Raw genomic sequence first — 53,355 nt, 5'->3', positions numbered from 1 at the left:
CTTGGCAAAGGAATGTGCTCTTAGTCGGGCTGCAATCCAGAGGGTGAAAAGCGGGTAGTACAATCATTCAACATTTCGTTTCCATGCTGGTTCGATGATGTTCGGATCGGCATGGAAAAAGAGAACCCATCCGCCGCAACTGCGCCTGAGCACGCAACCGCTTATGTAGAGAAATCTTTGCTGCGGTTGAGGTGTGCTACGCTATAGCACAGGCAGCTTCGGTCCGTGCAGCATCCACCACATAAAGGTGGGATTGGATTCGTATTTGTAGATGTTGACGGCCTGACGACCAATTAAAACGAAATCAAGGCCAAGTTCGTCATACGTCAATATTTTACGGTTTATCTCCCCGACAGTGCTGAACTGTTCCCTGTCTGGCTTCCCGAGATGATCTACGATATAGTTTTCAGACCTGCGATAGAACGGCCCCATTAAATTGTTATCGCGGCCAAGGCTTACCAAGCTGACGGTTGTGCAAACCAATTGCGTAGCCTCGGCATCGACACCAGCAGTGCAGTTCAGTCGGTTGACCTTTTTTGTTTTAGGATCAAATCGTGCAGTGACGGTGGCGCCGTTCCCGTTCCACTCCCAAATGGAATAGTCATTGACCGACTTCCCTACCGGTATGTCAACGCCGGGCAGGTGAATTTTGGAATCCTCAGCATCTGGTTTTTTGGGGTCATAGTCTGCATTTCGAACCAAATATGGCTTGCCGAGAGAATAGAGAAGCTCGTCCTGGCTATCCCCTATTTTGACGCCTTCTAAGTCGTTTAGATTCGCCAAAAATTGCTCGTAATCCTCATGGGCGGAAACGTATTTGGTAACGGCAGCAATGCAGCCAAGCCCAACTAAGCCAAGCCCAAGGGCCCACTTTAGCCGTTTCAAATTGCGTTTCATCTGCTCCCCTATATGTACGCGAACTGATTTGCCCTGTGATTTGTGCGCGGTTAGCTAACTTATGGTGATCAGGCTATATTTTTATATTCCATAATGGCATCCTTATTGGCGCGGTTGACCTTAGCTTAGTCGGCGGCGCTCGTCGCACGTTCCTCGCGCACGCTGCAATGCGAGCAGGCAGGAACCACCCATAATAGGGTAGCTGCTATCTGCCGGAATGAAGAGGATAACGAAATCAACTGCGCCACGGTGCAAAGCAGGACAGCGTTGGTGTGGCCCAAGTTTAATGACCAACGGGCGATCTGCAACTGAGGAAGTCTAGGCTCAGGACCCATTGATTGGCTGAGGGCGATGTGATTCAGGCTCCGCGAGGAGACTGAGCATGAGCGACCTGTATTGGCTGACGGACGAGCAGATGGCGCGTCTTTCGCCCTATTTTCCCAAGAGCCACGGCAAGCCCCGGGTCGATGACCGGCGCGTGCTGAGCGGGATCATCTTCGTCAACCGCAACGGGCTGCGCTGGCGTGATGCGCCCAGGGAATACGGTCCGCACAAGACGCTCTACAACCGCTGGAAACGGTGGGGCGAGATGGGCGTGTTTGGCCGGATGATGGAGGGGCTGTCTGCCCAGAGAGCCGATCCCCAGACCGTCATGATCGATGCTACCTATCTCAAGGCCCACCGCACGGCTTCCAGCCTTGGGGTAAAAAAGGGGGCCTCGGCCGCCTGATCGGGCGGACCAAGGGCGGCATGAATACCAAGCTTCACGCCGTCACCGATGCCAACGGCCGCCCTTTGAGCTTCTTCATCACGGCAGGACAAATCAGCGATTACACCGGCGCGGCAGCCCTGCTCGATGATCTACCCAAGGCGCAGTGGATGCTGGCTGACCGGGGCTATGACGCCGAATGGTTCAGGGATGCGCTCGAACAAAAGGGCATCACGCCTTGCATTCCGGGCCGGAAATCCCGTTCTTTTCCCGTCAAATACGACAAGCGCCGATACAAACGCCGAAACCGCATCGAGATCATGTTTGGTCGCCTGAAAGACTGGCGCCGTGTGGCAACCCGCTACGACCGCTGCCCAACCGTCTTCTTCTCCGCCCTCGCTCTCGCAGCCACCGTGCTCTTCTGGCTGTGATCAACGAGTCCTGAGCCTAGGAGGCCCACCAGGCATCGAAATCATCTTTTCCCTGGGCAGGTAGCGCCAGGTCCCGGAGAACGCTCTATGGGGCTGCAATCGACAGTTCGGCACACTTAGAACTCGCCAAATCCTTCGATGTCGTTGCCGTCAATAGGTTGCGCTGTATCATCGCGCATCTGTTGAAGTTCATTCTCTTCTATCGTTCCATCAATGATGCGCGAAATAATGTCTGCGACGGCTGCATCATCTTCGATGATGTCCATCTTTCCAGAAAAACTCCCGCACTCCTTTATAATACTGGATAAAACATCTTCGGATACTTCTAGCCGATCCCGCGCATCCCTCAGTTTCTTATCCAGATCTTCGTCACCTCTACCATTGTAGCGCAAAGCATCTATCGCTCTGGCACAGAATCCGGCAAGAAGTTCGGCTTCCTCAGCATTGATATTACACTGTTTCATGACAGGCCCCACCCTGAACTAAGGTCGCGCCTAGACAGCCATTCATCAATATCAGATTGTCGCCAGCCGACAGCACGGCGTCCTATCCGTAAAGGTCTGGGGAACTCTCCCTTCGCCATGGCAGAGTAGATCGTGGACCGCGACAAGCCAATTTTTGCCTCGACCTCAGGACGACGCATGATTCGATAATGATTTTCCATAGTTTACCTCGCTGAGGAGGCGCATCTATGCATTGATCGATCGCGTGTCAACGGTGTTACGCAAGAAAGTTACAATAACAGCCTATCTGTTATCTTGGTTATTACATGCCATCTACTATCTTTGGTTTAAGAAACTGGCTCCAATCTTCCATTAATACACGACGTTTCATATAAAGGTCAGATCGCATGTAGGCGGCTTCTGCCTTGTCCTTGATCACATGCGCCAGCGCGAACTCGATGACCTCGCGCGGGTGGCTTGTTTGTTCGCTCGCCCAGTCCCGGAATGAAGATCGGAACCCATGGGGCACTGCATCGATCTTCAATTCCTTCATCAGCTTAGAGAGTGTCATGTCCGAGAGCGGCTTCTTCGGGACTGAGCCGGGGAAAATCAGGTCGCTGTGGCTGGATTTAAGAGACTTCGCTTTTTCAAGGAGGGCTATGCAGCGGTCTGGAAGCGGTACACGATGAATTTTTTTCGTCTTCATCCGGGAGGCAGGGATCGTCCAATCCCTTTTGTCCAGGTCAATTTCTGCCCATGTAGCTTCTCTTGTCTCGCCGGAGCGGGTTGCTGTCAGCACAAGGAATTCGAAAGCAAGCTTTGTTGCCTGGCTGGCTTCGCTCGAATGGACCTTGCCGATGGCGTCAGCCACAGCTTCATAAGGAAGCGCCTTACGGTGCTCTACCTTCGAGCGGTCGTGCTTGGGCAGGGCCTTGCCGATTGCATCAGCAGGGTTGTCCGTTCGCCAGCCGTTAGCGATCGCCCACTTCAACACCGTGCCGATGCGCTGTTTTATACGTCGCGCGGTCTCGGGCTTGGCGTTCCAGACCTCAGAGACCGCATTCAGTACGTCCGCGCTGGTGATAGCGCTGATCCGCTTCTTGCCAATAAATGGGAAGATGTAGGTTTCTAGGGAATTCAACCACTGGTCGCCATGTTTGGCATTCCGCCATGTCGGCAGATGTGCTTTGTGCACCTGCTTTGCGGCTTCCTCGAATGTAGGAACCGCCTGTAGAGCCTTTTTAGCCGCTAGGGGGTCTTCACCTGCCCTCGCCGCCTTTCTGTTCTCTAGAGCCCTCTCACGGGCTTCTGCGAGGCTGATTAGGGATGCTGATCCTAACCCTATATCGCGTCGCTTACCTTGGACCACGATTCGCTGCATCCAGCGCTTTGCTCCCGATGGATCAACCTTTAGGTAAAGACCTTGGCCATCTCCATATAGACCGGGCAGGGACAGGGACCGGACGTGCGCTGCGGTTAGGCGCTTTTCAGAATGTTTCCCAAGGGGTTTGCTGCCGGACATTGACCCCACATAGCGCCCAACATTTTCTCCAGCAACATCCAGGAATTTGCGAGAACGACTAGGCACAATGATAGCAGAAAGTCTTATAAAACTGGTACTTTCAGGAAAGTACCGCTTTTTCCCGGAATATGAAGAGGCGGACTCCCTCTCCGCCACTCCAACTCACCAATCGGTGGCTGAACCGTTGACCCGTCCCGCCTTACTGCGCGCGCTTGCCCTGCTGCTCTTGCTGGCCCCGGCGGCTGCGTGGGGCCTGCCTGGCAATCGTCCGACGCCCGGCTACACGCGCGTGGCGATCGACACATCGGTGGGCACGATCGTGGTCGCCGTCGATACCAAGCGCGCGCCGCGCACTTCGGCCAATTTCCTGGCCTATGTCGATGATGGGCGGTTCGATGGCGTCACCTTCTATCGCGCGGCGCGGCGCAAGAGTGATGCGAAGCTGGGATTGATCCAGGGCGGAATCGATACGGATGCGCGCAGATCGCTGCCGCCCATCCCGCATGAGCCCACCAGCAAGACCGGCATCCGCCATCTGGACGCGACCCTGTCGATGGCGCGGCCGAACCGGCCGGATTCGGCGATGGGCAACTTCTTCATCACGGCCGGAGCCACCCCCAATATGGACGCGCGCGGGACGTATATCGGCTATGCCGCGTTCGGGCATGTGGTCGCGGGCATGGATGTCGTGCGCCGCATCCTTGCCATGCCGACCTGCTGCGGGTCCGGGCCAATGCGCGGGCAGATGATCGTGAAGCCTGTAAGGATCATTCGCGCCAAGCGGCTGGATGGAACGGCGCGGCCGACGCGCGGTGTGAAGCCGTGGCTGATCGGATTGCGGCGCAAGGGCGCATCCTGACATTTCCTCTGTTCCTCATGCGCTTCAGCCGTCAGGATGGGCGTGGAAGGAGACGGCCATGGCGGCGGGACGGATCAGGGTAGGCATAGGCGGATGGACGTTCGAGCCATGGCGCGGCACCTTTTATCCCGAGGGCCTGCGCCAGAAGGACGAACTGGCCTATGTCGGCCAGCATCTGACCGCGACCGAGATCAACGCCACCTATTATGGTACGCAAAAACCCGCGACCTTCGCGAACTGGGCGAAGGTGGTGCCCGATGGGTTCCAATTCGCGGTGAAGGCTTCCCGCTTCTGCACCAACCGCCGCGTGCTGGCGGAAGCCGGGGAATCCATCGCCAAGTTCGTGGGGCAGGGCATCGCCGAACTGGGCGACAGGCTCGGCCCGATCCTCTGGCAGTTCATGCCGACCAAGACGTTCGACGCTGAAGATTTTGGCGGGTTCCTGAAACTGCTGCCCGACAGCATAGGCGGCGTGCCGCTGCGCCACGCCCTGGAGGTGCGGCACGAAAGCTTCGATGATCCCGCTTTTCTGCAACTGGCCCATGATGCGGGGGCGGCGGTCGTGCTTGCCGACCATGATGAATATCCCGCGATCAAGGGCCGTGATGTGGGGTTTTCCTACCTTCGCCTGATGCGATCGCGAGAAGAGGAGGCCACCGGCTATCCGCCTTCGGATATCGAGGGCTGGAAAAAAAGTGCGAAAGGCATGGCGGATAAGGGAGACGTCTTCGTCTTCTTCATCAGCGGGGCCAAAGTTCGTGCGCCCGCCGCCGCTCAGGCGATGCTTGTTGCATTGAAGTAACAGCGACCGTTGCGTTTGCTGCAACTGCGAACGCGCCCTTTGCGATTGAGGCGGAGGGCGTCTTCCATCATATGCGCGCTTGTCCAAACAGGGCGCAAAACAAAAATTGCAGGAAACGAAACATGCGGCACACTTTGCAGGGCGTTGCGCTGATGGTTGCGGTCGGTGCGCAGATGCTGACCTTCTACTCGGTACTTTACGCTTGAGCGATTGATCGCTCTTATTCATTCCTCGTCTTGAGGAATTTCAAAAAGGCCGCCCGGCTATTGCCAGGGCGGCTTTTTTATTGCTAGCGGTTCTTGGCGATGAGCCAGGCTCTGCTCTTTGTGTACGGATCTCTCCGTCCCGGATTTGACGGAGAAATGGCCCGATGGCTTGCATCCGTGGCGCGTTTCGAGTGCGCTGCCCTTGCGAGCGGCGCGCTGTACCGGATGGATTATTATCCCGGTTTTGTCCCCGGACCTGACGGAATTGTCACAGGTGAGCTGTTCCGGTTGCCGGATGCGGAGGCCATGCTTTCGGTACTTGATGAGCATGAGGAGTGCACGGCGCATTTTCCTCAGCCCCATGAATTCCGGCGTGAACGGATAAAGGTGCGCAGCGCCGCCGGGCTGACCGATGCATGGACCTATGTCTTTGCCCGCGATGTGACGGGGCTGGAGCGGATCGCGAGCGGTGACTTCCTTGCCTGACCCGCTTGCGCCCGGCCGCTGAGCCGATAGTCTGCGGCGCGGGGGAAGCGGAGAGGACGCGCCATGAGCCATGAAGATGAACCACAGCGGGTGACGGATCGCCTGCCCGAAGACCGCAGCTGGATCGACAGCACGGGGCTGGACCGGCGCAAGCTGCTGATGACCGGAGCTTTTGCGGCGGGTTTCGCCGCCGCCTGCCGCCCGGTGTCGAGCAGCGCCGTTCAGACATCGGGCGAAGGATTGACCCAGGAAACAGTGTCCATCCCGGCGAGTGACGGCTTTTCCATGCCAGCCTATGTGGCGCGGCCGGAAAAGGCGAAGAACGCTCCGGTCATCGTCGTCGTGCACGAGATTTTCGGTGTCCATGAATGGATTCGCGACATGTGCCGCCGCTTCGCGGGCCAAGGCTATTATGCGATCGCGCCCGATCTGTTCGCGCGCCATGGCGATGCCACCAAGATCGCCGATATCAAGCAGCTGATCGGCAGCATCGTGTCGAAGGCGCCCGATGCGCAGGTGATGTCCGATATCGACGCGGCCTATGCCTGGGCGGGCAAGCATGGCGGCGACGCGACGCGGCGCGGCATTACGGGCTTTTGCTGGGGCGGTCGTGTCGTGTGGCTCTACGCCGCACATAGCGCGCAGCTGGACGCGGGTGTCGCCTTCTATGGCAGGCTGGTGAGCGACAAGACGGCATTGCAGCCGCTGAGCGTGGTCGAGCAGGCGGCGGCGTTGAGAGCCCCGGTGCTGGGACAATATGGCGCGTTGGACAAGGGCATTCCCGTCACCGATGTCGAAGCGATGCGAACCGCGTTAAAGGCGGCGGGCAAGTCGCCGCCGGATGAGATCATGGTCTATCCGCAGGCGGATCATGGCTTCATGGCCGATTATCGGCCAAGCTATAACGAGGCGGCGGCGAAGGAAGCCTGGGCTGCTACGCTGGAGTGGTTCGGGCGTTATGTGAAGGGCGGGGAATAAAGCACCATCACTGACCAGTCTTTCCGTTCGGGTTGAGCTTGTCGAAGCCTCTTCTTTTTCTCTTGAAGAGCAGAAAGGCGCTCAAGACAGGCTTCGACAAAGCTCAGGCCGAACGGTGATGGCTGCGGCGGACGCCTTATTTCGCCTTCATCGATTGCACCGCGGCCAGCGTGCTTTTCACATGGCCGCTATAGTTCATCTCGCTATGGACGAATACGACCCGGCCGTTGGGCGCGATGACATAGGAGGTGCGGTCGGTGATCCCGGGCCGCATCTTGAGCGCTACGTCATAGCCGGAGATGATGTCGGGCCCGGCCGAGGCGACGGCGAACTTGCCGGCGCACTCCTTGGTCGAAAAGGCGACAAGATCGTCCACCGGATCGGCCGACATGCCGATCACGGTCGCGCCCGCCTTCTTGAAATCATCGATATGCGTCGCGAACTCGCGCGCTTCGGCCGAGCAGCCGGGAGTAAAAGCCTTGGGGAAGAAATAGAGGACGACTGGCCCGCGCTTCAGCTGGTGCGACAAGGTGAGGGTGAAGGTCTTTCCCGCAAGCGCGCCGCGCGTGGTGAAATCGGGCGCCTTGGCACCGGCGGACAGCGCCGCCATGGCACCGGTCGATCCAAGCACGCTGGTGGCCAGACCCATGGCGATCATCATGCGCTTCATCATCACCTTCACTCCATCCTTTGGCGGCTGTGCCAAACGTGATGGCCCCTCTCCGGGCGGCTGGCAAGCCCGTAGCGGAACCCATCTGCGCCCAGCCGGTTCATTACGGATGCGCCTGCTTTTCGCCATGCCTTTGCTGCTGCTTTCCGCCTGTGACGACAAGGGCGGGGACACGCCCCGCATGTCGACCGACATCGTCGACGAGCAGGCAAGCTATGATGTCAGCAACGAAACGCCCGCACAGGATGAAGCGCTGACCGCGAGCAATGAGGCGGAGGCTTCGCCGCCCGTCAACGCCGCATCGCCGGACAGAGCGGGAAAGTCGGCTTCTTCGACGCCTGCAGGTGGAATCCCTGCCGCCTTGCAGGGCAATTGGACGGGCCTCAACGATCGCTGCGGCGACCGGTCGGCCGAGCTGGAATTGAAGGTCACGCCCGACAGCCTGATCTTTCACGAAAGCGTCGGCACGGTGAAGGGGGTCGTCACCGGCACCGGCGGCAAGCTGCGGGTCGATGCCGCTTTTACCGGCGAGGGCGACAGTTGGACCAAGAGGCTGGAACTACGTCCGTCAGCCAGTGGCCGCGAACTGACCATCATCAATGACGGGGCGGCGGTGACCCGCAAGCGCTGCTGATGCTCCGCCTTTGTCGCGGCGTTGCTTTTTGCGCAAAACCGGTTCCCTCTTTCACGCGCGATGCTCTAGAGCGGGGCGATGATCGGCCGCCTGACCTTGAGCGATTTCCGCAACCATGCGGATGCGCTGATCCTTCCTGATCATGCCTTCATCGTGCTGACGGGGGAGAATGGCGCGGGCAAGACCAACATATTGGAGGCGGTGTCGATGCTGGCGCCTGGACGCGGCCTGCGCGGCGCGGCGCTGCGCGACATGGCGCGGCAGGGCGGGACAGGCAGCTTCGGCATCGCGGCGGAGGTGGACGGGGTGGTGCTGGGCACCGGCACTTCCCCGCAAGCGCCGGACCGGCGGCAAGTACGGATCGGCGGCGTTTCCTCTTCGGCGAATGCCCTTGCCGATCATCTGGCGATCGTCTGGCTGACGCCCGCGATGGATCGGCTGTTCATGGACAGCCCCGGCGGGCGGCGGCGCTTTCTCGACCGACTGACGCTCGCGCTGCATCCCGAGCATGCCATTCATAGCGCGCGCTACGAGGCGGCGATGCGGGCGCGCAACCGGCTGCTGTCCGACCTGCCGCGTGCCGATCCATCCTGGCTGGCGGCGCTGGAAACGCAGATGGAGGAACATGGCGAGCAGCTTTCGGCGGCCCGCGCCGACCTGGTCGCGCGGCTCGGGGCTGAGCTGGAGGGGCAGGCTGACGAGCCCTTCGCCCGTCCATTGCTGGCGATCGAGGGTGAGGACGGGGGCGGCGCACCGCTTGCCCAGCGGCTCGCGCGCGAGCGGCGGCGGGATGCGGCGGCTGGGCGCACCCTGTCCGGGCCGCACCGGCAGGATCTCGCGGTAAACCACGCGGCCAAGAGGCAGGCGGCGGCGCTCTGTTCGACGGGGGAGCAGAAGGCGCTGTTGCTGTCCATCCTGCTTGCGCATGCCGCCCTGGTCGCGGCACATCGGGGGCAACCGCCCGTGCTGCTGCTTGATGAGGTGGCGGCTCATCTCGACCCGTCGCGGCGGGCCGCGTTGTTCGACAGGTTAACGGAAACCGGCGGTCAGGTCTGGATGACGGGGACGGAAGATAGCCTTTTCAATGACTTGAGTTCCGCGACACGGTTAACCGTAACTTCGGGCCGTGTTTTTCGTTCCGCAGAATAACGCGCCCCCACAACAACTCACCGCTCGGCGCTTCTCAATTCATCCTTGCTCTGCCCTAAGGGCGCCACGGGGTTGATAACGCACAACAAGTCGGGGGTCGTTTCACACATGATCGGTGCTTTTCGCGCATTTATCGCGACTGCCATGCTTGCGCTCGGCGCCTTGATCGTGACCCCTGCCGCTGCCGGCGTTCTCCAGTGCGCGCCCTACGCGCGGCAGGTTTCCGGCATCGAAATCTACGGCAACGCGAACACATGGTGGGGACAGGCCGAGGGCCGCTATGACCGTGGCCATGAGCCGCGCGAAGGCGCCGTGCTGGCCTTTTCCGCCAGCCGCTCCATGCCCGTGGGCCATGTTGCCATGGTGAGCAAGGTGGTCAGCGATCGCGAAGTGCTGCTGACCCACGCCAACTGGTCCTATCGCGGTGGCATCGAGCGCAACGTGCGCGCGATCGACGTGTCGCCCAACAATGACTGGACCGATGTGCGCGTATGGTACGGCCCGATCGGCGGCCTGGGCCTCCGCTCGAACGCCGCCAAGGGCTTCATCTATCCCAGCCATGCCCGTGAAGCCGCGCCGGTCCAGATCGCCATGGCCGACCGCGTGAGCCCGGCCGCAGCCGCCGCTGGCGCTGCTTTCTAAGACATTAACTATTTTCTAAGCGCCGCTGGCTAGTTTGACCGGCGGTGGGGCGATTCTCAATATTTTGAGGTCGCAAAAATGTTTCGATATCTTCGCGGAGCAGCATTGGTGCTGGCTTCGCTTGCCGCGACCCCGCTATGGGGCGCGACGGCTTTGCAGTGCGTACCCTATGCGCGGATCGTGTCCGGCGTGAATATCCGGGGCGACGCGCTGACCTGGTGGGATCAGGCGGAGAGCCGCTATGCGCGTGGCCATGTGCCTCGGCGCGGCGCCGTCATGGCCTTCCGCCCCTATGGCCCGATGGTGCTTGGTCATGTCGCAGTGGTGAGCAAGGTGCTGGACGACCGGCGCGTGCTGATCCGGCACGCCAACTGGTCGGTGCCCGGCGCGATCGAGGAAGATGTGCTGGCGCTCGACGTGTCCGAGGCGGGCGATTGGAGCCAGGTCCGTGTCTGGCACAGTCCGACCGGGCAGATGGGTGCGCGGACCAACCCGACTTTCGGCTTCATCTATCCCGACAAGGCGCAGCTGCGCGCATTCGAGGCCGATCCGGCGCTCGGCACCAGCGTGCGCTTCGCCAAGGTGGACGCTGATATGGGGAAGCTGTCGAAGGCAGCGGTCAAGGTGGATGGGGAAGAGGCGCCGGCGCGTCTTGCGAGCCTGGGCCGGTCCTTGCGCAAGGTAGCGCGTGAGCCGAAGCTGGAGGTCGACATGCGGGCGGTGCAGTTTGCTGACGCCATGCCGTCGGGACGATCGCTGCGGGACATCATCGCCGATGTGAAACGGGATGCGCGGCTGCGCTAAGGACAAATGCCGTTCGGGCCTAGCCATTCGACAGGTTCAGCCCGAACAATATGTTCACTCGGGCTGCGACGACTCTTCGTCGCCTTCGGCTGGACGCTCGAACCAGGCTTCCACCGGGCCTGACAGCTTGATGGTCAGCGGCTGGCCGTGGCGGTCCTTGGTCTTGCCGGCGGCGACACGGATCCACCCTTCGGAAATGCAATATTCCTCGACATCGTTGCGGACGCGGTCCTTGAAGCGGATGCCGATCCCCCGTTGCAGCACGTCCATGTCGAAATGAGGGCTGCGCGGATTGGTCGAGAGGCGGTCGGGAGGCGTGTCGCTCATGGCTGTTTCAGATCCTTCGTTTCGCGCCGCCTAGCCTTTCGGCTGCGCCGCCGTCAACCGGGGCGCATCGTCCACATCGCAGAAGATGCGGCGGATCACGCCCTGCTCCAGCCAGGAGGCGAAGCGAACTTCCGCATCGGCAAGCCCGGCGAAGGGATAGGCCACGGGTTGATCGTTGACGGCGCGGCTGGCCTGAACCAGCCGGATCATCGCATCCGGCGCAGTGGTCAGGATGCGCCCCCGCCGGTCGGTCGCCGCGCTGTTGACGCCGACCACATGGCCATCTTCGGCAAAGACGGGGCCGCCGCTGATGCCGGACAAAGTGTCGTCGCTTTCGGGCAGGCGAGCGACTTCCGCCCAGGCGAGAACTGGCTGGGTTTCCTCCGTCCGCCCGCGCCGGGCGCTTGCCGCGCCGATCAGTTCGGAGACGACGAGCGCGGCGCGTCCTGCGGGAAAGCCCATATGGAAGCCGACGGAGCCAGGCGCGGGAACCCGGCCCGACAAGGGCAAGGCATGATCGCTGGGCAGGCCGTCACGCACGAGGGCGGCGTCCGCCTCCCGGCTTTCCACCACGCGGGACACGGCGCGCGCGACGCCGCCTTCCTCCAGCCCGATGCGGGCGCAGTCGTGGGTGACATGCTCCGCCGTCAGCCAGGCACCGTCGCGGTCCACAGCGAAGGCTGTGCCCATGCTGTCCGATGGCGCGCCCGGGCGGTCTTCGATCACGAAAGCCTCATCGCTCCATTGCGGCATTGGGCGGCGCGGGGAACGCGGGTCGAAGGTTTCGACTTGCAAGGGCGTGGGCTGCGTCACCTCGCCGATCCAGGCGAGCGCCAATATGCCGCCCAGCATCAGCGGCAGGCATCCTATGCTCCGCCGCGCCATATTCAGCCCGCCACGGCCGCGGCCGTCAGGCAGGCGATCGCAACCTTCATCATCGCCAGGAAGATGGCGGCGGATCGCTCATTCGCCTCGATCCGGGCGGAAAGGGAGCCGAGCAGGAAATCGACGAAGCGGAAGGCGATCAGTTGCAGCACAAGCGTGACGCTGCCCCAGATGATGATGTCCCAGACGTTGACCGATCCGGCGAGGCACAGGGCCAGCGGAACCGCAAGGCCGATCGCCGCGCCGCCGAGCGAGATTGCCGCAGCCTCGTTCCCGGCGCGAATCAGGGCGAATTCATCGTGCGGCGTGATCCACATATAAAGCGCCAGTGCCGCGAGCCACGCCAGCGTCGCGCAGGCAAGGTGCAGCAGGAAGATGGGGAGCCCCGACAGCAGGCTCTGAATGACGGGCATGGGATCGCTCATGCCGCCAAGGATGCCGCAACCTGATCCCCGCTTCAATCAGGGATCGGGTTGCGGAAGTGTTTCTGTCCCTAAGCCAGACAGTTATGCGTCAGCGGCAGATGCGCACCCGCACGTCGCGATCGCGATAATAGTCATAGCGCCATTCGGTCCAGCAGCGTTGGCGGTAGCGATAATGATGCCGCCTGCCGTCCCGCCAGTAGCGCCGGTCGCCATCGCGCCAGCGGCGATTATCCCAGCGCCGGTCCCAGTCACGGTCGCCCCGCCACTCGCGGTCGCCATAGCCATAATAGCCGCCGCGATATTGCGCCTGGGCTGGCATCGCCGTCGCGCCGAGGGCCGTGACCGCCAGCCCGAGCGCGGCCGCGCCCTTCACGAAGATATTCATATCCTCTCTCCTCAACATGCATCCCCGGACGCAGAGCGTTGGACGGGGCCTAGGGGAGGGAGGATGCACAAGCTTCACTGAACCGCCCGGGAACGGCACTGTCAGCCATTATTAAGGGAGGCTATTTGCCGCGCAGTTCGTCTTCTGCCGCGGTCATGTAATCGCGTGTGATCGGCAGCGCACGGCGATCACGCGCATATTGGACCTGGTAATTCACCATGCCGCCATGTTCGAACACCGTCGCCGCGCCCGCGAGATAAAAGGTCCACAGGCGGAAGAAACGCTCGTCATAGAGAGCGATGATGTCCGCCCGCCGTGCCATCGCCCGAGCATACCATTGGCGGATGGTGAGGCCGTAATGGAGCCGCAGCACTTCGACGTCCGTCACCATCAGCCGCGTGCCCTCGCTGCCCTGGATCATTTCGGACAACGCCGGGATATAGCCGCCGGGAAAGATATATTTCTGGGTGAAGGCGTCGGTGATGCCCGGCCCGTCCACGCGCCCGATCGTGTGCACCAGCATCACGCCCTCGGGCTTCAGCAACTGCCGGCACTTGTCGAAGAAGGTGCGGTAATGGGCGGTGCCGACATGTTCGAACATGCCGACCGACACAATGCGATCGAACGGACCCTCCACATCGCGATAGTCGATCAGTTCGAAGCGGACATGATCGGCGACGCCTGCTTCCTCGGCCCGTTGCCGCGCGACCTTCAGCTGTTCCTCCGAGAGGGTGATGCCGGTAACGTCCACGCCGCAGGTGCGGTGCAGATAAAGCGCCATGCCGCCCCAGCCGCAGCCTATGTCCAGCACCTTCATGCCTCGTTTCAGGTGCAGCTTCGCGGCGATATGCGCCTTCTTGTCCTCCTGCGCCTGCTCCAGGCTGATCCCGGCCTCATTGTCCGCATCGGGGAAATAGGCGCAGCTATACTGGCGGTCGCGATCGAGGAACAACGCATATAGCGCGCCTGACAGGTCATAATGATGGGCGACATTGGCCTTTGACCGCGCGCGATGGTTGGCGCGCCAGAGCGTTTGGCGGATCGACTTGATGCCGCGTTTCAGCCGCCCCTTGGCGCTGATCGACTTGCCGCTTTCCCAGCTGTTGTTGGCGCGGATCAGCGAGACCAGCTCCATGATGCCGCCGCCCTCGATAGCGACGCGGCCGTCGATATAGGCTTCCGCCATGCCGAGGCGCGGGTCCTTGATGATGTCGAAGGGGACACGTGCGTCCCGGAATTTGAGGGCCAGCGAAGGGAAAGCCGGATCGGGGGTGCCTGCGGTCACTTTCGTGCCGTCATGATAGATGATGGTCAGCTGTCCCCGTGTGACCAGCCGCTTGATGACGCGATCGAACAGTTTCATGGGGCGGCAACCTGTCAGGTCATTACGTCGCCGTCAAATGCCTGCATACCAATCATAATTGGCGCGGTCCTCCCAATAGCCGCCCTTGCCGCCGCCGATGCTGGACAACGTGTCGACCGCCTCTATCTCCATCAGATATTTGGCATGTTTGTAGCCCAATTGCCGCTCGACACGCAGGCGCAAGGGCGCGCCATTGGCTACGCGCAGCGGCTCATCATTGAGCGCGAAGGCCAGGATGGTCTGGGGGTGAAAGGCGTCGATCATGTCGATGCTTTCATAATAGGGCCGCCCGTCGCCCATGAAATCCGCGCATTTGAAGACGAGATAGCGCGCCTTGTCGCTCATCCGCGCGGCGTCGAGGACGAGGCTGAGCGGCACGCCTCGCCATTTGCCGATGGCGCTCCATCCCTCGACGCAATCGTGGCGGGTGATCTGTTCGCGGTGGGGCAGGCTGTGCAATTGGGCGAGCGAGAGCGAGAGCGGACGGCCAACCAAACCCGAAATGTTGAGCCGCCAGTCGGCAAAGCCCGACCGCCACAGCGCGCGATATCCCGGCGTGTTCGGATTGGCAGTGCCGTTGGGCCGGAAGAAGGGCGAGATCTGGTCGGGCCTGAACTCCCGCGCCAGTGCACCGCGCGCCATCAGGCTGCGCTGCGCCCATTTGTGAAAATTCTCCGCCGAGAACAGCAGCTCCCGCGCTTGCTCGTTGCGGGCCAAGCGATCGCATCCCGAGAGCGTGGCGGCGGCGCCGAGCAAAAATGTGCGGCGGTTCAGGATCAGGGTCACGGCCGCGCCTCTGGCAAGCGGTAGCGGCCGGTGATGATGGAGCGCAACTCGTTCGCAGGACCGGCAAGCAGCACCATGCTGAGGTGCACCAGAAAGAAAGCCGCCAGCAGGAAAGCGGCGATGAAATGGATCGAGCGCGCCGACTGCCTGCCGCCGAACAGATCGACCAGCCACGGCCAGGCGGCATTCATGCCAGGCGACATGGTGAGGCCGGTGAAGATCAGCAGTGGCAGCGCGATGAAGATGACCAGGACATAGCTCGCCTTTTGCAGGACATTGTAGCGCATCGCGGCTTGGCCCGTGGGAAAGCGCAGCCGGGCGTGATCGGCGATGTCCTGCCACACATGGCGCGGCGCCAGCTCACCCCTGCGGAAGGCGAGGTCGCGGCCGATATGACGGCTGAGCCACGCCCAGAGCATATAGGCGAGCAGGGCGAAGGCGAAGAGGGGAGCCGCCGCCAAGTGCCAGTGGCGGGACATGGCGAGATCATAATGGGCAGGCAGGGTGATCCACCCGCCAAAGCGCTCCAGCTCCAGCCATGGCTTGTCGAAATTGGCGCCATAATGGCCCCAATAGAGGCGTGGATGGGCGTTGAAGATGCCAAGGCCACTGGTGAAGAGAATGTAGAGCAGTCCGGCATTCAGCCAGTGCCACAGCCGAACCTGCCAGCGGTGGCGCAGCACCAGCGGCGCCGTCATGCTGGGGGAGGCGGGGCTGCTGTCCATGGGATGCTGTTACCCTTTTGCATCAGTCGCGTCAAAAAGTCGGCCTTTGGTCAGAACGTATCCGAAATGATTGGCCGGTTCATCTTCTGGCCATATTCGCCGTGGATAGGGACGATCATCTTCCGGGGCTGGCAGGCACGGACGGCATGCGTGTCGAATGTGGAAGATGACGATGGATGACTGTTGCGAAATAGCATCATCAATCAACAATCTTCATATCGATATTGCAACATTGATCAAAGGTCACCATATGCGCTTCAGCTCACGACGCAAGATCGGGGCAAGCAGGGATGGCGTAAAAGGGGTCACTTCATAGCGGCGCTTGGGGCTGAAATGCTTCAATACCATGCCTGTTATATATCAAGAGCGCGGCTCACTTCCTGAGTAACGCGCATCTTATTGCATGAGGACTTTATGAAGACTGTGATTTTCGCAGCCGCTGCTGCTGCCGCTTTCTCGGCTCCCGCTTTCGCGCAGGACGCTGCTCCCTTCACCGGCCCCCGCGCTGGCGTGACTGTTGGCTATGACAGCCTGGGTGACGAAGAAGGCGTGAGCTACGGCGTTACCGCTGGTTACGATCTGCCGGTTGGCCAGAACTTCACCTTCGGCCCGGAAGTGTCGCTTGGCGATTCGACTGTTGACGCCACCGGCGTTGACGTCAGCCGCGATCTGGCCGCTTCGGTTCGCCTGGGTTACGTCGTGAACCCCCAGTTCCTGGCATTCGCGAAGGTTGGCTACGCCGACACCCGCATCGAACTGCTCGGCACGAACATCAACTATGAAGGCGTCCGTTTCGGCGGTGGTCTGGAGTTCGCTCTGACCAACAACGCCTACATCTCGGCCGAATATCAGCGCACCGAATATGAAGACGATTTCGGCGGCCGTGACGCCGCTGTCGTCGGCATCGGTTTCCGTTTCTAATCCTTTTCGGATCTGAAACATAGGAGGGCGGTCCCATTGGGGCCGCCCTTTTTGTTTGCGTGCATGATTCAGTTTCGCGCGCCTCGCAACGTCACGAGAGCGAACCGGCCAGCGCAAGCACGACGCCACTGACAACCAACAGCAGCCCCAGAACCTCGCTGCGCGTCATTCGCTCGCCAAGGTAGAAATGGCCAAAGCCAAGCGTGAACGCAATTTCCACTTGTCCTACGATGCGGACGAGCGCGACGGGCGCTGTGGCAAAGCCTGTAAACCAGCAGGCTGATCCGAGTGCCGACAGCAGGCCGACCTGGCCGGAAATGCGCCAGCTTCCCCAGAGCTTGCGCATCTCGTCCGGTTCGCGCAGCAGCAGATAGCCGCCCTGCATCAAAGTCTGGAGCGCTACCGTCACCACCAGAACGATGAGCGCGGCGAGGATCGGGTCGCTGCCGCCCACTTCCTGCGTGGCGCGGCGGATGCCAATGGCAGTTAGTGCGAAGAAGAAGCCCGAAGCGATGCCGGTGAGCGCCGCAGGTTGGCCGAGTGCCCTGAGGAAATCGGCTGGCCCCATGCGTTTGCCGCCCGCGGACAGCAGCATCACGCCAGCGACGCCGCAGCTTATCCCCGCCCAGGCAAGGGGATGAAGCCGCTCCCCCATCAGCAGGAAGGATAGGATCGCGCCCTGCACCGCCTCCGTCTTGGAATAAGCGGTGCCGACGACGAAGTTGCGGTGGGCAAAGGCCATGATGAGCAGGTTGGTGGCGATGATCTGCGCGAGGCCGCCCGCAGCGCAGAAGAGCAGGAATTTGGGCTCGGGCGAGGGCAGGGCCGTCGAGAAGGCCCAATGATATCCACCAAGCAGCAGCAGGGCGAAGGGCAAGCCGTAAAGGTAGCGGACCAGCCCGGCGGCGTTGACCGACAGGCTCTTGCTGACGCGCCGCTGCACTGCCGTGCGCCAGGCCTGGGTGGCGCCTGCGAGCAAGGTGGCGGGGAGCCAGATGGGCGAAGATATCATGCTGGTCCTATAGCGGCTTGCCCGGCGCTGTCATGAGGAGGATCGGCGGAAAACAGCCATTCTTGCCCCGAAGTTCACACTGTATGCGCGCGCGTGCCCCAGCGCGCGTGTGCGGATGCGAGGCACGTCGCGTAGAGCGACGGGATACGCATCCCTGCCGAAATAGGACAGGCGATTATTGATCGGTGCAGCGGAAATAGGATGGATTTTGCGCATGCTGTAGTGGCCGGGCCACAGATTCCCTTGTACCGCGCCGCGCCGTTCAGCCCTGCGGATTGGCGCTGGCCGTGGCCTGCGGTTCGCCCGCATCCTTGGTAGAAGGCGGCATCAACTCCCGCATCACGCCCCAATAGCTGCGCGTGATATGGGCGTGGGCGGCGAAATTGGGGTCGGTCATCAGATGCGCGTGCAACCGGCGCAGATTCTGCCAGGGGACGGATGGAAACAGATGATGTTCCAGATGGTAGCTGACATTGAGCGGCGCGATCAGGAACCGGTCGAGCAGTGTCGGGATGATCGTCCGCGTGCCGTTCAGTTCTCGTTCGTTCGCAACGCCATTATGCTCCGCGATCGCCCTGATCCGGTTGAAGACATTGGCCCAGATGAATTGCGGGATCAGGAGAAGGCCCAATATCTGCCAGCGCCAGGGCGACATCAGGATCAGGCCATAGAAAAGCACGGCCCAGACGACGTAGCGGATGCGCAAAGCGAGGGGAAAGTTGTAGTCGAAGCGCCCCGGATTATGGAAATTGGCGAAGGGGGCCCAGATGCGGCTGTCGCGGGCCATGCGATAGAAATTGAGGCCGGTCACGCTGCGCACCAGCAGCCACAGCATGGCGAGGGGCCGTTTCGGGAAATGCTGATCGGGATCGCGTTGCTGCACCCGATAGTCGCGGTCGCGCATCGTGTTCGTGTAGCGATGGTGATGCATGTGGTTGGCGCGGTACAGGTGAATGCTGAAGCCAAGCGGATAGGCGACGAAAATGTCCCCTACAAAGTCGTTGATGCGGCGGTTGCTGAACAGCATCGAGTGGCAGGCATCATGCATCATCACCGCCAGGCATTGGATGCGCGATCCAATGATGAAGCCCGCCACTATATAGACGGGTATGCTGTCGAGACGGATCGCGACGGCGCCGGCGGCGATCGCGACAGCCCATTGCAGGCACAGCAGCACCGCGTTGCGGCGGTCGTCGATGACGGACAGCTTGCGCACGGTCGCCAGCATGTCGCGCCGGGCATAGCGATAGCCGGGCGGATAGAGGTTGGCGTTGTCTTCCACGGGAATGCGTCTCCGAGCGCGGCGTCAGCCTGGCGCCGCGACGTTATGAGGGCAGCAGCGCTGCGTCAACGGCGGGGGCTTGGGAGAAGGCATGGCGGCAGGACGCTGAGGCCCTTCGACAGGCTCAGGGCGGACGGGGGTAAGGTGCTTCGCGCTGTCCAATGTGGGTGGAAGCGGCGGGAGGAAGAACAACGCCGGGTCTGGCGCGGTCGCTGTTCTTCCTTATCGCGGGACCGGGATCAGGCCTGTTCCAGCAGGCCTTCCTTCCGGATCTTTTCCTGCCAGACGAGCGGCGCGAGGCGATGGACATTCTGGCCTTCGCTATCGACGGCCACCGTTACCGGCATGTCCTGCACCTCGAATTCGTAGATGGCTTCCATGCCGAGGTCTTCGAAGCCGACCACCTTCGCGCCCTTGATCGCGCGGGCGACGAGATAAGCCGCGCCGCCGACCGCCATCAGATAGGCGCTCTTATGCCTGGCGATGCTGTCCGTTGCGGCCGGGCCGCGCTCGGCCTTGCCGACGCAGGCGGCGAGACCCTCTTCAAGCATCATGTCCATGAACTTGTCCATGCGGGTCGCGGTCGTGGGACCGGCGGGGCCGACCACCTCGTCGCGCACCGGATCGACCGGGCCGACATAATAGATGACGCGGCCCTTGAAATCGACCGGCAGCTGCTCGCCCTTGGCCAACATGTCCTGGATACGCTTATGCGCGGCGTCGCGGCCGGTGAGCATCTTGCCGTTCAGCAGCAGGCGGTCGCCATGCTTCCAGCTCTGCACGACTTCCGGCGTCAGGGTGTCGAGATCGACGCGGATCGCTTCCTTGCTTGGTTTCCAGTCCACCTGCGGCCATTCGGAAAGCTTGGGCGCTTCCAGATAGGCGGGGCCGGAGCCGTCGAGTGTGAAGTGCGCGTGGCGGGTCGCTGCGCAATTGGGGATCATCGCGACCGGCTTGCCCGCCGCATGGCAGGGATAGTCGTAGATCTTGACGTCGAGGATGGTCGAAAGCCCGCCCAGGCCCTGCGCGCCGATGCCGAGTGCATTGACCTTGTCGAAAATCTCGATGCGCAAGCGCTCGATATCGTTCTGCGGCCCGCGCGCCTTGAGCTCGCCCATGTCGATGGGCTCCATCAGCGATTCCTTGGCAAGCGCCACAGCCTTTTCCGCCGTGCCGCCGATGCCGATGCCGAGCATGCCCGGCGGGCACCAGCCAGCGCCCATCTGCGGGATCATCTCCAGCACCCAATCGACGATCGAATCGCTCGGGTTCATCATCTTGAACTTGGTCTTGTTCTCGCTGCCGCCACCCTTGGCTGCGACATCCACGATCACCTTGTTGCCCGGCACCATTTCGACGTTCAGCACGCAGGGCGTGTTGTCCTTCGTATTCTGGCGCGAGAAGGCCGGGTCGCGCAGGATCGAGGCGCGCAGGCGATTTTCGGGGTTGAGGTAAGCGCGGCGCACGCCTTCATCGACGACATCCTGCATCGAGCGGCTATTGTCGTCCAGGCGGCAATCCATGCCCCATTTGATGAAGACGTTGACGATGCCGGTATCCTGGCAGATCGGGCGATGCCCTTCGGCGCACATGCGGCTGTTGGTCAGGATCTGGGCAATGGCGTCCTTCGCCGCGGGGTTGGCTTCGGCCTCATAGGCTTTGCCGAGCGCGCGGATGTAATCCATCGGGTGATAGTAACTGATGAACTGGAGCGCGTCGGCGACGCTCTCGATCAGATCGGCGGTCTTGATGACGGTCATCTACCCTGGTCCTCTGGCCATTATAGCGATTTGCGCCCGGCTATAGGGTTTTGGCGGACGCTGTCCAGAGGAAGGGTAGGCCGAATTGGGCGCCTAGCTGGCGATCAGCGGTGGGGTCTGCTGGTGCTGGATGACGCGCCACTCCTCATGCGCCAGCCGCCGATAGGTCGATGTGCAATGGGCTTCATAATCCTCACCCTCGCCCCGATGCGCCTTGGCCATGTAGGCGATCACGATCAGCCCCTCCTGCGGGCGCATCACCTGCCGTTCGGTCAGTTCGACGCTGTCCCAGCGGGGCGTCTGCGCCATCGCGTGCGCGGCGTCGCGGCCCTTGTAGATGAAGGGCGGCGCGGGCACGACCATCAGGCTTTCATCATCGATGCACTGCTCATAATCGCTGGCGTCGCCAGTCCAGAGCCGTTCCTCAAAGTGCCACACACGCTGGTCGTCCATCTGTCGCGCCTTTCTGCCGGGTCGGGTGAAAGAAGCGCCCGGCGAGCGCGAAGGCTCCCCGGCTTGGTCGCAGAGATGGGGCGGCCCGCCTATCGCTCCCGGTCAGCGGCCTCTTGCGCGTAGGGGAACATGTGCCACCAGGGCTCTTTCTCCTCCAGCACCCGGGCAAAGCTCGACCGCGCCTCCAGCCGATCGAGATAGGCGGCCAGCACCGGGAAACCGCCGCGCATCGGCTCGACCTTGTCGGCATAGAAAAGAGCAGGGGCAGCGGCGCAGTCGGCCAGCGTGAAGGCGTCACCCGCGGCCCAATATCGCGCGCCGATCCGCTCTTCCAGCAGCGCATAGGCCTTGCCCAGCAGAATGCGCGCCTCGCCAACGCCATGCGGGTCGCGCGCTTCCTCCGGCCGCAGCCGGTCGGCAACGATTCTTTGCATCGGGGTCATCACATAATTGTCGAACAGCCGGTCCATCATCCGGACCTCCAACGCTTCTTCCGCATCGGCTGGGATCGGACGGAAGGAGCCGGAGCAGTGCTGCCCCAGATATTCGATGATGATGCTCGCCTCCGCCACCGTCTGGTCGCGGGCCTCGTCTCGCAGTATCGGGAACTTGCCGAGCGGCCATAGCGCAAGCCATGCCTCCACAACGCCCGGCTGCTCCATCATCCGGCGATCGAACGGAATGCCGTGCTCGTAAAGGGCGATCAGCACCTTCCAGCAATAGGAGGAGAGGGGGTGATAGTAGAGAATCATCGGCTTTGCCTCTGCGCTGCATCGTCCGTGCGGAATTGCGGCTTTTATCACGCTTTTTCGGCGTTGGCCCATTCACGGTTAATCCACATCAGCTTGTGGATAAGTTGTGGATGAACCACCATCCTTAGCGAAACGGGACAAGGGTGCTGACCTGATCCTGGCAAATTCTATGATGAGGCAAAATTATTTTCGTTCTCAAATTGTTTCCCTTGCCTTTTGCGAGATGGCCGGAAGTCCGCGCGTCGCTGCGATGCAGGATCGTTCCATTGTCATATGTTTGCCATGTGAACCGCCGCGCGCAGTGCTCCAACCGTCATTTATCCTCTTGCAAGCATAGCAAGCTGTGGCACTATCCCTTGTATCGGGTTAACGGGGGTTACCCAACAGATTGTGATTGCTCCGGCTGGACCATTTTCCAGGCGAGAGGCGTTTTGCCTCATGCGGTCCATAGTTGGTTGGCTCCCTGCTGGCAGGGCAAGCTCTCGACAAGAAGCTTGACCGAATCGAACGAAACAGGAACATTCGGGGGCTCGAATGGATTTTCGTGACTGCGAACAAACAGGTGCAAGCGACGTGGCGACGGTAATCGACGAAGTTATGGAAACGGTGGCGGAAAAGAAGAAGGCTGCGCCGGCCAAGGTGGCTGCGCCTTCCTCTTCGTCCATCCAGGCGCGCCGGTTCGATGTCGTGACCGACGACAGCCGCGATGCGTTGCTGACGGAGTTCGGGAAGGACACGCTGAAGGACCGCTATCTGCTGCCCGGCGAATCCTATCAGGATCTGTTCGCCCGCGTCGCGGCGGCCTATGCCGACGACCAGGCGCATGCCCAGCGCGTCTATGACTATATCTCGCGCCTGTGGTTCATGCCCGCGACGCCCGTGCTGTCCAATGGCGGCACAGGCCGCGGCCTGCCGATCAGCTGCTATCTCAACAGCGTCGACGACAGCCTGGAAGGCATCGTCAACACCTGGAACGAGAATGTGTGGCTCGCCTCGCGCGGCGGCGGCATCGGCACCTATTGGGGCAGCGTGCGCGGCATCGGCGAGCCGGTGGGCCTCAACGGCAAGACCAGCGGCATCATCCCGTTCGTCCGGGTGATGGACAGCCTCACCCTCGCGATCAGCCAGGGCAGCCTGCGCCGCGGTTCGGCCGCCTGCTATCTCGACATCTCCCATCCGGAGATCGAGGAGTTCCTCGAAATCCGCAAGCCGAGCGGTGACTTCAACCGCAAGGCGCTCAACCTGCACCATGGCGTGCTGTTGACCGACGAGTTCATGGAGGCGGTGCGCAACGGAGCTGAGTTCCAGCTGAAATCGCCCAAGGACGGCTCCGTCCGTGGTTCGGTCGATGCGCGCAGCCTGTTCCAGAAGCTGGTGGAAACCAGGCTTGCGACGGGTGAGCCCTATATCGTCTTCTCCGACACCGTGAACAACATGATGCCCAAGCATCATCGCGATCTGGGCCTTAAAGTTTCGACGTCGAACCTCTGTTCAGAAATCACACTGCCGACGGGTCGCGACCATCTCGGCAATGACCGGACGGCGGTCTGCTGCCTTTCGTCCGTGAACCTGGAAACCTGGGACGAATGGAACAAGGACCCCGTCTTTGTCGAGGACGTCATGCGCTTCCTCGACAATGTGCTGCAGGACTATATCGACCGTGCGCCGGACGAAATGGCGCGGGCGAAATATTCGGCGGCGCGTGAACGGTCAGTGGGCCTGGGGGTGATGGGGTATCACTCCTTCCTCCAGGCCCGGGGCCTCCCTTTCGAAGGGGCCATGGCCAAGAGCTGGAACCTGCGCATCTTCAAGCATATCAGCGAAAAGGTGAACGACGCCTCGATGCAGCTGGCGGTCGAACGTGGCCCGTGCCCAGACGCCGCCGACATGGGCGTGATGGAGCGCTTCAGTTGCAAGATGGCGATCGCGCCCACCGCGTCGATCAGCATCATCTGCGGCGGCACGTCGGCCTGCATCGAGCCGATCCCGGCGAACATCTACACGCACAAGACGCTGTCCGGCAGCTTCGTGGTGAAGAACCCCTATCTGGAAAAGATCCTGCGCGACAAGGCGAAGGATTCGACCAATGTCTGGAATTCGATCCTCGAACGCGGCGGGTCCGTCCAGCATCTCGATTTCCTGAGCCAGGAAGAAAAGGACACGTTCAAGACCAGCTTCGAAATCGACCAGCGCTGGCTGCTCGAACTCGCGGCGGATCGTACGCCCTTCATCGATCAGGCGCAGTCGCTGAACCTGTTTATCCCGGCGGACGTGGAAAAGTGGGACCTGATGATGCTCCACTTCCGCGCGTGGGAACTGGGCATCAAGTCGCTTTACTATCTGCGGTCAAAGTCGGTGCAGCGCGCGGGCTTCGCGGGCGGGGTGGAAGCCGACAACACGATCGACGCACCGAAATTCGAGCTGGCTGGGGGAAGCACAGACTATGACGAATGCCTGGCGTGCCAATGAGCTAATGGGGGGGATGGGCGCGGCGGTGGCGACACCGGCCGCGCCCACACAATCGCCCCCGGAGCCGTCACCCCTCGTCTTGTTCTTCTTCAAAGAGAACGGCGTTGGCACCGGTCGCAGAGAGCCGCACAGTGCCATCCTCATCAACCCCGGCGATCAGTCCCTGACTGATATAATGATGATGCCCGGAGTGACTTCCCTGGCCGCTATCCGCCTTGATCAGCTTGATACGATCGCCCTCGACGTGATCGACAGTGCCGACATGGACGCCATCAGCGCCGATAACCTCAGCATGTTCCTTGATGCTGGTAAGATCAACCATCATATTGCTCCTGTGCCGGGAATGACGGGGACCAAACGTCCCGCGCCCGCACAGGTTGCGCACATCCATTAATTCGCGGAGCCGACCCGATGTCCCTTCTTCAAGCCAGCAAGGTCTACAAGCCTTTCGAATATCCCTGGGCCTATGAGTTCTGGAAGCGCCAGCAGCAGCTGCACTGGCTTCCCGAAGAAGTGCCCCTGGGCGAGGATTGCCGCGACTGGGCACAGAAGCTGTCGGACCATGAGCGCAATCTGCTGACCCAGATCTTCCGCTTCTTCACCCAGGCGGACGTGGAAGTGCAGGATTGCTACCACGAAAAATATGGCCGTGTGTTCAAGCCGACCGAAGTGAAGATGATGCTGACCGCGTTCAGCAACATGGAAACGGTCCACATCGCCGCCTACAGCCATCTGCTCGACACGATCGGCATGCCCGAAACCGAATATTCGGCCTTCATGCAGTATAAGGAGATGAAGGATAAGCATGACTATCTGAGCCAGTTCGGCGTCGATACGGATGAGGATATCGCCAAGACGCTGGCGATGTTCGGCGGCTTTACCGAAGGGCTTCAGCTGTTCGCGTCCTTCGCGATGCTGATGAACTTCCCGCGCTTCAACAAGATGAAGGGCATGGGCCAGATCGTCACCTGGTCGGTGCGCGACGAAACGCTGCACTGCGAAGGCATCATCAAGCTGTTCCACGCCTTCGTGAAGGAGCGCGACTGCCTGACCCCGTCCGTCAAGGACGACATCATGGACATGTGCCAGAAGACGGTGCGGATCGAGGACGCGTTCATCGACCTCGTGTTCGAAATGGGGCCCGTCCCCGGCATGACGCCCAAGGACATCAAGAAATATGTCCGCTACATCGCCGATTGGCGCCTGGGGCAGCTGGGCCTCAAGCCCATCTACATGATCGACGAGCATCCCCTGCCGTGGCTGACCCCGCTGCTGAACGGGGTGGAGCACGCCAACTTCTTCGAAACCCGCGCGACGGAGTATTCAAAGGGCGCGACGCGCGGCCAGTGGAACGAGGTGTGGGACGCGTTCGACCGCCGCAAGACGCTCAAGGCTGGCAGTGCCGCCAATGTGGATGAGCCGAGCGATCCGGACATGTTCAAGGCTGCGGGGATCGCGGCGGAGTAACCTATGTCTGCTAAGTTTCTTCAGTCATTTGGCTTTCAGGAAAGTCCATTTTCGAGCACAAACGCAGATACTGAGCCAAATTTGGCCCAGTATTTCGTGTCGCCGCCCTATTTCTCGTCGGTTAAAGGTGATCCCAGCGATCCAAAGAGCAACGTTATACTTGCTCCGAGAGGCGGTGGCAAAACTGCCCAAAAAGTCATGTTGGAAGAACATGCAGAAACGACCCAAAGCAACCCGGTATATTGTATAACTTACGATAATTTCCGTCGCTTGCCTAAGGCTGGCGTGAGGTCTGTGAGTTTGGACTGGCATCTAACTCAAATAATTCAGAGAATGTTGACTGGTATCGCGTCCTTAATCGACGAAGGGCATGGTGAGAATCTGTCCTCCTCAGACAAGCGCGTCCTCTCTTATTGCTTCAGCCAATTTCTGGGCAGCTTGACGGCTGCCGATGCCCAGCAGGCCTTTGCCTCAGTGAAATCTATGCCAGAGAAGGCGGCTGATTTTCTGAAAAAGCACGGTCATAATATGATGGCCTTTGTGATGGCAGTGGCAGCACGCTGGGGGGTGGGTAAACCAGAATTTAGGCAAATTGAATCGGAATTGAGAGAGGAACCGCTCTCATATATATTCGAGAGGCTCATTTCGATCGTAAGAGGGTTCGGATTTTCTGCCGTCTACATTCTTGTCGATAGAGTTGATGAAATTCCGCAACTTTTAAATGATGCGGAAAGTGCCTTTAAGTTTATTGAACCTCTCATCAGTGATCTTTATCTACTCGAAACAAAAGATTGTGCTTTTAAGTTGTTTTTGTGGGATCAGATTGACGCCTACCTTGGTGCTTCGAGTTTCCGAGGAGATAGAATTCCGGTTTATACGCTGAACTGGTCGCAGGCCGAATTAGAGGACATGTTAAGTAAACGCCTGAAGGCGTACTCTAATGGCAGAGTAGCAAGTCTGAATAATTTGAAAGACTCAACCGTTGATTGGGATCTTCACAAGATGGCGTGCGCTCTCGGCAAAGGATCTCCACGAGACGTTATTCGCCTTGTTGGAAGGATCGTAGACGAACATACCCGTGTTGAAGACTCTGTAGGCCCGATTAACAAAGTTAGTGTCGAGCGTGGCATTTCTAAGTTCAGTCGGGAAAGGTCACGAGAATTGTATGGAAATAGGATCGACGATCTATTAAAAATTGGCTTGCCATCGTTTACAATAGGCGAATTGGCGAACGATATCTTTAGAATAAGTCATCAGGCTGCAAGAAATAAGATACAAAATTTTCTCAATGTTGGGGCGGTTGTCAAATCAGGAGAATTAGAAAATCCCGGAAATCGTCCTTTACATCAATATTCGTTATCTGATGTACGCTTGGCTGTAGTGTGTATGTCGGGGCATGACTTTCAAGACATAATTGAAGGTCATGCGCACGTCTGCCCAAAATGCACTCATCTTATGATCCGTGAGCAAGGTGAGGCCTCATGCGATGAATGCGGTCATATTTTCGATGCCGGAGAGGTCACGTCTCTACATCAACATTGCGTATGATCGTCGGGCCGAGAATTTGAAGAGTGTGGAATTGCTGAAGCGTTGTCGAAGTTCACCGATCCCCTTAGTTTAGAGCGCCCGTTCTATTCCGTTCATGCAACGTCCGCCCAATCCATGAGTTTAGCTCCATAGCCTGATAAATATGGCAAGGAGCATCACATGAGTTTCTCGATCAAGCGCGCCATCGCCGCTTTTTCGCTGGGTGCGATGACGTTGACTAGCGTTGCTGCGACCCCTGCTTTGGCGCAAGGCCGCGATGTGCGGATCGATGCGAAGGATTTTGCGCGGGAACAGCGGGACGCGCGCAATGATCGGCGCAGGGACATCCGCGACGCGCGGCGCGACTTCCGCGAGGACCGGCGCGACGCCCGCCGCGACTATCGCCGGGATGTCCGCGAAGCACGCCGCGACTATCGGGAGGATCGCCGCGACAATCGGTGGAAGCGCCCCGGCAAGACCGTCTACAATTATGATTGGAACCGCCCGGATCGCCGCTATGGCACCCGCTATCGTCCCGATCGCTATTATCGCAGCGGCTATGAGCCGATCCGGGTGACGCGCAACACGCGCATCTATCGCGGCTATGACGACCGCTATTATTGCCGCCGCTCGGACGGCACCACCGGCCTGATCGTCGGCGCGGCGCTGGGCGGCCTGCTCGGCAACCAGCTGGATCGCGGCGGCTCCAACCTGCTGACGACGCTGCTTGGCGGTGGCGCGGGCGCTCTGCTCGGGCGGGAAATCGATCGCGGTGGCGTGAGCTGCCGCTAACGCTTGCCGTTAACCCCTGCTGTCATTGGGGCACCAGGGCTGGCGTGACCCCATCCAGGGCCGCGCCAGCCCTTCTGCGACCAGCATCGCTCCAATCGACTGATCCCCCCGCATGACCATCCGCAATGATCGCCCGTAGCGATCCTGGTCGCGATCGATGGATTGGAGCATGAAGGGGCCCGCGTTGAGCAGCTGCCGCAGCCGCTCGGTCGCTTGGGCGCCGAGTGACGCTTCTTCCGGGCAGCGGGCCGGATGGGTTTCCGGCGTATCGATGTCAGCGATCCGAATGGTTTCGCCCCCCAGGCGAAAGGTATCGCCGTCGATCACGCAGTCGCTGGCGTAGCCGTCATCGCACATGGCCAAGGATGCAGCTTGCGACCGTTCTTGCGGGATGGAACTCGGTGACGGGCTGAATCTGGCGTCAGGCAGCGACGGAAGAAGGTCGCCTCCGGCCCAAAGTCCTGATGCGATGATCAGGAACGCGGCCAAAAAGCCGTTGAAGCAGGTGCGCGGTGCTTGCGCGCTGTACCGAGGCCGAGCGCTTGCGTGGACGAGGCGGAGATGCCTGTGGCGGCGGGGCCTGCGGGGCGGGTAGGACATGATGTCCACCTAGCCCGCCGCACATCATTGCCGCGCCGTGAAGCTGATCCGCTTTCCCTCCGTTCCGGCGCGAATGGGGGAGGGCCTTAGCCTTCCTCTTCGGTGCCGTCCCCCATCATGTCGTCTTCATCGTCCATATTCTCGGTATCGACTTGGCCGAGGGCGCTTTCCTCGTCATCCATCTGGGGTTCGCCGGAGAAAGCGTCGAAATCCATATGTCCGGACCGGTTCATTTCCTCCATCCGCTCGACAAGGTCGGGGGTGTCGTCGGGGATGATCTGGGCCGGGTTGGTGCTGCCGCCGCGCTCGCTGTCTTCGGACAGGTCGGTGCTGCGGACGCGGGCGTCGTCGGTGACGGTCTGCGCCTGTGATCCTTCGTCGCGCTGCTCGTCATTTTCCTCAATGATATCGGGGAAGCGGTCTTTCTCATTTGCGTCCATGGCATGTCTCCTTGCCCCCTCAACGGATCAGTCCCGCCGCCGTTCCTCCCCGCCCAAAAGCCGCTGGACGCGAGCGGCGGCATGGGGCAAGAGCCGCGCCAATCCCCATCCGTTTCCGTTCGAAGGAACTCCCCCCATGTCCCGCACGCTCATTTCCTCGGGCTCGCCTTTCGAGGCGCAGGTCGGCTATTCCCGCGCTGTCGTCCAGGGCGACTGGTGCTTCGTCGCCGGCACCACCGGCACTGATCCCGAAACCAAGGCGATGCCCGAAAGCGTCGTCGACCAGACGAGCAACGCGCTGAAGGTGATCGGCAAGGCGCTGGAGGAGGCGGGCTTTTCCTTCGCCGACGTGGTGCGCGTGACCTATTACATCACCGACCCGGCTTATTGGGACGAGCTGGGCAAGGCGACGGCGCCGGTGTTCGGCGAGATCCGCCCGGCGGCCAGTTGCATCGTCACCGGCCTTATCAAGCCGGAGATGAAGGTCGAAGTCGAAGTCACCGCGTTCAAGGGGTGATGGCCATGATCACCATGTATGGCATCAAGAATTGCGACACGATCAAGAAGGCGCGCAATTTCCTGGACAATGAGCGCGTTTCCTACAGCTTCCACGACTACAAGGTGTCGGGCGTGGACAAGGGCAAGCTGGAGGAATGGGTGATGGAACATGGGTGGGAAACCATCCTCAATCGATCCGGCACCACCTTCAAGGCGCTGGACGCGGGCGACAAGGCGCATATCGATGCGGACAAGGCTATCCTGCTGATGAGCGCCAACCCCTCCATGATCAAGCGGCCGATCCTGGACGTGGGCGGCCGGACCATCGTGGGCTTCAAGGCGACGACCTATGAAGAGGCGCTGAGCGGCGTAAAGGCCTGACCGGCTGCGCGGCGGCTTGTCAAATGAGGCGCGGGGGCGAATAACGGGATCATGCTTTCGCAGAAGACCCGTTACGCCATCCGCGCTCTCCAGCATCTTGCCGACCGCTACCGCCAGGGGCCCGTGCCGCTGAACGAGATCGCGACGCGGCAGAATATTCCGGCCAAATTCCTGACGGTGATCCTGTCGGAACTGTCGCGCGAGGGGCTGGTCGCGACGCAGCGGGGGCGCGACGGCGGCTATTGGCTCGCGCTGGCGCCCGTCGACATCAGCTATGGCGACATCGTGCGGCTGACGCGGGGATCGCTGGCGCTCACCCCTTGCGCGAGCCGATTCGCGCATGAAACCTGCACCAACTGCCTGCCCGAATCGGAATGCAGGCTGCACCGCGTGATGCTGCGCGTGCGCGACGAGACGGCGCGGGTGCTCGACAGCATCAGCCTGGCCGAGCCGCTGGCGATGGAAGAGGCCGAGTAGCCCTTGCGCCTGGCGCGCGGCTTCGCCACATCTCCGGCATGACTACGCCTCCGCTCAAAGCCGCGCTTATCCCTGTCACGCCCTTGCAGCAGAATTGCACGCTCTTTTGGTGCACGGCCACCAATCGCGGCGCGTTCGTCGATCCGGGCGGCGACCTGCCACGGCTGAAAGCCGCCGCCGAGCAGCAGGGCGTGACGATCGAAAAGATATTGGTGACGCACGGCCATATCGACCATTGCGGCGAGGCGGGGACCCTGGCCAAGGAACTCGGCGTGCCGATCGAAGGACCGCATGAGGCGGACCGCTTCTGGATCAGCCGCCTGGAGGAAGATGGCCGCAACTATGGTGTGAACGGCAAGATCTTCGAGCCCGACCGCTGGCTGGCCGACGGCGACCAGGTGAAGGTGGGTGAGCTGGTGCTGGATGTCTATCACTGCCCCGGCCACACGCCCGGCCATGTGGTCTTCCACCATGCGCCCAGCAAGCTCGCCATTGTGGGCGACGTGCTGTTCCAAGGATCGATCGGCCGCACCGACTTCCCGATGGGCAATCATCAGGATTTGATCGACGCGATCACGGGCAAGCTGTGGCCGCTAGGTGGCGACACGGCCTTTGTGCCCGGCCATGGCCCCATGAGCAATTTCGCCCATGAACGCCGCACCAACCCCTTTGTCGGGGACGCCGTGCTGGCCTGACCGCTTAGACCTGGGCGGCAAGGGCCGGAGGAGCCGGAACGGCGCGGGTCGCACTGTATGCGGCATAGAGCGCTGCGATCGCCAGTCCCGCCATGACGACCCAAGTCAAAAGCGCGCCGACTGCGCGGGCAGGGGACGGGCTGTCACCGTCCATGCCGATCGGATGAGCGACGCGTGCGATGATGAAGGCGCATGCCGCGATCCAAAGCCATAGCGGCGAGCCAAGCGCCAGTTCGACAAGCGCGAACAGGATGAGGACTAGCGGCGCATATTCGGTGAAATTGGCGTGGGCACGCATCCGGCGGGCGAGCAGAGGGTTTCCGCCATCGCCGTGCAGCGTCTTGGCTGACATGCGAATCCGTACGCATCGCGTCGCCAGCCACAGGTCCACAAAAGCGCAGGCGGCGGCCAGTGTCAGCGTGATCGGCAACAGCATGATGGTCTTCTCCCCTTCTCTCTCTGATGAGCAGGGTAACCGGGATGCCGCCAAGGGCAAGGAAGGACTTGCGCCGGGATCAAAAAGCGCTATAGGCGCAGGGCTTCGCGATCACCCGGGCCGCATGGTCTGCGGCGCCTGTGGCGTCGGCATTCCTCGGATATCGGCCAGTCGCTCAACCAGATTTAATTATGGAATAAGGTGCCGACATGGCTGTCCCAAAGAGGAAAACTTCCCCGTCCCGCCGTGGCATGCGCCGCAGCCACGATGCGCTGCGCGTCGAAGCCTATCAGGAATGCTCGAACTGCGGTGAACTGAAGCGCCCGCACAATCTGTGCGAGGGCTGTGGCCACTATAACGGCCGCGAAGTCGTTGCCGTCGGGGCCTGACGACACCCTCTCTCCTGCAAAGGTGTCCTGAAGTGTCCAGCCAACCGCGAATCGCAATCGACGCGATGGGCGGGGATGAAGGAGTGCGCGTGATGATGGCGGGTGTTGCGCTCGCCCGTCACCGCCACGAAGGGCTGCGCTTCACCCTTTTCGGAGACGAGGCGCGGATCAAGGCCGCCCTCGACAATCATCCCAATCTACGGGCCGCGTCCGAAGTCGTGCACGCCAGCGATGTCGTGTCGGCCGGGGACAAGCCCAGCGTCGCGATCCGCAAGAAGGCCAGCTCCATGAGCATGGCCATCGCCGCCGTGAAGGCAGGCGAGGCGGGCGCTGCCGTGTCGTCCGGCAACACGGGCGCATTGATGGCGATGGCCAAGCTCGCTCTGCGCACCATGCCCGGCATTGACCGGCCTGCCCTGGCGGCCTTGCTGCCGACGCTGGGCGACAATGACGTGGTCATGCTGGACCTGGGCGCCAATACCGAGTGCGACGCCCGCAACCTCGTGCAATTCGCCGTGATGGGCGCGGCCTATGCGCGCATCGCGTTCGATCTGGAACGCCCCCGCGTCCGCATCATGAACATCGGCACGGAAGACATGAAGGGCACGGAGGAAATCCGTGACGCCGCCGCCATCTTGCGCGCCGCCACCAGCCTTCCCCTGTCATTCGACGGCTTTACCGAAGGCGACAAGATCGGCCGTGGCGAGGCTGACGTGATCGTCAGCGACGGTTTTTCCGGCAATGTGGCATTGAAGACGGCGGAGGGGACGGCACGCTTCGTCACGGACCTGCTGCGCACGGCCTTTACCAGCTCGATCCGGTCCAAGATCGGCTTCCTGATTTCCAAGCCCGCCATGCATCTGCTGAAGCACCATCTGGACCCCAACAATCATAATGGCGCGGTCTTCCTGGGGCTGAATGGCGTGGTGGTGAAGAGTCATGGCAGCGCCAATGACAAGGGCGTCGCCAACGCGGTCCATGTCGCCGCCCGGCTGTTGGAAGAAGATATCACGCGACGCATCGCCGCCGACATGGCGGGTGTCAGCGCGCTTTCGGGCGTGGCGTCCAAGCAGGAGCTCGCCGCAAAGTGATTCGCAGGTCCGTTCTTCTGGGTACGGGGTCAGCTCTCCCGGTTCGCGCCGTCAGCAATGCTGAACTGGCGGAAACCGTGGATACGAGCGACGAATGGATCGTCGAACGCACAGGCATTCGGAACCGCCATATAGCGGGCGATGGCGAGACGACCTCGACCCTCGCGACCGATGCCGCCAAGGCGGCGCTGGAGGCAGCAGGCCTCGCCGCCCAGGACATCGACCTCATCATCCTTGCGACGGCCACCCCGGACCAGACCTTCCCCGCGAGCGCGACCATCGTTCAGGCCGCGCTCGGTATCGATGATTGCGTGGCATTCGACGTGGCGGCTGTGTGCTCCGGCTTTCTCTATGCCGTCACGGTTGCGGACAGCATGATCCGCTCTGGCGCGGCGCAACGCGCGCTCGTCATCGGTTCCGAGACGTTCAGCCGCATCCTCGACTGGGAAGACCGGACGACCTGTGTCCTGTTCGGCGACGGCGCGGGCGCGATCGTGCTTGGCGCTGAAGAAAGCGCGGATGGTGCGCGCGGCATATTGGCGGCCAAGCTGCATGCCGATGGGCGGCACAACCAACTGCTCTACGTCGATGGCGGCCCCTCGACGACGAAGACGGTCGGCAAGCTCCGCATGAAGGGGCAGGAAGTGTTCCGCCATGCCGTAGTCAACCTGGCGTCCGTGTTGACCGAAGTGATGGAAGTCGCTGGCCTCGGCACGGACCAGATCGACTGGCTGATTCCGCATCAGGCGAACGCCCGCATCCTGGACGCCACTGCGCGCAAGCTGAAATTGTCGCCGGACCGGGTGGTGATGACGGTCGATCGTCACGCCAATACTTCTGCCGCTTCGGTGCCATTGGCGCTTGACCTGGCGATGAGGGACGGGCGGATCAAGCCGGGCGACTTGCTGGTGCTGGAAGCGATGGGTGGCGGCTTCACCTGGGGCGCGTGCGTCCTGCGGGTCTAACCCAAGGTATATACCCCGGAATTCTTTAGATTTCTTCGGCTGACCATCTTGCCGAATCGCTTATGTTATCGCAGGATTTACCATTGGCGTCGGCATTTGACCGGCGGATGAAGGTGGGGACTTTCGATGACTGGCAATGGCACCCTGACACGCGCGGATCTGGCGGAAAGCGTCAACCGGCACATCGGCCTCTCCCGATCCGAAGCGGCGGCGCTTATCGAGTCCATATTGGAGCATATGACGTCCGCGCTCGAACGCGGCGAAAATGTGAAGATATCGAGCTTTGGCACCTTCGTCCTGCGCGACAAGACCGAGCGGATGGGGCGTAACCCGAAAACCGGGGTCGAGGTGCCGATCGAGCCACGCCGCGTGCTGACTTTCCGCGCCAGCCAGACCATGCGCGACCGCGTCGCTGCATCCTGACGCAGGCGGCGGGGCCGACACGCTTTTCCCACGGTTGACCTTTGCGCCGCGATAGGTGCAACATCATGCGATGGAAAAGGCAGAAGGTGCATTCCTGACAATCAGTGAGCTGTCCGGGGAACTGGGGCTGCCGCAGCATATCTTGCGCTATTGGGAAACGCGCTTCCCCCAACTGCGTCCGCTCCAGCGCTCGGGTAATCGCCGCTATTACCGGCCCGCCGATGTCGCACTTGTCCGGCGCATCAACCAACTGTTGAATGTGGAAGGCTTTACCGTGCGGGGCGCGCAGAAGGCGCTGGCCGATGGGCTGGCTTCGCCAAGTCCCGTCGCTGCTCCGGTTGCTGCTGTCCCCACCAAGGCGGAGCAGGGGGCGGATGTGCTGGATCGGCTACTGGCAATCCGCGCAGCTTTGGCAAAGGCCATTGGAGACTAAGAGGAGCTTTGTGCTTTAAAAAGGCGCTATCTCCCGAACCGTTCGCCCTGAGCCTGTCGAAGGGCCTTACTCCTTACTGAAGAAGAACAGGGCTTCGACAAGCATGTCCTGAGCCTGTCGAAGGGCTCAGCCCGAACGGCTTGAGTGTCCAGAGGGGCACATTCCGCCCTAGCAGAGGCCTTGGGTCGCCTCAGAGCAGTAAATCTTAACGCGATTCGGGGCCGAGCGCGGGGTCCAGGTCACGGGGCCGGGTGAAGCTTACCAGCGTGCCCGCGTTCGGTGCGACATCTGCCCAGGCATCGATCTCCAGGTCCAGCACCGCAAGGCTGGCCGTGGGGAACTTGACTTCGACATCGTCGCGGAGCGGGCTGGCGCCATCGTCCGGCACCAGTTCGAGGATCAGTTCCTCCAAGCCCGGATTGTGGCCCGCAAGGATGACGCTGCTGGCTGTGTCGGGCAGATCGCGCAACACGTCGAGCAATGTCGCGACCGACGCCAGGTAGATGCGCCGATCCCAATGGGGATCGAGCGGCTGGCCATAGCCTTCCAGAAACGTGTCAAGCGTCTGCACCACCCGGACCGCGGGGGACGCGACGAGATGGTCGAACTGCATCTTCCGGCTGCGCGCAAACTGACCGATCAGCAGCGCCGCCCTTTCCCCGCGCCGATTGAGCGGCCGGTCGAAATCCCGCTCTACCGGATCGTCCCAGTCGGACTTGGCGTGGCGCAACAGGGTCAACCGCTTCATCTTTGCTCCAGGTCGTGGGTGCCGGATTCGTCTTCCTGCTGCCCTAGCGACATGCCGTGGCCATGGCCAGCGCGGGAATGGGCGCTCACCGCAATGATCGCTTCGTCCAGGGTAACGCGGCGAATGGGGGTGCCTGGCGGAAAGGCGCTCAGCAACCGGCTGGGCATGGCGGCGGACAATATGACGAAGCTGCCGCGATCCTCGGCGCGGCGGATGAGGCGGCCAAAGGCCTGGGCCAGACGCGCGCGGATCAGCCGGTCATCATAGGCTGCGCCACCGCCCGCCAATCGGCGCGCGGCGTGGAGCACCGTCGGCTTCGACCAGGGAACCCCCTCCATCACGACGAGCCGCAGCGAATGGCCGGGCACATCGACCCCGTCGCGCAAGGCGTCGGTGCCGAGCAGCGACGCGCGGGGATCATCGCGGAAGATGTCGATCAGCGTGCCGGTGTCCATCGGATCGACATGCTGGGCGTAGAGCGGCAGGCCCGCCCGCGCCAGACGGTCGGCGATGCGCGCATGGACCGCGCGCAGACGCCGTATCGCGGTGAACAGGCCCAGCGTGCCGCCGCCCGCCGCCTCGATCAGCCGCCCATAGGCGCCCGACAGCGCGGCAATGTCCCCGCGCTTGATATCGGTGACGATCAGCACTTCGGCCCGGCCGGGATAGTCGAACGGGCTTGCCGCCTCGAACCGTTCCGCGCCGCGTGGAAGATGGCTGGCCCCGCTGCGGCTTTCCGCATTGTCCCAATCGCCGCCGCCCTTCAGCGTTGCCGATGTGACCAGCACGCCCTGCGCCGGTTTCAGCACGGCTTCGGCAAGGGGGCGGGTCGGGTCCAGCCAGCGGCGGTGGATGCCGATGTCATATTCCCGCCCTTCGATCCGGTCGACCGTCATCCAGTCGACGAAATCCGCGTCAGCCGGGCCGCCGATCCGGGCAAGCAGCGCCAGCCATGCAGCGATCAGGTCGCGCCGCCAGCCAAGCGAGGCGATCGCGCCTTCGATCCGTGCCCGGGCCGCGCCGTCCAGCCAATCGGGCGCATCCTCGATGACCGCTTCCATCCGCTTGCCCAGCCGGTTCAGCGGCCGGAGCAAAGCATCCAGCGCAAGCGCGGCTTCCTGAGCCGCTTCCACGAGCGGGCCATCGGGCTCTGCAACTTCGGTTTCCAGGCCATAGCCCGCATCCGCCTCACCCACGTCGGCTGCGCGGGCATAGACGGTGCCGCGCACTGCGGCGAGCAACTGTTCCAGCGGCCCGAAAAGCTCGCCCGCGACGATCCGCTTCAGCCACTCGTCGGCGGGCAGGGCGCGGGCCGCATCCGCTGCGGCGCGAATCGCGTCGCCGCCTTCCGCATCATAGCTGGCGAGGTCCGATAGGCGGGCGGCAAGGCCGCGCCTGCGGCCCCGCGAATTGCCTTCCGGACCCATGACCCATCGGCGCAGTTCGATCGCTTCCTGCCCTGACAGGGCGACGGAAAAGGTAGAATCGGCCGCGTCGAAAAGATGATGGCCTTCGTCGAAGATGATGCGCTGGGGCCGTTGACCGGTTTCCCGCCCACGCGCCGCGTTGATCATGACGAGCGCATGATTGGCGATGACGATGTCCGCATCTGCCGAAGCGCGCGCCGACCGTTCGATGAAGCATTTGCGGTAATGCGGGCAGCCTGCGTAGATGCATTCGCCCCGGCGGTCGGTCAGCGCCGTCGATCCGTTGCGGCGGAACAGCGTCGGCAGCCAGCCAGGCAGGTCGCCGCCGACCATGTCGCCATCCTTGCTGAACGCCGCCCAGCGCGCGACGAGTTGGGCTAGGATCGCCGCCCGGCCGGAAAAACCGCCTTGGAGCGCATCTTCCAGGTTCAGCAGGCAGAGATAATTTTCCCGCCCCTTGCGCACCACCACGCGGCGCGCCGCCGTCGCCGGATCGGGGAAAAGGCGCAGGCTTTCCCGGTCAAGCTGCCGTTGGAGCGCCTTGGTATAGGTCGATATCCATACTGTGCCCTGCGCCTCCGATGCCCAGAGCGACGCCGGGGCGAGATAACCCAATGTCTTGCCGATACCGGTGCCCGCCTCCGCCAGCAGCATGTTGGGTTGATCCCGATGCTGGCGCGGGCGGAAGCTTTCCACGGCGGCTGCGGCATAGGCACGCTGTCCGGGCCGGGCTTCCGCCGCACTGCCGGTCAGATGGGCCAGCCGCGCCAGTACCGCGTCTTCATCGAGCGAGATGGTGCGCGGCGCTGGACGCGGGGGCGTTTCCTCCCATTCAGGCAAGCGGGAGAACAGCCAGCGTTCCGCTTCGGGCGGTCGGTTTATCCGGGGCGTGACCAGTGGCGCCCACGGCCAGCGGAGGCGGAGAAGCGTCTGGGCGGAGGTCCAGCCGCCCTCGCGCTCGGCCCATGCCGGCGAGCCGAGAATGTCGAGCAGCGCTGCGGTCGCGGCTTGCAGCAGTTGCGGAATGTCCGCTTCGCTGCCCGGCCGCTCCAGGCCAAGCGATTCGGCCAAACCCTTGGGCGTTGGCACGAGGAAGCGGGCCGGATGAACGAAAGCCCACAGCTCCAGCAGGTCGAGGCCATTGAGTTCGGGATAGCCGAGCCTTTGGCCGGTGAGCGGTGCGTTGAGCAGCAAGGTCGGGGTTTCGGCAGCGCAGGCGATGGCCGCTCCCTTGGCGACCGCCTGCGTGTTTCCGCCCTCGCGCAGCCAGATCCCACCATGGCTGGCATGAAGGGCGGGCAGGGCAGTCGCGTCGATCACTCCCGTCGCTTAGGCGAGCGGGAACAAAAGGGAAACCGGAAAAAGGCGCGATTCAGCTTGCGCGGCGGCCAAATCCATTTGGTTGCGAGAGGAAGGGACGGGCCATGAATGCGCCTTCGCCACGCTTATGTGCGAGCGGCGATCGCAGGCGGGTCCGCGCCATCTCCAGCATGTCGAACAGCGGGCCGTCCACCAGCTCATAGGGGAAGCGGACGCCCATGCGATCGGGTTCGGACCACTGCACCGTGGCGAAGACGATCTGCCCTTCAAAGCCGATCTGGCATTGGCTGCGAGCCGCCAAGCTGCATCCACGGATCAAGGCGCCGCCTTCGCTCAGGTCGACGATGCTGCCCTCCAGGCTGTCGAGCACGGTTGTCACGACGATGTCGATGTCGACAATTATGCGTTGGCGAGTGCGCGCGATATGCATGGTGCCTGTAATCCCCCTTCGATCGGGGGAATATGCCGCATCATAGTTAATCAAGGTTAAACATGACTGTCGCGGTCGAAGCGCGGGCGGCAAACAGGGATCGCGGAAAGCCGTTCCATTTCGCGGCTGCCAAGGCTAGGGGCATCTGCATCATGACTGTGTCCGATATCGTCCGCACCGCCGCTCAGGCGTCCAAGGCCTGGCCCTATGAAGAAGCGCGCAAGCTGCTGAAGCGCTACCAGAATGGCGCGCCTGAAAAAGGCCATATCCTGTTCGAAACCGGCTATGGCCCGTCGGGCTTGCCGCATATCGGGACCTTCAACGAAGTGTTGCGCACGACGATGGTCCGCAACGCCTATCATGCGCTGTCGGACATACCCACGCGCCTGATCGCGTTCAGCGACGATATGGACGGGCTGCGCAAGGTGCCGGACAATGTGCCGAACCAGGCGATGCTGGCCGAACATCTCGGCAAGCCGCTGACGCAGGTGCCCGACCCGTTCGAAAAGTTCGAAAGCTTTGCGCACCATAATAATGCGATGTTGCGCGACTTTCTCGACCGCTTCGGCTTCGACTATGAGTTCGTCTCGGCCACGGATCGCTACACGTCCGGTGCGTTCGACGATGCGCTCAGGAATGTCCTGCGTCATTATCAGGACATCATGGACATCATGTTGCCGACCCTGCGCAAGGAACGGCAGGTGACCTATTCGCCCGTGCTGCCGATTTCCGCGAAGAGCGGCATCGTCCTTCAGGTGCCGGTCGAGGTGCTGGACGCCGACGCAGGGCTGGTGCGCTTCGAGGATGAGGGCGAGATCGTCGAACAGTCGATCCTCTCGGGCGGCGCGAAGCTGCAGTGGAAGGTCGATTGGGCGATGCGCTGGGTCGCGCTGGGCGTCGACTATGAAATGGCGGGCAAGGATCTGATCGATTCCGTCACACAGTCCTCGCGGATCTGCCGCGCGCTCGGCGCTCGTCCGCCCGAGGGCTTCAACTACGAAATGTTCCTGGATGAAAAGGGAGAGAAAATCTCTAAGTCCAAGGGCAACGGCCTCAGCCTCGAGCAATGGCTGACCTACGGGCCGCAGGAAAGCCTGGCCTTTTACGCCTATCGCGAACCGAAGAAGGCCAAGCAGCTGCACATGGGCGTGATCCCGCGCGCGGTGGACGAATATTGGCAGTTCCGCGGCAATTATCCCAACCAGCCGGTAGAGCAGCAACTCGGCAATCCGGTGCACCACATCCATGACGGCAAGCTGCCGCAAGGAAAGCTGCCGGTGACCTTCGGGCTGCTGCTCAATCTGGTCGGCGTGATGGGGGATGCCAGCCGCGAGCAGGTGTGGGGATATCTGCAAAATTATGTTCCGGGCGCCAGTGCGGAGACCTACCCTGAACTGGATGCGCTGATCGGGCATGCGCTTGCCTATCATCGCGATTTCGTCGCGCCGACGCTGAAGCGCCGCGCTCCCGAAGCCAATGAAGCAGCCGCCTTGCGCAGGCTGGACGACGAACTGGCGGCTTTGGATGACGGCGCGACGGCTGAGGACATCCAGAATATCGTCTATGCCATCGGCAAGGACGAAGCCTTCGGCTTTGCCGAACTGCGGGACTGGTTCAAGGCGCTGTACCAGACATTGCTGGGTGCTGATCAGGGGCCACGGATGGGAAGCTTCATTGCGCTCTACGGCATCGGCAATAGCCGTCGCCTGATCGCCGAAGCGCTGAGCTGACCTACGGGAACATTCACAGCAGGTGAGCGTTCCTATTCTGGTCCACCCCCTTTCGGACTGATGGCGTGCCCTGCGCGCGTCATCGGCCGCGCCCGCTCGGAGACGGGCGGCGCGGCCAAGGGGCTTTTCCACAATTTGGCTGACCTGTGTAGGTGCTGCGCGCCGTTGCGTATCTTCGTCTCTGGACGCTGGTCGCTCACATGAAAACGGCTCCGGACTTTCGCCCGGAGCCGCTCGTCATGCGTGATACTGCCGATTACCAGAAGAAGCCCCGATGGACCTCCATCACGCGGCCGCTGCGGACATTGACCAGCAGCACGTCATTATAGTGCCTTACCCAGCGAAGATTGGGGTTACCTGGCCGGGACAGGCGATAACGATAGGGGTCGCTGATATAGTAGCGGGAATTATAGTAGCTCGGGCGCAGCTGCGATCCGACTTCCCAGCGATTGTAGCGGAACGGCGCACGCCAGTTGCCGCCGCGATAGACGTCGCGGTGCGAACGGCGATAGTCGCGCCAATCTTCGCGCAATTCCTGTCGCGCGTCGCGGACATCGCGGCGCTGCTCGCGCACGTCGTGGCGTGAGCCGTAGCGGCGTGCATCACGCAGCTCGCGCTGTTCCTGACGCAGTTCCCGCGCACTGTCGCGTACCTCGCCGCGCGACTGGGCCATGACGGCGCCTGGCATTGCGGTCGCTGCGATAAGGCCGAGGATGATCAACTTACGCATATATCTTCTCCCATCAGCTTGGCGGCCCTGAACCGGTGAGGGATCAAACTTCTTTCCCCGATGACCGGTTCCGCCACCAACAGGCTGCTTATGCGCCCCGTCCGCTGAACCTTCAGGGAATGAGGTAGTCAGGAATCAGACATTTATGTCGCAACTTGTATCACCGTTATGAACCGCGGCTTCGGCTTCAGGCCGTCCAGCGGCGCTCGCGAAACCATTTGGTGACGACATATTTGATGCCGCTTTCGACGGGCCGCGCGGCGTGCAGGCTCATGGGGTTGGGAGCGCCGTCAGCCTTCATGTTGTTCCAGATGAGGATCATGCCTTCCACCGGCGGCACCATGAATTCGCAATGGGGAAAATGCGTCTCCCCGCCCGCAGCGACGGGGGAAAGATAGATCATCGCCGTCCAACTGCGCTGTCCCCCTGTCTTCATCATTGCGGGCCAGTAGCTGGCGGTGACCGGGAAATAGTCGCAATGCGCCTTATATTCCTGGCCCGTTGCATAGCGCTGACCCTGCAGGGTTTCGCCATTTTCGGGCGGCAGTCCGGTCAGTGCGCAGATCCGGTCGCTGATGCTTTTGACGAGCGGATCATACGGGCTGAGATTGCAGCTGTGGCTAGTGCGGTAATCCGCGTTCGCGCTGCCGGAGAAGAGGGTCGAAGGCTGCGCATCCGCATCGATCAGCGTGCGCAGGGCCTCGCACTCCTCGGCGCTCAGAAAGCCGTGCCGCCCGTAAATCTCCAGATCGGGCGCATCGATCCGGCTGACCATGGGATTGCGGTCCAGCTTCGCCCGCACGGTGTCGCCGATCTTCGCCCTTATGGTGGAGGCGGTGCCGCCATCATCGATCATGTCCGTCATGCCTGCTTCCTGCCGCCGCTGATGAGAGGGTGCAAATGAAAAGGGCCCGGCGCGCCTGGCGCCGGGCCCAGATGATGTCCGCCGGACGATCTCCAGCTTACCAGAAGAATTCCGGAATCACGTCCACGACATAGCCGTCCCGGATATCGACGAGCAGGGCATCGTCATAATAGCGGATCCAGCGCAGCGTCCCATAAGCTGGGGGCAGGCGATACGACCATGGATCATCGATCCAATAATTGTTCGCGAACAGCAGGCTGTTCAGGAATATGCCAACCGACACGCGGCTGTAGCCATAATCCCAACCGCGCGGGGCATAATAGCGGCCGATGCGGTAGCGGTCCCCATAACGCGCCCGGTAGCCGCGCCAGTCATAGCGGCGGTCCTGCCGCCAGCCATTGTCCCAGCGCCGCTGGCTGCTCCAGCGGGTGCGATCGTCGAAGCGGCGCGGCCCGGCCAGGGTGCCGCGCCAGTTGTTGCCGCTGTCGAGCCTCCCGCTCGGCCGGTAGCCGTTCCAGTCGGGGCGCCGCTCGGCGCGATTGTCGCGCCAGTCGGGCCGGTCCCCGCGCCGATCATCCCGCCATTGCGGACGCTCGCCGACAGATCTTTCCCTGATGCGGGCATCGTTGCGCCATGCATCGCGGGCCGCATCGGTGCGGACGTCGCCGCTGCCCCGCCATTGGCGATCGGTCTGCTGCGGAACGGCTTGAGCGCGAACACGATCATTGGCCCGATCGCCGCCACGGTCCTGCCAGCGCTGCGTTGCCGCCCGGTCACCGCGCATGCCGCCGTCCCCGCGCTGGCCATATTGCCCGCCATCCCGGGATGCCCGGCCATCGGCGCGGCCCGATTGTTCGCTGCCGCGATCGCGGCCGCCATCCTGCCAGCGTTGGGCATATGCCGGAGCAACGCCGCCCAGCACCGTGGCGGTCATCAGGCCCGCCAGCATCATCTTCCTCAACATGATCTTTGACTTTCCAAAAGGGGCGCCATGCCCCGCATGTTGCCTTTTTATGTCCCCCGCCATGTCGCGAGGCTGAACTTGTTCGTCAGCGATCAGAAAGAATCTTCTATCATGAAGATGGATAATGGAGCCAGGCGGGCAAAAACCCGTTATGCAGCTAGAAAATAGATCAACTGCTGTCGTTGGCCTTAAAAGCTGATCTAGATCAGTGCGCGGCTTGTTAACAGCTTTTAGGAACGACGAGTGAAGAGAACGTCCAGTGCCGGCCGTGTCCGACAGGCCCTCCGTGATGCCACCATGGCGAATCACCAGCGCGTGGACGAAATTTATTCAGACTTCTCGCTTGGTTCACCGGCTGAATATGCCGCTTTCCTGAAGGCGCATGCTCGTGCCCTCATGCCGCTCGAAAAGCTGGCTCAACCGGATTCGCCACGTTTGCCCCAGCTTGTCGAGGATCTTGCGGTCCTGGGCGAAGCGCTGCCCGAACCGCTCGCTGCTGAAGCAGGTGTAAGTGAAGCCTTTCGCTGGGGCGCTCTCTATGCCCTCGAAGGTTCGCGCCTGGGTGGTGCCATGCTGGAGCGGCGGGTGGCTCCGGGACTGCCGCGCGCTTATCTGAAGGCCGGGCACCACAACGGCAGTTGGATCGCATTTCAGCAGGCGCTGGACGCGGCCGCCGATGGCGGCGGGCAGGAATGGATCGACAGTGCGGTGCAGGGCGCAGAGGCTGCCTTCGCGCTCTTTGCCGCAGGCGCCGCGGCGGAGCGCCTGAATAATGGCTGAGCGCACGGACGCGGATGACGCGAGCTTCGCGGTCGACATCAACAATTGCGATCGCGAACCCATTCATGTGCCCGGCACCATACAGCCTTTCGGCTTTCTGATCGCGGTAACGGCCGACTGGCTTGTCTCACGCGTTTCGGCAAATTGTGAAAAGTTCATCGGCCTCGCGCCTGAGCAGATGCTCGGTAAGCCGATCAACGATATTTTCAGCGCCGACGCCATACATTCGTTACGCAACCGCATCACGTTGCTGCGTGGTCCCGACGCGGTCGAGCGGATATTTTCGCTGGTCCTGATCGATGGCATCAAGCCGTTCGACATTGCGGTGCATTTTTCCGGCTCGCTGGTCGTCATAGAGGCGGAGCCCGCCTTTGCGGATGAGATGGAGGCCACCAGCATGGTGCGCTCCATGGTTTCGCGGCTGGCCCAGACGGACAGCATGGCGGCCTTCCTGCGTGATGGCGCGCGACAGGTGAGGGCGCTGACGGGCTTTGACCGGGTCATGGTCTATCGCTTCGCCGACGGTGGAGATGGTGAGGTCGTGGCCGAAGCGTTGCGATCAGGCATCGACAGCTTTTTCGGGCTGCACTATCCCGCCTCTGACATCCCGACCCAGGCCCGGGCGCTTTATCTGCGCAATATCTTCCGGGTTATCGCGGACGTGAAAGCGGCGCCCGTTCCTATCATCCCGACGCTTGATCCGTCCGGTGCCGCGCTCGACATGTCGCTCAGCCTGCTGCGCGCGGTGTCGCCGATCCATATCGAATATCTCGGCAATATGGGCGTTGGCGCCTCGCTCTCCATCTCGATCATCGTCGAGGGACGCCTGTGGGGCTTGTTCGCCTGCCACCATTATGGGCCGCGCCTCCCCACCTTTGCCCAACGCAGCGCGGCGGAGTTGTTCGGGCAGATCTTCTCCATGATGCTGGAAAGCCGGGAGCGGGCCGAAACCGCGGAATATGAGGGCAAGGCGCGGCAAGTGGCCGATCGCCTGATGTCCGCCGTGGCGCAGGATCATGATCTGCTGTCCAACGCCCGTTGGCTCGGCGACGTCATCTTCGACACCGTGCCCGCAGACGGCGTGGGCGTGTATATAGATGGGGAGATGACGCTTGCCGGGCTGACGCCCGACCGGTCCGCTTTCACGGCCATCGTGTCGATGCTCAATCGCGCAGCGGCAAGCCAGGTCTTCGCCACCGATTGCCTCAGCGGAATCATGCCCGAAGCGGTCGCCTATGCCGATCGCGCCGCAGGCCTGCTGGCGATCCCGCTGTCACGGCGGCCGCGCGATTATGTCGTGTTGTTCCGTGCCGAACAGATGCGTTCCGTGCGCTGGGCGGGCAATCAGGAAAAGCATATCGAATATGGCCCCAACGGGCCGCGTCTCTCACCGCGCAAGAGTTTCGAGGAATGGTCGCAACTTGTGAAGGGCACCTCCGTGCCTTTCACCCCGGCCGAACTGCGCGTTGCCGAGGCGCTGCGGACGGCATTGCTGGAAGTGGTGCTGCGCCTGTCCGACTCCGCCAATGAAGAACGGCAAAAGGCGCATGAGAAGCAGGAACTGCTGATCGCCGAACTGAACCACCGGGTGCGCAATATCCTGTCGCTCATCCGGGGGCTGCTGTCGCAGACGCGTGACAATGCCCGGTCGGTGGACGAGTTCATCGACAAGTTGGAAAGCCGGGTCCACGCGCTGGCTCGTGCGCATGACCAGATCACGGCCGACCGCTGGGCACCGGCGCGGTTGCAGGACCTGATCGATGTCGAGGCCGGGGCTTATCTCGGTGAGAAGCGTGACCGGGTCAGGCAGACGGGCCCCAATGTCCTGCTGACGCCTTCGGCCTTTACCGTTCTGGCGCTGGTCATCCACGAAATGCTGACCAACGCCGCGAAATATGGCGCATTGTCGGATGGCGGCACGGTCAGCATCGACTGGCACGTCGATCCCGATGGCAGCTTGCTGATCGACTGGAATGAGAGCGGCGGCCCGGCGGTCGTTGCGCCGACCCGCCGTGGTTTTGGTTCGACCGTCATCGAACGGTCCATCCCCTACGACCTGGATGGGAAGGCCGAGATCTCCTACCGCTTGGCTGGGCTGGAGGCGCATTTCTGCATCCCTTCGACCCATGTCGTGTCGATATTGCCTGATGTGACCGGCAGCGAAAAGGCAAAGCCGCTGCATGCTCCGACGCCCGGCTTGCTGAAGGGCCGCAACGTCCTGCTGGTCGAAGATAATATGATCATCGCCATGGACGGCGAAGACGCGCTGCGGGATTTGGGTGCTGAGGTGATCACCGCCGCCAGCGTCGGGCGCGCCCGCGAGGCGTTAGCTTCGCATCGTGTCGATTTCGCGGTGCTCGATTTCAACCTCGGCAACGAAACGAGCTTGCCGGTCGCCGATCTGCTTGCGGAAAATGGCATCAGTTTTCTGTTCGCCACCGGCTATGGCGACGGCCTGGACCTGCCCGATCGCTTTGGCCAGCTCACCTTGCTCAAGAAGCCTTATTCCGGCGCCACGCTGGCGCAGGCGATCGCTCCCATGATTGGTGCGGAAAAAGCCTGAAGCGGTGCGAAACGCACTGTTTCGCTGCGCATGCTTGCATGGCGGGGCGCGCCACGCGATCTTCATGCCATGAAACAGCCAAGCCTTTACATACCGCATGGTGGCGGTCCCTGCTTCTTCATGGACCCAGCCGATCCGAACCGGCCTGCGAGCGACCCGATGTGGCAGTCGATGCAGGACTATCTCGCACAGCTGATCGAACGCCTGCCGGAGCGGCCGCGCGCGATGCTGATCATCTCCGCCCATTGGGAGGAGCCGATCTTCACCGTGCATAAGGGCGACCGTCCAGACTTGCTGTTCGACTATTATAACTTTCCGCCGCACAACTACTCGCTGAGCTGGAACGCGCCCGGCGCGCCAGAGCTTGCCGATCGCGTTGCTCATCTGCTGAGCGAGGGCGGTTTTCCAGTCGCAGATGAGCGCGAACGGGGGTGGGATCATGGCGTCTTCATTCCGATGAAGGTCGCGCGGCCACAGGCGGACATTCCCGTCGTTCAACTCTCGCTGCGGCACGATCTGGACCCGACGGCCCATATCGCGGCGGGCCGCGCCCTTGAGCCATTGCGGGATGAAGGGGTCGTGATCATCGGTTCGGGCATGAGCTTCCACAATATGCGGGTTCAGGATTCGCAGGCGAGAACGCCCTCGCTCCTGTGGCACGCAGCGCTCAACGATGCCGTCATGGATGATGATCCGCAGCGGCGATCGGCTCGGGTGGCAGCGTGGGACCAGTTGCCCGAGGCGCGCTTCGCGCATCCGCGCGAGGAGCATCTGCTGCCCCTGATGGTGGCGGTCGGGGCGGGCGGCAGCGACCCTGCCCGGCTGGACTATGACGATGCGGTGCGCGGATGGCCGGTGTCGGCCTATCGCTTCGGATAAGCGTTCAGGGACGGCGGAGCGCGGGAACCGCGCGGGCGGCCTCCTCGGGCGACACGCCGGGCGGCGGGGCGGCCTCGACCTGCTCCTCGCCTCGCATGACCTTTCCGGCGCGCTTTATGGCGCCGCGCAGGCGGGGATAGATGCCGCACCGGCAGATGTTGGTGATGGCGGCGTCGATCTCCTCGTCGCTCGGGTTGCTGTTGCGCTTCAGCAGGACGGCCGCCGTCATGAGCACGCCCGGGATGCAATAGCCGCACTGTGAAACATTGTCGGCGGCGAAGACCTGTTGCAGGGGGTGCCCCCGGTCGGGGGAAAGCGCCTCTATCGTGGTGACGAAACGGCCTTCGGTTTCCCTGATCGTGACCTGGCATGACCGCACGGCCTGGCCGTCTATATCGACGGTGCAGGCACCGCAGTCGCCCGTTCCGCACCCATATTTGGTGCCGGTCAGGTTGGACGCGTCACGCAGCGCCCATAGCAGGGGCGTGTCGGGGTCCATGCGATATTGAACCGGGCGGTCGTTCACCGTGAACTTGGTCATGACGCCTCTTCCGCCTCCGCTTCATGGTACAGCACTTCGTTGCGGATGTGTATGATCCGCGATGCCAGGCGGATTTCCTGGATGAAAGTGCCAAAGGCAGCCGCCTGCAGGAGCATCGACAAGCTGAAGAGGATCGCGATCAGCGTGCCGAGATGCGCGCCGAACAGATTGCCCGCGAACAGCAGGATGACCACCAGGCAGACCGCGCCAGCGGACATTACCGTCAGGAAAATGGCGCTGTTGACGACGCTCATCCGGCGGTCGAGCACCCGGATTTCCGCCACCATCCGGTCATGTTCCCGGCCCCGGCTGACCAGGATTTTGCCTTCCAGTAAACGCGCGCGGTCAATGATGCGCGCGAGCCGCCCCACACAAACGTTGAGGAAGGCGCCGATGCCTGCCAGCAGGAACACCGGCGCGAGCGCCAGTTGGATCGTCTGCGCAACCTGGGAAACCTGCGGAAGGGAGTTCATCGTCTGTCTGTCATCCTGTCGACAAACCAGCGCACCAGCAGGAAAATGACAAGGGCTGAAAAAGGCGCGATCCACAAAATGTGAGCCGCATCGTCCTTGCGCCCACAAGATTGCGCATCGCCGCAGTCACCGATCACCGAACCGACGAATACGATGGCGGAAAAGCCAAGAAATGCGATCCCCGCCATGCAGCCGCACACTCCGCCAAGAATGCGCGGCCGATAGCCTCCGTACTGATTCAGGCGGCGCCCTTGGCGGGCGTGTTGATGCCCATAGACTTCAGATATTGTTTGATGTTGCGGGCTGCCTGCCGCAGCCGCTGCTCATTTTCCACCATGGCGATGCGGACGAAGCCTTCGCCATCTTCGCCATAGCCGACACCCGGCGCGACAGCGACCTTGGCATGGGTCAGGAGCTGCTTGGAAAATTCCAGGCTGCCCATCTCTTTCAGCGCAGGCGGCAGCGGGGCCCAGGCGAACATCGACGCCCTGGGCGCGGGGATTTCCCATCCTGCGCGGCCAAAGGCTTCCACCATCACGTCGCGGCGCTTGTGGTAGAGTTCGCGGTTCTTCTGGACGATGTCTTGCGGTCCGTTGAGCGCGGCGCAGGCCGCCGCCTGGATCGGCGTGAACGCGCCATAGTCGAGATAGGATTTCACCCGTTTGAGCGCAGTGATCAACTGCCGGTTTCCTACCGCGAAGCCGATCCGCCAGCCTGCCATGGAATAGGTCTTGCTGAGCGAAGTGAACTCCACCGCGACATCCTTCGCGCCCGGCACCTGCAGAATGGAGGGCGTCGGATTGCCGTCATAATAAAGTTCGGAATAGGCAAGGTCGGACAGGATCCAGACCTTGTTCTCCTTCGCCCAGGCGACCAGCCGCTCGTAAAAGGCGAGGTCGACCGTCTCAGCGGTCGGATTGCTCGGATAGCCGACGACCAGGATCGAAGGACGCGGCACAGTGAAGGCCATCGCCCGTTCCAGCGACTTCCAATAATGTTCGTCCGGCGTCGTCGGCACCGACCGGATGGTCGCGCCCGCGATGATGAAGCCGAACATGTGGATCGGGTAGCTGGGATTGGGCGCCAGCACGACATCGCCGGGCGCGGTGATCGCGGTCGCGAGGCTGGCGAGCCCTTCCTTCGATCCCATCGTGACCACGACCTCGGTCTCGGGATCGAGTTCGACGCCGAAGCGGCGGCCGTAATAATTGGCCTGCGCCCTGCGGAGCCCCGGGATGCCCATCGACTGGGAATAGCCGTGCGCACTCGGCTTCTGCGCGACTTCGACCAGCTTGGCGATGACATGGTCGGGCGGCGGCAGGTCGGGATTGCCCATGCCAAGGTCGATAATGTCCTCTCCCGCGGCTCGCGCGGCGGCCCGCATCGCATTGACTTCAGCGATGACATAGGGCGGCAGGCGCTTCATGCGGTAGAATTCTTCGGACATTATAGGGCTTTCCTGAAAGGTCTCCATGAGGGATAGTGCGGCCTGCACTTTCGGTGCGGCGCGCCTTGGCTATAGCCCGCAAGGCGGCCTCGCGCCAGCGAAAGCGGCGGATGTCAAGGATGCCAGGAGGAGGAGAGTGGCCATGAAAGCGCAGGACCTCAACGAGCCGCATCTTCCGACGCTGGAGCAGATGCAGCAATGGACGCAAGTGGTGGGCCGGGCACAGCAGCTCTTGCTGGAGCAGGCCGCCGGGGCGACGGGCCGAGCGCTCCCGTTCGACCCTGACGCCGTCGCTCGCATCCAGACCGGCTTTGCCAATGAAGGGCTGGCACTCTGGCAGCGGTTCCTCGATTCAGGCGGCGTGCTGCGCGATGAGCCCGACGCGCCTCCACCCGACAGCCCCGCCGCGCGCAAGGATCGCCGCTTCGCCGATCCGGCCTGGACCAAGCACCCTTTCTACGACCTCATCCGGCAGAGCTATCTGCTGCTGTCGGACTATCTGCTGAAGCTGACCGATGCGGTGGACGGGGTCGATCCCAAGCAGAAGGCAAAGCTGCGCTTTGCCGCCAGCGGCATGCTGGATGCGGTCGCGCCCAGCAATTTCCTGCTGACCAATCCGACCGTGATGGAAAAGACCCTGCAGAGCGGTGGCGAAAATCTGGTGAAGGGCCTGCAACATATGCTGGCCGACCTGGAAAAGGGGCAGTTGACGCAGACCGACGGCACCGTCTTCGAGCTTGGCCGGAACATCGCGGCCACCCCTGGCAAGGTCATCAAGGAAACGCCGCTTTATCAGCTGATCCATTATGCGCCGACCACCGAACAGGTGCTTGAAACGCCGCTCGTCATCTTCCCGGCCTGGATCAACCGCTTTTACATCCTCGATCTTTCGCCGGAAAAAAGCTTCGTCAAATGGGCGACGGATCAGGGGATCAGCGTTTTCCTGCTGTCCTGGAAGTCGGCGGATGCGTCGATGAAGGATCTGCTGTGGGATGATTATATCGTCCATGGACAGATCGACGCGATCGACACGGTGCGGGAACTGCTGGGCGTGCCGAGCGTCCATGCGATCGGCTATTGCGTGGCGGGCACCACGCTCGCCGCAACGCTTGCCCTGCTCGCCGCGCGCGGTGAAGCGGAGAAGGTGGCGAGCGCGACCTTCTTCACCGCGCAGGTCGACTTTACCGAAGCGGGCGACCTCGGCCTGTTCGTCGATGATGAGCAGATGCAGCTGATCGACCAGCTTTCGGCCGGGGGCTTTCTGGACGGGCGCTACATGGCCGCCACCTTCAATCTGTTGCGGGGCCGTGACCTCATCTGGAATTATGTGGTCAACAATTACCTGCTGGGGCAGGATTATCCGCCGTTCGACCTGCTTTACTGGAATGGCGACACCACCAATCTTCCGGCGCGCTGGCACAAAAATTACCTGACCCAGCTTTACCGCGACAATCAGTTGATCAAGCCCGGCGCGCTGACCGTCGATGGGACGCCCGTCGATCTCAGCAAGGTGCAGACGCCAGTTTATGTGCAGGCGGGGCGGGAAGACCATATCGCGCCACCTGAAAGCGTGTGGAAGATCACATCGCACTTTTCCGGGCCGATACGCTTCCTGCTCGCAGGATCAGGCCATATCGCAGGCGTGGTGAATCCTCCGGCTGCGCAGAAATATCAATATTGGACCTGCGACGAGTTGCCGGGAAGCCTCGCTGACTTTGTGGCGGGCGCGAAGGAAACGAAGGGCAGCTGGTGGCCTGACTGGATCGAATGGATTCGGTCGCTTGGCGATTCGACGGTGCCCGCCACGGGTGCCCGCATCCCTGGCGAAGGCGCGCTCAAAGCCATAGAGGATGCGCCTGGACGCTACGTCAGAGAGCGTTAAGCCCCTGCCTTTGCTGGTAGTGGAGACAGTGCCTCCCTAGCTCCGCCGGGCTTTTGCTGCACTGCACAAAATATTCTTGCATTGAAGCCGCGCCCTGTGTATTGTGCAGTGCAGCAACGGAGAATGTTCGAATGGCAGTGACTCCAAAGCCCTCTCGGCAAAAGGCCGCGGTTAAGAAATCCGCTTCGACGCTTTCGGCGGCCGAAGCATTGAAGGCCGCGGAAAGCGCGGTCGGCTCCGGGCCTAAGGCGGCTCCGGCAAGCAAGCCGACGGCGCCCAGGAAAGCTGCGGTCAAGAGCGGCGCCTCGGCTGATCCGGTCGCGATCATCGCTGCCACCACGGCGGCCGATGCAGCGCCCGAACCGGCTGCGCCGCCGCAGATCGAACCCGTGCCTGATGCGCCTGCGCCGCTGGTCGAAGAAACCGCTGCCCAAGTTGAACCAATCAAGAGCCTTTCGTCCGAGGCCGGGCCGGTAGAGCCCAAGACGCTGCCTGCCACAGAAGGAACCAAGATGATGAACGACGTGATCGAAACCGGTAAGAAGTTCGCTGAAGAGACCAAGGCCAAGTTCGAAACGGCCTATGCCGACTTCAACGTGAAGGCCAAGGCTGGCGTCGAAAAGTCGACCAAGGCGATCGAGGAACTGAGCGATATCGCCAAGGGCAATGTCGAAGCGCTCGTCGAATCGGGCAAGATCGCGGCCAAGGGCATCGAGACCATGGGTCAGGACGCGGTCGACTACAGCCGCAAGAGCTTCGAAAAGGCGACTGCCTCGCTCAAGAGCTTCTCCACCGTCAAGACGCCGACCGAATTCTTCCAGCTGCAAAGCCAGCTTCTGTCGAGCAGCTTCGACGAGCTGACCAAGGAAGCCGCCAAGAACAGCGAAGCGCTGATCAAGCTGGCAGGCGAAGTGGCCCAGCCGCTTACCGCGCGCGTCACGGTTGTCACCGACAAGGTGAAGTCGCTCGCGGTCTGATCTGCGATCGAACCTCAAAAGGAAGAACAGGCTCCCGCCGCTGTGGTGGGAGCCTTTTTTCGTGGTTACCGCGTCCGGTAGCGCGATGACTCGCCATCTGCGCCCCTTGCCTTGACGTCTGGAATCGCCATATTCTCACCCGTCATGAGCAGCATCAGCACATATCGGGAGAAGATGGCCGGCCGGGACCAGGACGACCAGGGCGAAG

Annotated in this window: 61 protein-coding genes (1 of these 61 running past the window's edge); 30 read left to right on the top strand and 31 right to left on the bottom strand. The window is 62.0% G+C overall.

Annotation, left to right across the window (positions count from 1 at the left end; translation table 11 throughout):
• Positions 1-201: 201 nt before the first annotated feature.
• Positions 202-897 carry a hypothetical protein gene (locus ACYU8T_RS10205; protein ID WP_461159349.1) on the bottom strand — a complete coding sequence of 232 codons (696 nt, stop codon included), beginning with the start codon at positions 895-897 and terminating at the stop codon, positions 202-204.
• A 382-nt stretch (positions 898-1,279) separates the two neighbouring features.
• Between ACYU8T_RS10205 and ACYU8T_RS10200 the strand changes: the two genes are divergently transcribed.
• A protein-coding gene (locus ACYU8T_RS10200; RefSeq protein ID WP_461159136.1) for an IS5 family transposase occupies positions 1,280-2,037 on the top strand; the annotation gives its coding sequence in 2 pieces (ribosomal slippage) (positions 1,280-1,601 and positions 1,601-2,037; 759 coding nt in all).
• Between the two features lie 116 nt (positions 2,038-2,153).
• Here ACYU8T_RS10200 and ACYU8T_RS10195 read toward each other — a convergent pair.
• The 3 genes from ACYU8T_RS10195 to ACYU8T_RS10185 all read right to left on the bottom strand — a co-directional run bounded on the left by ACYU8T_RS10195 (position 2,154) and on the right by ACYU8T_RS10185 (position 4,002).
• Positions 2,154-2,501 carry a hypothetical protein gene (locus ACYU8T_RS10195; RefSeq protein ID WP_461159348.1) on the bottom strand — a complete coding sequence of 116 codons (348 nt, stop codon included), beginning with the start codon at positions 2,499-2,501 and terminating at the stop codon, positions 2,154-2,156.
• Positions 2,498-2,680 (bottom strand): helix-turn-helix transcriptional regulator, encoded by a 183-nt coding sequence (locus ACYU8T_RS10190; RefSeq protein WP_461159788.1) that lies wholly within the window; start codon positions 2,678-2,680, stop codon positions 2,498-2,500. Before ACYU8T_RS10190 ends, ACYU8T_RS10195 begins: the two co-directional genes overlap by 4 nt.
• Positions 2,681-2,802: 122 nt before the next feature.
• Entirely contained in the window at positions 2,803-4,002 is a 1,200-nt protein-coding gene (locus ACYU8T_RS10185; protein WP_461159347.1) for a tyrosine-type recombinase/integrase, read from the bottom strand.
• A gap of 67 nt (positions 4,003-4,069) precedes the next feature.
• On the opposite strand from ACYU8T_RS10185, the gene ACYU8T_RS10180 reads away from it, so the two are divergent.
• From ACYU8T_RS10180 to ACYU8T_RS10165, 4 genes are all read left to right on the top strand, one after another.
• On the top strand, positions 4,070-4,861 hold the full coding sequence (locus tag ACYU8T_RS10180) for a peptidylprolyl isomerase (protein WP_461159346.1): 792 nt from the start codon (positions 4,070-4,072) through the stop codon (positions 4,859-4,861).
• A 58-nt stretch (positions 4,862-4,919) separates the two neighbouring features.
• Positions 4,920-5,663 (top strand): DUF72 domain-containing protein, encoded by a 744-nt coding sequence (locus ACYU8T_RS10175; RefSeq protein ID WP_097092427.1) that lies wholly within the window; start codon positions 4,920-4,922, stop codon positions 5,661-5,663.
• A 305-nt stretch (positions 5,664-5,968) separates the two neighbouring features.
• Positions 5,969-6,355: a gamma-glutamylcyclotransferase family protein gene (locus ACYU8T_RS10170; protein WP_461159345.1), complete on the top strand. Its 387-nt coding sequence runs from the start codon at positions 5,969-5,971 to the stop codon at positions 6,353-6,355.
• A gap of 63 nt (positions 6,356-6,418) precedes the next feature.
• On the top strand, positions 6,419-7,333 hold the full coding sequence (locus tag ACYU8T_RS10165) for a dienelactone hydrolase family protein (protein WP_461159344.1): 915 nt from the start codon (positions 6,419-6,421) through the stop codon (positions 7,331-7,333).
• 136 nt (positions 7,334-7,469) lie between these two features.
• Here the strand turns inward: ACYU8T_RS10165 and ACYU8T_RS10160 are convergent, their stop codons facing one another.
• Entirely contained in the window at positions 7,470-8,003 is a 534-nt protein-coding gene (locus ACYU8T_RS10160; protein ID WP_461159343.1) for a peroxiredoxin, read from the bottom strand.
• On the opposite strand from ACYU8T_RS10160, the gene ACYU8T_RS10155 reads away from it, so the two are divergent.
• The 4 genes from ACYU8T_RS10155 (at position 7,981) to ACYU8T_RS10140 (ending at position 11,232) form a co-directional block, all read left to right on the top strand.
• A complete protein-coding gene (locus tag ACYU8T_RS10155; RefSeq protein WP_461159342.1) occupies positions 7,981-8,637 on the top strand; it encodes a hypothetical protein in 657 nt (218 codons plus the stop codon). The genes ACYU8T_RS10160 and ACYU8T_RS10155 overlap by 23 nt on opposite strands.
• 78 nt (positions 8,638-8,715) lie before the next feature.
• A complete protein-coding gene (gene recF / locus ACYU8T_RS10150; protein WP_461159341.1) occupies positions 8,716-9,786 on the top strand; it encodes a DNA replication/repair protein RecF in 1,071 nt (356 codons plus the stop codon).
• A 108-nt stretch (positions 9,787-9,894) separates the two neighbouring features.
• Complete coding sequence (locus tag ACYU8T_RS10145) at positions 9,895-10,428, top strand: CHAP domain-containing protein (RefSeq protein ID WP_201515687.1); 534 nt, start codon at positions 9,895-9,897, stop codon at positions 10,426-10,428.
• A gap of 78 nt (positions 10,429-10,506) precedes the next feature.
• Positions 10,507-11,232, top strand: a complete 726-nt coding sequence (locus ACYU8T_RS10140; protein WP_461159340.1) for a CHAP domain-containing protein — start codon at positions 10,507-10,509, stop codon at positions 11,230-11,232.
• Between the two features lie 54 nt (positions 11,233-11,286).
• On the opposite strand, the gene ACYU8T_RS10135 is transcribed toward ACYU8T_RS10140, so the two are convergent.
• The 7 genes from ACYU8T_RS10135 to ACYU8T_RS10105 all read right to left on the bottom strand — a co-directional run bounded on the left by ACYU8T_RS10135 (position 11,287) and on the right by ACYU8T_RS10105 (position 16,128).
• On the bottom strand, positions 11,287-11,559 hold the full coding sequence (locus tag ACYU8T_RS10135; RefSeq protein ID WP_461159339.1) for a DUF3297 family protein: 273 nt from the start codon (positions 11,557-11,559) through the stop codon (positions 11,287-11,289).
• 30 nt (positions 11,560-11,589) lie between these two features.
• Entirely contained in the window at positions 11,590-12,444 is an 855-nt protein-coding gene (locus ACYU8T_RS10130; protein ID WP_201515684.1) for a S1 family peptidase, read from the bottom strand.
• A gap of 2 nt (positions 12,445-12,446) precedes the next feature.
• Complete coding sequence (locus ACYU8T_RS10125) at positions 12,447-12,869, bottom strand: DUF350 domain-containing protein (protein WP_201515683.1); 423 nt, start codon at positions 12,867-12,869, stop codon at positions 12,447-12,449.
• Positions 12,870-12,957: 88 nt separating this feature from the next.
• Entirely contained in the window at positions 12,958-13,254 is a 297-nt protein-coding gene (locus ACYU8T_RS10120) for a hypothetical protein (protein ID WP_097092417.1), read from the bottom strand.
• Positions 13,255-13,375: 121 nt separating this feature from the next.
• On the bottom strand, positions 13,376-14,617 hold the full coding sequence (locus tag ACYU8T_RS10115; RefSeq protein ID WP_461159338.1) for a class I SAM-dependent methyltransferase: 1,242 nt from the start codon (positions 14,615-14,617) through the stop codon (positions 13,376-13,378).
• A gap of 33 nt (positions 14,618-14,650) precedes the next feature.
• On the bottom strand, positions 14,651-15,403 hold the full coding sequence (locus ACYU8T_RS10110) for a molybdopterin-dependent oxidoreductase (protein WP_443018572.1): 753 nt from the start codon (positions 15,401-15,403) through the stop codon (positions 14,651-14,653).
• A complete protein-coding gene (locus ACYU8T_RS10105) occupies positions 15,400-16,128 on the bottom strand; it encodes a cytochrome b/b6 domain-containing protein (protein WP_461159337.1) in 729 nt (242 codons plus the stop codon). The genes ACYU8T_RS10110 and ACYU8T_RS10105 overlap by 4 nt, the downstream gene beginning before the upstream one ends.
• 414 nt (positions 16,129-16,542) lie before the next feature.
• Between ACYU8T_RS10105 and ACYU8T_RS10100 the strand changes: the two genes are divergently transcribed.
• A complete protein-coding gene (locus ACYU8T_RS10100; RefSeq protein ID WP_461159336.1) occupies positions 16,543-17,049 on the top strand; it encodes an outer membrane protein in 507 nt (168 codons plus the stop codon).
• Between the two features lie 91 nt (positions 17,050-17,140).
• Here the strand turns inward: ACYU8T_RS10100 and ACYU8T_RS10095 are convergent, their stop codons facing one another.
• The 5 genes from ACYU8T_RS10095 to ACYU8T_RS10075 all read right to left on the bottom strand — a co-directional run bounded on the left by ACYU8T_RS10095 (position 17,141) and on the right by ACYU8T_RS10075 (position 22,308).
• Positions 17,141-18,061, bottom strand: a complete 921-nt coding sequence (locus ACYU8T_RS10095; RefSeq protein WP_461159335.1) for an EamA family transporter — start codon at positions 18,059-18,061, stop codon at positions 17,141-17,143.
• Positions 18,062-18,323: 262 nt separating this feature from the next.
• The gene (locus tag ACYU8T_RS10090; protein WP_461159334.1) at positions 18,324-19,343 is read right to left on the bottom strand and encodes a fatty acid desaturase family protein; all 1,020 of its coding nucleotides are present in this window, start codon (positions 19,341-19,343) and stop codon (positions 18,324-18,326) included.
• A gap of 239 nt (positions 19,344-19,582) precedes the next feature.
• Positions 19,583-21,103 (bottom strand): fumarate hydratase, encoded by a 1,521-nt coding sequence (locus ACYU8T_RS10085; RefSeq protein WP_461159333.1) that lies wholly within the window; start codon positions 21,101-21,103, stop codon positions 19,583-19,585.
• A gap of 93 nt (positions 21,104-21,196) precedes the next feature.
• A complete protein-coding gene (locus tag ACYU8T_RS10080; RefSeq protein WP_461159332.1) occupies positions 21,197-21,556 on the bottom strand; it encodes a DUF4440 domain-containing protein in 360 nt (119 codons plus the stop codon).
• Positions 21,557-21,645: 89 nt separating this feature from the next.
• Positions 21,646-22,308: a glutathione S-transferase family protein gene (locus ACYU8T_RS10075; protein WP_461159331.1), complete on the bottom strand. Its 663-nt coding sequence runs from the start codon at positions 22,306-22,308 to the stop codon at positions 21,646-21,648.
• A gap of 534 nt (positions 22,309-22,842) precedes the next feature.
• Here ACYU8T_RS10075 and ACYU8T_RS10070 point away from each other — a divergent pair.
• Positions 22,843-24,777, top strand: a complete 1,935-nt coding sequence (locus tag ACYU8T_RS10070) for a ribonucleoside-diphosphate reductase subunit alpha (RefSeq protein ID WP_461159330.1) — start codon at positions 22,843-22,845, stop codon at positions 24,775-24,777.
• Positions 24,778-24,844: 67 nt separating this feature from the next.
• Here ACYU8T_RS10070 and ACYU8T_RS10065 read toward each other — a convergent pair whose 3' ends face one another.
• Positions 24,845-25,099 (bottom strand): DUF2171 domain-containing protein, encoded by a 255-nt coding sequence (locus tag ACYU8T_RS10065; RefSeq protein ID WP_097092910.1) that lies wholly within the window; start codon positions 25,097-25,099, stop codon positions 24,845-24,847.
• Positions 25,100-25,188: 89 nt separating this feature from the next.
• Here ACYU8T_RS10065 and ACYU8T_RS10060 point away from each other — a divergent pair, with 89 nt between their 5' ends.
• The 3 genes from ACYU8T_RS10060 to ACYU8T_RS10050 all read left to right on the top strand — a co-directional run bounded on the left by ACYU8T_RS10060 (position 25,189) and on the right by ACYU8T_RS10050 (position 28,563).
• Positions 25,189-26,244 (top strand): ribonucleotide-diphosphate reductase subunit beta, encoded by a 1,056-nt coding sequence (locus ACYU8T_RS10060; protein WP_461159329.1) that lies wholly within the window; start codon positions 25,189-25,191, stop codon positions 26,242-26,244.
• A 3-nt stretch (positions 26,245-26,247) separates the two neighbouring features.
• Positions 26,248-27,792, top strand: a complete 1,545-nt coding sequence (locus ACYU8T_RS10055; protein WP_461159328.1) for a P-loop ATPase, Sll1717 family — start codon at positions 26,248-26,250, stop codon at positions 27,790-27,792.
• Between the two features lie 159 nt (positions 27,793-27,951).
• Positions 27,952-28,563: a glycine zipper 2TM domain-containing protein gene (locus ACYU8T_RS10050; RefSeq protein WP_461159327.1), complete on the top strand. Its 612-nt coding sequence runs from the start codon at positions 27,952-27,954 to the stop codon at positions 28,561-28,563.
• A gap of 9 nt (positions 28,564-28,572) precedes the next feature.
• Here ACYU8T_RS10050 and ACYU8T_RS10045 read toward each other — a convergent pair whose 3' ends face one another.
• On the bottom strand, positions 28,573-28,920 hold the full coding sequence (locus ACYU8T_RS10045; protein ID WP_461159326.1) for a thermonuclease family protein: 348 nt from the start codon (positions 28,918-28,920) through the stop codon (positions 28,573-28,575).
• Positions 28,921-29,249: 329 nt separating this feature from the next.
• Positions 29,250-29,603 (bottom strand): hypothetical protein, encoded by a 354-nt coding sequence (locus tag ACYU8T_RS10040; protein WP_247229741.1) that lies wholly within the window; start codon positions 29,601-29,603, stop codon positions 29,250-29,252.
• Between the two features lie 136 nt (positions 29,604-29,739).
• Between ACYU8T_RS10040 and ACYU8T_RS10035 the strand changes: the two genes are divergently transcribed.
• Genes ACYU8T_RS10035 through ACYU8T_RS10020 form a run of 4 tightly spaced genes read left to right on the top strand, consistent with a single transcriptional unit; the run spans position 29,740 to position 31,654 of the window.
• Positions 29,740-30,120 carry a RidA family protein gene (locus tag ACYU8T_RS10035; RefSeq protein ID WP_097092404.1) on the top strand — a complete coding sequence of 127 codons (381 nt, stop codon included), beginning with the start codon at positions 29,740-29,742 and terminating at the stop codon, positions 30,118-30,120.
• A gap of 5 nt (positions 30,121-30,125) precedes the next feature.
• Positions 30,126-30,482 (top strand): ArsC family reductase, encoded by a 357-nt coding sequence (locus ACYU8T_RS10030; protein ID WP_097092907.1) that lies wholly within the window; start codon positions 30,126-30,128, stop codon positions 30,480-30,482.
• Positions 30,483-30,533: 51 nt separating this feature from the next.
• On the top strand, positions 30,534-30,959 hold the full coding sequence (locus tag ACYU8T_RS10025) for an RrF2 family transcriptional regulator (RefSeq protein WP_097092403.1): 426 nt from the start codon (positions 30,534-30,536) through the stop codon (positions 30,957-30,959).
• Positions 30,960-30,997: 38 nt separating this feature from the next.
• On the top strand, positions 30,998-31,654 hold the full coding sequence (locus ACYU8T_RS10020; RefSeq protein WP_461159325.1) for an MBL fold metallo-hydrolase: 657 nt from the start codon (positions 30,998-31,000) through the stop codon (positions 31,652-31,654).
• A gap of 4 nt (positions 31,655-31,658) precedes the next feature.
• Here the strand turns inward: ACYU8T_RS10020 and ACYU8T_RS10015 are convergent, their stop codons facing one another.
• Positions 31,659-32,090, bottom strand: a complete 432-nt coding sequence (locus tag ACYU8T_RS10015) for an MAPEG family protein (RefSeq protein WP_461159324.1) — start codon at positions 32,088-32,090, stop codon at positions 31,659-31,661.
• A 209-nt stretch (positions 32,091-32,299) separates the two neighbouring features.
• Between ACYU8T_RS10015 and rpmF the strand changes: the two genes are divergently transcribed.
• From rpmF to ACYU8T_RS09990, 5 genes are all read left to right on the top strand, one after another.
• Positions 32,300-32,479, top strand: a complete 180-nt coding sequence (gene rpmF / locus ACYU8T_RS10010) for a 50S ribosomal protein L32 (RefSeq protein WP_022682012.1) — start codon at positions 32,300-32,302, stop codon at positions 32,477-32,479.
• A gap of 65 nt (positions 32,480-32,544) precedes the next feature.
• On the top strand, positions 32,545-33,570 hold the full coding sequence (plsX, locus tag ACYU8T_RS10005; protein WP_236575140.1) for a phosphate acyltransferase PlsX: 1,026 nt from the start codon (positions 32,545-32,547) through the stop codon (positions 33,568-33,570).
• Positions 33,567-34,535 carry a beta-ketoacyl-ACP synthase III gene (locus tag ACYU8T_RS10000; protein ID WP_097092399.1) on the top strand — a complete coding sequence of 323 codons (969 nt, stop codon included), beginning with the start codon at positions 33,567-33,569 and terminating at the stop codon, positions 34,533-34,535. The genes plsX and ACYU8T_RS10000 overlap by 4 nt, the downstream gene beginning before the upstream one ends.
• Positions 34,536-34,661: 126 nt before the next feature.
• Positions 34,662-34,958, top strand: coding sequence for an integration host factor subunit alpha (gene ihfA, locus ACYU8T_RS09995; RefSeq protein ID WP_097092398.1), 297 nt, complete (start codon positions 34,662-34,664; stop codon positions 34,956-34,958).
• A 70-nt stretch (positions 34,959-35,028) separates the two neighbouring features.
• The gene (locus ACYU8T_RS09990) at positions 35,029-35,391 is read left to right on the top strand and encodes a MerR family transcriptional regulator (protein ID WP_461159323.1); all 363 of its coding nucleotides are present in this window, start codon (positions 35,029-35,031) and stop codon (positions 35,389-35,391) included.
• A gap of 205 nt (positions 35,392-35,596) precedes the next feature.
• On the opposite strand, the gene ACYU8T_RS09985 is transcribed toward ACYU8T_RS09990, so the two are convergent.
• From ACYU8T_RS09985 to ACYU8T_RS09975, 3 genes are read right to left on the bottom strand one after another with little or no spacing between them, the layout of a single operon-like run.
• A complete protein-coding gene (locus tag ACYU8T_RS09985) occupies positions 35,597-36,139 on the bottom strand; it encodes a SixA phosphatase family protein (RefSeq protein ID WP_461159322.1) in 543 nt (180 codons plus the stop codon).
• Positions 36,136-38,886 (bottom strand): ATP-dependent DNA helicase, encoded by a 2,751-nt coding sequence (locus ACYU8T_RS09980; protein WP_461159321.1) that lies wholly within the window; start codon positions 38,884-38,886, stop codon positions 36,136-36,138. Before ACYU8T_RS09980 ends, ACYU8T_RS09985 begins: the two co-directional genes overlap by 4 nt.
• Positions 38,887-38,938: 52 nt before the next feature.
• A complete protein-coding gene (locus ACYU8T_RS09975; protein WP_461159320.1) occupies positions 38,939-39,316 on the bottom strand; it encodes a PilZ domain-containing protein in 378 nt (125 codons plus the stop codon).
• A gap of 152 nt (positions 39,317-39,468) precedes the next feature.
• On the opposite strand from ACYU8T_RS09975, the gene ACYU8T_RS09970 reads away from it, so the two are divergent.
• Entirely contained in the window at positions 39,469-41,046 is a 1,578-nt protein-coding gene (locus tag ACYU8T_RS09970; protein WP_461159787.1) for a lysine--tRNA ligase, read from the top strand.
• 256 nt (positions 41,047-41,302) lie between these two features.
• On the opposite strand, the gene ACYU8T_RS09965 is transcribed toward ACYU8T_RS09970, so the two are convergent.
• From ACYU8T_RS09965 to ACYU8T_RS09955, 3 genes are all read right to left on the bottom strand, one after another.
• The gene (locus ACYU8T_RS09965) at positions 41,303-41,776 is read right to left on the bottom strand and encodes an RcnB family protein (protein ID WP_097092393.1); all 474 of its coding nucleotides are present in this window, start codon (positions 41,774-41,776) and stop codon (positions 41,303-41,305) included.
• A gap of 187 nt (positions 41,777-41,963) precedes the next feature.
• Positions 41,964-42,641, bottom strand: coding sequence for a 2OG-Fe(II) oxygenase (locus ACYU8T_RS09960; RefSeq protein ID WP_461159319.1), 678 nt, complete (start codon positions 42,639-42,641; stop codon positions 41,964-41,966).
• Between the two features lie 97 nt (positions 42,642-42,738).
• Positions 42,739-43,605: an RcnB family protein gene (locus tag ACYU8T_RS09955; RefSeq protein ID WP_247229724.1), complete on the bottom strand. Its 867-nt coding sequence runs from the start codon at positions 43,603-43,605 to the stop codon at positions 42,739-42,741.
• A gap of 297 nt (positions 43,606-43,902) precedes the next feature.
• Between ACYU8T_RS09955 and ACYU8T_RS09950 the strand changes: the two genes are divergently transcribed.
• The 3 genes from ACYU8T_RS09950 (at position 43,903) to ACYU8T_RS09940 (ending at position 47,827) form a co-directional block, all read left to right on the top strand.
• The gene (locus ACYU8T_RS09950) at positions 43,903-44,385 is read left to right on the top strand and encodes a biliverdin-producing heme oxygenase (RefSeq protein WP_201515662.1); all 483 of its coding nucleotides are present in this window, start codon (positions 43,903-43,905) and stop codon (positions 44,383-44,385) included.
• Positions 44,378-46,948: an HWE histidine kinase domain-containing protein gene (locus ACYU8T_RS09945; protein ID WP_461159318.1), complete on the top strand. Its 2,571-nt coding sequence runs from the start codon at positions 44,378-44,380 to the stop codon at positions 46,946-46,948. The genes ACYU8T_RS09950 and ACYU8T_RS09945 overlap by 8 nt, the downstream gene beginning before the upstream one ends.
• A gap of 69 nt (positions 46,949-47,017) precedes the next feature.
• Entirely contained in the window at positions 47,018-47,827 is an 810-nt protein-coding gene (locus tag ACYU8T_RS09940; protein WP_461159317.1) for a DODA-type extradiol aromatic ring-opening family dioxygenase, read from the top strand.
• A gap of 4 nt (positions 47,828-47,831) precedes the next feature.
• Here ACYU8T_RS09940 and ACYU8T_RS09935 read toward each other — a convergent pair whose 3' ends face one another.
• From ACYU8T_RS09935 to ACYU8T_RS09920, 4 genes are read right to left on the bottom strand one after another with little or no spacing between them, the layout of a single operon-like run.
• Positions 47,832-48,368 carry a (2Fe-2S)-binding protein gene (locus tag ACYU8T_RS09935; protein ID WP_461159316.1) on the bottom strand — a complete coding sequence of 179 codons (537 nt, stop codon included), beginning with the start codon at positions 48,366-48,368 and terminating at the stop codon, positions 47,832-47,834.
• Entirely contained in the window at positions 48,365-48,841 is a 477-nt protein-coding gene (locus ACYU8T_RS09930) for a DUF2721 domain-containing protein (protein ID WP_461159315.1), read from the bottom strand. Before ACYU8T_RS09930 ends, ACYU8T_RS09935 begins: the two co-directional genes overlap by 4 nt.
• A complete protein-coding gene (locus ACYU8T_RS09925) occupies positions 48,838-49,029 on the bottom strand; it encodes a hypothetical protein (protein WP_461159314.1) in 192 nt (63 codons plus the stop codon). Before ACYU8T_RS09925 ends, ACYU8T_RS09930 begins: the two co-directional genes overlap by 4 nt.
• A 50-nt stretch (positions 49,030-49,079) precedes the next feature.
• The gene (locus ACYU8T_RS09920) at positions 49,080-50,288 is read right to left on the bottom strand and encodes an LL-diaminopimelate aminotransferase (RefSeq protein WP_097092386.1); all 1,209 of its coding nucleotides are present in this window, start codon (positions 50,286-50,288) and stop codon (positions 49,080-49,082) included.
• A 142-nt stretch (positions 50,289-50,430) separates the two neighbouring features.
• Here ACYU8T_RS09920 and ACYU8T_RS09915 point away from each other — a divergent pair, with 142 nt between their 5' ends.
• The 3 genes from ACYU8T_RS09915 to clpS all read left to right on the top strand — a co-directional run.
• Positions 50,431-52,170 (top strand): PHA/PHB synthase family protein, encoded by a 1,740-nt coding sequence (locus tag ACYU8T_RS09915; RefSeq protein WP_461159313.1) that lies wholly within the window; start codon positions 50,431-50,433, stop codon positions 52,168-52,170.
• Between the two features lie 131 nt (positions 52,171-52,301).
• Positions 52,302-53,147 (top strand): phasin family protein, encoded by an 846-nt coding sequence (locus ACYU8T_RS09910; RefSeq protein ID WP_461159312.1) that lies wholly within the window; start codon positions 52,302-52,304, stop codon positions 53,145-53,147.
• A 144-nt stretch (positions 53,148-53,291) separates the two neighbouring features.
• Positions 53,292-53,355: the 5' end (the start) of an ATP-dependent Clp protease adapter ClpS gene (gene clpS, locus ACYU8T_RS09905; RefSeq protein ID WP_176502233.1), read on the top strand. The gene runs 305 nt beyond the window's last position; 64 of the gene's 369 nt are visible here — the first part of the coding sequence; the start codon lies at positions 53,292-53,294; the stop codon falls past the right edge of the window.

The sequence above is a fragment of the Sphingobium sp. TomMM35A genome (assembly GCF_054771735.1).
This window is presented reverse-complemented; position numbering and strand designations above follow the sequence as displayed.

Excerpts from the sequence above, each read along its gene's own strand:
- ACYU8T_RS10205 (WP_461159349.1), bottom strand. The coding sequence starts at position 897 with ATGAAACGCAATTTGAAACGGCTAAAGTGGGCCCTTGGGCTTGGCTTA.
- ACYU8T_RS10195 (WP_461159348.1), bottom strand. The coding sequence starts at position 2,501 with ATGAAACAGTGTAATATCAATGCTGAGGAAGCCGAACTTCTTGCCGGA.
- ACYU8T_RS10190 (WP_461159788.1), bottom strand. The coding sequence starts at position 2,680 with ATGCGTCGTCCTGAGGTCGAGGCAAAAATTGGCTTGTCGCGGTCCACG.
- ACYU8T_RS10185 (WP_461159347.1), bottom strand. The coding sequence starts at position 4,002 with ATGTCCGGCAGCAAACCCCTTGGGAAACATTCTGAAAAGCGCCTAACC.
- ACYU8T_RS10180 (WP_461159346.1), top strand. The coding sequence starts at position 4,070 with ATGATAGCAGAAAGTCTTATAAAACTGGTACTTTCAGGAAAGTACCGC.
- ACYU8T_RS10175 (WP_097092427.1), top strand. The coding sequence starts at position 4,920 with ATGGCGGCGGGACGGATCAGGGTAGGCATAGGCGGATGGACGTTCGAG.
- ACYU8T_RS10170 (WP_461159345.1), top strand. The coding sequence starts at position 5,969 with ATGAGCCAGGCTCTGCTCTTTGTGTACGGATCTCTCCGTCCCGGATTT.
- ACYU8T_RS10165 (WP_461159344.1), top strand. The coding sequence starts at position 6,419 with ATGAGCCATGAAGATGAACCACAGCGGGTGACGGATCGCCTGCCCGAA.
- ACYU8T_RS10155 (WP_461159342.1), top strand. The coding sequence starts at position 7,981 with ATGGCGATCATCATGCGCTTCATCATCACCTTCACTCCATCCTTTGGC.
- ACYU8T_RS10160 (WP_461159343.1), bottom strand. The coding sequence starts at position 8,003 with ATGAAGCGCATGATGATCGCCATGGGTCTGGCCACCAGCGTGCTTGGA.
- recF (WP_461159341.1), top strand. The coding sequence starts at position 8,716 with ATGATCGGCCGCCTGACCTTGAGCGATTTCCGCAACCATGCGGATGCG.
- ACYU8T_RS10145 (WP_201515687.1), top strand. The coding sequence starts at position 9,895 with ATGATCGGTGCTTTTCGCGCATTTATCGCGACTGCCATGCTTGCGCTC.
- ACYU8T_RS10140 (WP_461159340.1), top strand. The coding sequence starts at position 10,507 with ATGTTTCGATATCTTCGCGGAGCAGCATTGGTGCTGGCTTCGCTTGCC.
- ACYU8T_RS10135 (WP_461159339.1), bottom strand. The coding sequence starts at position 11,559 with ATGAGCGACACGCCTCCCGACCGCCTCTCGACCAATCCGCGCAGCCCT.
- ACYU8T_RS10130 (WP_201515684.1), bottom strand. The coding sequence starts at position 12,444 with ATGGCGCGGCGGAGCATAGGATGCCTGCCGCTGATGCTGGGCGGCATA.
- ACYU8T_RS10125 (WP_201515683.1), bottom strand. The coding sequence starts at position 12,869 with ATGAGCGATCCCATGCCCGTCATTCAGAGCCTGCTGTCGGGGCTCCCC.
- ACYU8T_RS10120 (WP_097092417.1), bottom strand. The coding sequence starts at position 13,254 with ATGAATATCTTCGTGAAGGGCGCGGCCGCGCTCGGGCTGGCGGTCACG.
- ACYU8T_RS10115 (WP_461159338.1), bottom strand. The coding sequence starts at position 14,617 with ATGAAACTGTTCGATCGCGTCATCAAGCGGCTGGTCACACGGGGACAG.
- ACYU8T_RS10105 (WP_461159337.1), bottom strand. The coding sequence starts at position 16,128 with ATGGACAGCAGCCCCGCCTCCCCCAGCATGACGGCGCCGCTGGTGCTG.
- ACYU8T_RS10100 (WP_461159336.1), top strand. The coding sequence starts at position 16,543 with ATGAAGACTGTGATTTTCGCAGCCGCTGCTGCTGCCGCTTTCTCGGCT.
- ACYU8T_RS10095 (WP_461159335.1), bottom strand. The coding sequence starts at position 18,061 with ATGATATCTTCGCCCATCTGGCTCCCCGCCACCTTGCTCGCAGGCGCC.
- ACYU8T_RS10085 (WP_461159333.1), bottom strand. The coding sequence starts at position 21,103 with ATGACCGTCATCAAGACCGCCGATCTGATCGAGAGCGTCGCCGACGCG.
- ACYU8T_RS10080 (WP_461159332.1), bottom strand. The coding sequence starts at position 21,556 with ATGGACGACCAGCGTGTGTGGCACTTTGAGGAACGGCTCTGGACTGGC.
- ACYU8T_RS10075 (WP_461159331.1), bottom strand. The coding sequence starts at position 22,308 with ATGATTCTCTACTATCACCCCCTCTCCTCCTATTGCTGGAAGGTGCTG.
- ACYU8T_RS10070 (WP_461159330.1), top strand. The coding sequence starts at position 22,843 with ATGGATTTTCGTGACTGCGAACAAACAGGTGCAAGCGACGTGGCGACG.
- ACYU8T_RS10065 (WP_097092910.1), bottom strand. The coding sequence starts at position 25,099 with ATGGTTGATCTTACCAGCATCAAGGAACATGCTGAGGTTATCGGCGCT.
- ACYU8T_RS10060 (WP_461159329.1), top strand. The coding sequence starts at position 25,189 with ATGTCCCTTCTTCAAGCCAGCAAGGTCTACAAGCCTTTCGAATATCCC.
- ACYU8T_RS10055 (WP_461159328.1), top strand. The coding sequence starts at position 26,248 with ATGTCTGCTAAGTTTCTTCAGTCATTTGGCTTTCAGGAAAGTCCATTT.
- ACYU8T_RS10050 (WP_461159327.1), top strand. The coding sequence starts at position 27,952 with ATGAGTTTCTCGATCAAGCGCGCCATCGCCGCTTTTTCGCTGGGTGCG.
- ACYU8T_RS10045 (WP_461159326.1), bottom strand. The coding sequence starts at position 28,920 with ATGTGCGATGACGGCTACGCCAGCGACTGCGTGATCGACGGCGATACC.
- ACYU8T_RS10040 (WP_247229741.1), bottom strand. The coding sequence starts at position 29,603 with ATGGACGCAAATGAGAAAGACCGCTTCCCCGATATCATTGAGGAAAAT.
- ACYU8T_RS10035 (WP_097092404.1), top strand. The coding sequence starts at position 29,740 with ATGTCCCGCACGCTCATTTCCTCGGGCTCGCCTTTCGAGGCGCAGGTC.
- ACYU8T_RS10030 (WP_097092907.1), top strand. The coding sequence starts at position 30,126 with ATGATCACCATGTATGGCATCAAGAATTGCGACACGATCAAGAAGGCG.
- ACYU8T_RS10025 (WP_097092403.1), top strand. The coding sequence starts at position 30,534 with ATGCTTTCGCAGAAGACCCGTTACGCCATCCGCGCTCTCCAGCATCTT.
- ACYU8T_RS10020 (WP_461159325.1), top strand. The coding sequence starts at position 30,998 with ATGACTACGCCTCCGCTCAAAGCCGCGCTTATCCCTGTCACGCCCTTG.
- ACYU8T_RS10015 (WP_461159324.1), bottom strand. The coding sequence starts at position 32,090 with ATGCTGTTGCCGATCACGCTGACACTGGCCGCCGCCTGCGCTTTTGTG.
- rpmF (WP_022682012.1), top strand. The coding sequence starts at position 32,300 with ATGGCTGTCCCAAAGAGGAAAACTTCCCCGTCCCGCCGTGGCATGCGC.
- plsX (WP_236575140.1), top strand. The coding sequence starts at position 32,545 with ATGGGCGGGGATGAAGGAGTGCGCGTGATGATGGCGGGTGTTGCGCTC.
- ihfA (WP_097092398.1), top strand. The coding sequence starts at position 34,662 with ATGACTGGCAATGGCACCCTGACACGCGCGGATCTGGCGGAAAGCGTC.
- ACYU8T_RS09990 (WP_461159323.1), top strand. The coding sequence starts at position 35,029 with ATGGAAAAGGCAGAAGGTGCATTCCTGACAATCAGTGAGCTGTCCGGG.
- ACYU8T_RS09985 (WP_461159322.1), bottom strand. The coding sequence starts at position 36,139 with ATGAAGCGGTTGACCCTGTTGCGCCACGCCAAGTCCGACTGGGACGAT.
- ACYU8T_RS09975 (WP_461159320.1), bottom strand. The coding sequence starts at position 39,316 with ATGCATATCGCGCGCACTCGCCAACGCATAATTGTCGACATCGACATC.
- ACYU8T_RS09970 (WP_461159787.1), top strand. The coding sequence starts at position 39,469 with ATGACTGTGTCCGATATCGTCCGCACCGCCGCTCAGGCGTCCAAGGCC.
- ACYU8T_RS09965 (WP_097092393.1), bottom strand. The coding sequence starts at position 41,776 with ATGCGTAAGTTGATCATCCTCGGCCTTATCGCAGCGACCGCAATGCCA.
- ACYU8T_RS09960 (WP_461159319.1), bottom strand. The coding sequence starts at position 42,641 with ATGACGGACATGATCGATGATGGCGGCACCGCCTCCACCATAAGGGCG.
- ACYU8T_RS09955 (WP_247229724.1), bottom strand. The coding sequence starts at position 43,605 with ATGTTGAGGAAGATGATGCTGGCGGGCCTGATGACCGCCACGGTGCTG.
- ACYU8T_RS09950 (WP_201515662.1), top strand. The coding sequence starts at position 43,903 with ATGGCGAATCACCAGCGCGTGGACGAAATTTATTCAGACTTCTCGCTT.
- ACYU8T_RS09945 (WP_461159318.1), top strand. The coding sequence starts at position 44,378 with ATGGCTGAGCGCACGGACGCGGATGACGCGAGCTTCGCGGTCGACATC.
- ACYU8T_RS09940 (WP_461159317.1), top strand. The coding sequence starts at position 47,018 with ATGAAACAGCCAAGCCTTTACATACCGCATGGTGGCGGTCCCTGCTTC.
- ACYU8T_RS09935 (WP_461159316.1), bottom strand. The coding sequence starts at position 48,368 with ATGACCAAGTTCACGGTGAACGACCGCCCGGTTCAATATCGCATGGAC.
- ACYU8T_RS09930 (WP_461159315.1), bottom strand. The coding sequence starts at position 48,841 with ATGAACTCCCTTCCGCAGGTTTCCCAGGTTGCGCAGACGATCCAACTG.
- ACYU8T_RS09925 (WP_461159314.1), bottom strand. The coding sequence starts at position 49,029 with ATGGCGGGGATCGCATTTCTTGGCTTTTCCGCCATCGTATTCGTCGGT.
- ACYU8T_RS09920 (WP_097092386.1), bottom strand. The coding sequence starts at position 50,288 with ATGTCCGAAGAATTCTACCGCATGAAGCGCCTGCCGCCCTATGTCATC.
- ACYU8T_RS09915 (WP_461159313.1), top strand. The coding sequence starts at position 50,431 with ATGAAAGCGCAGGACCTCAACGAGCCGCATCTTCCGACGCTGGAGCAG.
- ACYU8T_RS09910 (WP_461159312.1), top strand. The coding sequence starts at position 52,302 with ATGGCAGTGACTCCAAAGCCCTCTCGGCAAAAGGCCGCGGTTAAGAAA.